This is a genomic window from Halopenitus sp. H-Gu1, assembly GCF_041821145.1.
Taxonomy (GTDB): domain Archaea; phylum Halobacteriota; class Halobacteria; order Halobacteriales; family Haloferacaceae; genus Halopenitus.
Genome location: NZ_JBGUBC010000017.1, coordinates 1 through 54,007, shown reverse-complemented (window position 1 = coordinate 54,007; position 54,007 = coordinate 1). Strand labels below are relative to the sequence as shown.

Genomic DNA, 54,007 nt, shown 5'->3' with positions numbered 1-54,007 from the left:
TTCTGCTTGTGTCATTGTCGTGGCTGTAGATCACCGTCGTTGCTACATAAACCCTTCGAACCTATCAGAAGACAAATACGACATGTACCAGAAGCTAACGGGACAACGGGTCGTTAACGCGACCGTTCGAGATCACCCATCAAATTTCGTATAGATACGTGTTCCCTCCGAGGAACGTGGATATGGATCGTGCCGGCCGAGCGGCCGGTCGCCGAGCGCCGGGCGACGCGCGCACACGAGGGCGGACGGATTCAGACATACGACGCCACCTCCGCCTCGAGCGTCTCGGTCGCCTCGGTCAGTCCGTCGCGTCGGTCCGCGATTGACGAGGCGTCCGTCGCGATCGCCGAGTCGACCCTCCGGATCGCGGCCTCGACCGTCCCGGGTGCGGGACCACCTGCGGAGTCGCGGCTCGCCACGCTGGCTGCGGGATCGAGCGCGCGTTCGAGGTCCTCGCGGTCGACGTAGCCGAAAAGCGACTCCCCGAGGACGTCCTCAGCAGCCGCATCGAGGGTTGCCGCGGTCGTCTCGACGTCGGTGGCATCGTCGATCGACGCCGCAGCGTGGGCGACGATCTCGTGGGCTGACCGGAAGGGCAACCCGGCCATTGCGAGCAGGTCCGCAACGCCGGTCGCGGTCGAAAATCCCTCGCCGGCGGCCGCAGAGAGGGTTTCCGTGTTCCACTCGGCGGTTGCGACGGCGCCACCGGCGACGTCGGTCGCATCGCGAACGACGCCCGCGATCTCGAAGACGCCGGGATGGACGCGCTGGAGGTCACGGTTGTACGCCCGAGGAAGCCCCTTCAGAGCGGTCAAGACGCCCGTTAGCTCCCCGATCGCATCCCCCGCGGCGCCGCGTGTGAGTTCGAGGGTGTCCGGATTCTTCTTCTGGGGCATGATCGAGGAGGTCGAAGCGTAATCGTCGTCCAACTCGAGAAAGCCCTTGTTCGTGAAGACGATCAGGTCCTCGGCAAGGCCCGAGAGTGTAACGGTGAGTGACGCGAACGTCGCGGCCGCCTCGACGAGGAAGTCGCGTGCGGAAACCGCATCCATCGAGTTCTCGACGATCCCATCGAACCCGAGCAGCTCGGCGGTCCGTTTGCGGTCGATCGCGAAGGGCGTCCCCGCGAACGCCGCGGCACCGAGTGGGGACCGGTTCGTCCGGTCGTACGCATCGAGCAGCCGCCCGGTCTCACGACCGATCGCGGACTCGTAAGACAGCAGGTGGTGGGCGACGGTCGTCGGTTGGGCGGGTTGAAGATGCGTATAGCCGGGCATCGTCGTCGCCACGTGGTCGCGAGCCGTCTCCGTAAGCGCCTCGCGGAGGGCGATCGTTGCCTCCGCGACCGCGAGGAGGTCCTCGCGAAGCCGATACCGGATGCACGTCGCGACCTCGTCGTTTCGTGAGCGCGCGGTATGCATCCGACCGCCGTCCGTGCCGATCCGGTCGATGACGGCGGTCTCTATGGCCTCGTGGACGTCTTCGCCCTCCGAGAGGGTGCCGTGGCCAGCGGCCTCGACATCGGCGAGCGCGGAGAGGATCGCGCCCGCGGTTTCCGTCTCGACGATGTCCTGCTCCGCGAGCATGACCACGTGCGCGCGATCGACTGCCAGATCGGCCGCGAAGATGGCTTCGTCGGCCGCGAGACTGGAAAGGAATTCACGGGCAGGGCCGCCGCTGAAACGATCGCGGCGGACGGCCGTCCCGGGAGCGTTGCCGTCGGTCATGGTTACTCGTCAGTGGACGGGGTATCCACGTTTCCGTTCGTGGTCGAGTCGGCGTCGGACCCGGAACCGGTGCCGTCGGCGGCGAGTTCACGGTTCGAGACGTCGGAGTGGACCCGGTTGGCGAGGCGTTCCTGCAGACCGTGATACTTGGCGACGCCCGTGGCGTCCTCCTGGGAGATCCCGGCGACGTCGGCGGTGTTGAACGAGGCCATTTCCTCGGAGTAGACCGCGTACTCGCTGTCGCGAGCGACGACGCGGCAGTTTCCTCCCGCGACCTTCACCGTTGCGCTGCCGGTGACGACGTCCTGCGTCTCGTCGATGAAGGCGTCGAGGGCATCGACGAGCGGGGCAAACACGAGCCCTTCGTAAGCCTTCTCGGACCACTCCTGTTCGATTCCCTTCTTGAAGGAGCGCTCGCCCTTCGTGAGCACGAGATCCTCAAGTGCCGAGTGGGCCGTAAGCAGGACCGTGGCCGCCGGGTGCTCGTAGTTCTCACGCACCTTCAGGCCGAGCATCCGGTCCTCCATGACGTCGGTGCGGCCGACGCCGTAGCCGCCGGCGTACTCGTTGAGGTGCTGGATGAGCTCGACGGGGTCCATCTCCTCGCCGTCGATCGCGACCGGAACGCCTTCCTCGAAGGTCACCTCGATCGTGGTCTCGCCTTCGGGCTCGGCCGTCCACTCGTAGATGTCCTCCGGGGGCACGTAATCGGGGTTCTCCAGTTCGCCGCCCTCAACCGCACGCGACCAGATGTTCGTGTCGATCGACCAGACGCCGCCGGCGCCGCCCTCGACCGGAAGGTCCTTCTCCGCGGCATAGTCGATCTCCCACTCGCGGGTGAGACCGAGTTCGCGCACGGGCGCGATCACTTCGAGATCCGAGCCACGCCAGACGGCTTCGAACCGCAACTGGTCGTTGCCCTTGCCGGTACAGCCGTGGGCGACGGCGTCGCAGTCCTCCTCGAGAGCGACCTCGAGGATCGCCTCGGCGATGACCGGCCGCGCCAGCGCCGTACCGAGCGGGTATCCCTGATAGGTCGCATTCGCCGCCACTGCGTCGAAACAGAGGTCGGCGAACTCCTCTTTGGCGTCGACGACGTAGTGCTCAAGTCCGAGCGCCTCCGCCGTCTCCGCGGCTTCCTCGAACTCCGAGGGGGGCTGACCGACGTCGACGGTGACGCCGATGACCTCGTCGTATTCGTACTCCTCCTCTAAGATCGGTACACAGACGGTGGTGTCGAGTCCCCCGCTAAACGCGAGTGCCACGCGTGTCATTATCGTATTCTGGGACCCTCAAACCCTTAAATTCAGCGGTTTTAGTTTTGTAAATAACACCCAGAGCGGCTGCTCACGAAACCGAAAACCGAACGGTAGAACGAAAACAAACGAGCGCGACGATGGGAATGTGGTGATCTCGGCCTCAAAGGGCCGGTCGTCGCGGTCGCGGGGCTCGCCGCTCTCGGAAAACTCGAGCGTCGCGACGGGCATCCGCGCTCATTATTGCGGACTACGCGCGTGACAGTACTAAAGTGTTTCTCGATGAGGCCGGTTTCACGGGGTCGGAGCGGAGCGAGACGAAGCGAGGCGGACGAACCTGGGCTCAAAGAACGATCGGAGTGTGGCGCTCCAGTGACGGAGTGGAACCGCCATCGAGCGCCTCGACGTCGATGGGGTCGACCTCAACCGTCGGCCACTGTCCGGTCTTGGTGAGGATCTCGCTTCGATCGGACGAGAGGAGGTAGGTATCCTCGCTTTTCGCGCCGACGACGGTCGGATTCCACGCGTATCCCATCGGTGCAGTCACGGGATCGTCGCCCTCGGGCGTCGCGATCCACTCGCGTGTATCGAACCCGGCAGCGCCGCCCTGATGGTGCGTGCGCCACTCCTCGGGAAATCCGACGGCGTCGTAGGCTTCCCGAATGACCGCGAACACGTCGCCGGAAGTGGCGATCGTCTCCCCGTCGTTCAGTTCCCCCCGGATTGCGGCTCGCGTCGCGGCGAGAGCCGTGGCTTCGATCCGGGCGGCCGCACGGTGGCGTTCCTCGAGCCAGTCGGGGGCGTCAAAGGCCACCGTTCGCGTGAGCGAGGCGTACAGTCCGGCCCGTTCCACCGTAACGGAGACGATCGCGTACTCGCCGAGTTCGGCGTCGCTCGGCGTTGGATTCGGATATCGCCGGGCACGGTCGCCGCCACCAACGAGTACGACCGGGGTCGACACGTCCCGCGAGGCCAAGGCGATCTCGATCGCGGCGGCGACTTCGTACTCGGGATCGGTGGATTCGAGCTGTCGACAGACGGTCTCGACGGCGGCAGCGGCCTCACGGCCGAGTTCACGATAGTCCTCGCGGTCCGCCTCGGAGAGAGGCTGACGCAGTCGGGAGGCGTCAAGGGTCTCGAATCCGGAGCGATCGATAGGGATGTCGGCGGTCGCCGGCGATGGCGATCGCTCGGCGATCGCGACCGCAAGTGAGGATTCATACCACGGGAACGTCTCAATGGAGACTCGATCCGGAAGCTCCTCGTCGCGGAATCGGTCGGCCTCGTTGGTCGGGACGATCACGCGGAACGTCCCGTCGTAGCCGGCGGCGGCGACACCGAATCCGTCTTTTTCGCCGACGACGCCGACGTTCGAGCCGCCGACGAGCCAGGCGAAGCTATTCGGACGCGCGAACCAGACCGCCTCAAGGCCAGTTTCGGACAGATACGCGTCGAGACGATCGGCGCGAGCGGAGAGATCGACCATACCGGCCGATCCCGGCGGAGGTACTTGAACGGGACGTGTGCGGGATTCAAACGTGAGCCGTCTCATACTCGGGAGGTGTGAGTAGCCGGGCGATCGATCGCCGGAAACGGCACCCGATCACGACCGTGTTGATCGATCCGGACCCGCCGCTGTCGCCGATTCGAAAGGTTCAATTACGTCCCCCGGATACGAGAAAACGCGCCAGACAAGCCGCGGTCGGGTTGGTGGTCTAGTCTGGTTATGACACCTCCTTGACATGGAGGAGACCGGCAGTTCAAATCTGCCCCAACCCATCACCTTTTAAAGGCGATCGCAAGACGGCGAGACCCCTTTATATCAACGGCGACGAGAGAGGGTGGTCTCCGTGAGTAGCGGATCGAAATCGCCGGAGAGACCGGACTCAGCGGCTGTTAAGGCCGTCTGTGACTTTTGCGGGGGTACATCGAAGACGGCGAAAACTGTCCTGCACGTGATAAAGGGAGGTGCCGGCCATGAACCGGTTCTGCGAACGCTGTGGAACCCGGATGCGAACGGGAACGCCCAAACTCGGGACGATCCCGACGACCTACTGCCCGGACTGTGATGGAGGGAGGTTCGAATGACCGAACCGACGTCCGTCACGCCGCTCGACTTCGCCGCGAAGCGCGATGCGGGCTCGGCAAGTTGGGAGCGAGCGGATCCAACCGCGGCGCTGATCGAACGCGTCGCGTGGAACTGCTGGCGAGTCACACTGCCGGACTCCAAGAACACCCACGAGATCCGCCTCGAGCGCGACCACGGCGCGTTCGTCGGCGAGTGTGAGGTTCTCGACGGCGACGACCGCGAACAGTGCCCAGCGCGGAAGTACAACGATCCCGACGAGCCGTGCGCCCACCTGTGTACGATTCGGAAGGCCGCGTTCGTCGAGATCTCCGACGTCCAAGGCGAGCCGGTCACCGTCTTCGAGACCGACGACGTCGCGACCGCTCGTGCCGACCCACACATCGAGGACGCGATGCTTGCGGACGGAGGTGAACGATGAACCTCCGGTTCCCCTGTTTCGAGTGGAACAAGTGGAACGTACGAGTCGTACGACATCGAAGAGGAGTCGTACGACACCGTTTCCGGCGTTAGTGGGACTTTCGACGCCCATGCTCCCAGATTTGGAAAGTCGTACGAACATACGGGGGGTGCGAGGAAAAGTGCCCACGTGACGCAGGTGCGTATGTGCCCGCAAACTTGGCACGGCGCGCGCGCTGCCGCGCATTATGCGCCGCCGGACGTCCGGGCGTGCGTCGGGGGGTGGGCCGATGAACTCCCGCGTGGCGAAGGCGACGATCGAGGACCCGGAGATCCTCGAAGCACTCGAAGAAGCCGAAGAGGAACACGGGTCGATGGCTGCCGCGCTCCGGCACGCAGTCGCGACGACGTACGCCACCGACGCCACCGACGACACCGACGCCCGTGACACCAAGCACGATCTTCCGGTGAAAGCCGTCGAAGGCTACCGGAAGTTGGTCGAATGGACCGGCGTCGGCGGCCGGATCGAACTGGAGACGGCCGAGTCGATTCTCGCGAACCACCTTAACGTGCAGAAAGCGGCGGTTCGGAAGATCGTGATCCAGCCGCTCAAGCGAGAAGATGTCGTCGTGCTCCACCAAGGCATCCACCACGTGTCGATCGTGGTCGGACGGCTCGATGACGGCGCGACCACGGAAACGACGTCGACGCCCGCGGACGGCGAGGCAGTCGCGGACGGGGGAAACGTCGACACGGATGACGTCGAGAACGCGCGCGACCGGCTCGACGAGCTGGCCGCAGCCGGCGAGGAGATGGCCGATGAGTAGCATCGAGTGGCCGACCGGCTTCGAGCGGACGTCGGCGGACACTCGCGAACGGAACCGGTCGTTCGAAGCGACGATCGCGGACACGACGTCGGCGATCGCGACCGAGATGGATCGAATGGGCGTCGACGACTGGCGCGCATCGACCGGTAGCGGTGGTGCGTACACACTCGAGACCGGGCTCCCGAAGCACAACGCGAATCCGGAAGATCCCGGCTTCGTGTTGCGGTGGAGCGACGACGGAGAGCAGTTCGCGGTCGCCTGTGATGCGTACTCGCGACTTCGTGACAACCTACGGACGGTCTATCTGTGGGTCCACGAGACGCGAATGCGCGGACAGCGGTCCGTGAAAACGGGCGACGCGGAATTCGCGGCCGCACGGCTCCCGCCGGCCGACGAGACTGACGACGTCGTGGTGGCCGACGGCGCGACCGAAGCGCCGCATGAGGTACTCGAGATCCAGCCGGACGCGAGTGAGGCAGTCGTGAAAGCGGCGGCTCGCGAGAAGAAGGCGGAACACCACCCGGATGCGGGTGGGGACGAACAGGCGTTCAAACGCGTGGTCTCGGCCGCGGAGGTGTTGCTCGATGGCGAGTAACCAGCGCGTGGTCGGTGCCTCCGAGAACGTTGACGCCGGCGCCGCCGCTCGCGAACGGCAGCCGTACGAGATGAACGTCGACGAACGGCGCGTGATCGTCTGCTACTGCTGTACGTGTGAGGAGTCGAAGACGATGCTGATGGAGGTCGGCGATTCGAGCCCGTGGGAACACGACGCGAAAAATCCCGCTCACGTCGTCGAGTACTGGAGGGAAGACGATGCGGAGTAGTCGGAAAGTGGGCCGCCGGCTGGAGGCACTGAAGCGGATGCGCGCTCGCTGCGAGGACCACGATCTCGAAGCGGGTCCGGTGCTAGAAGCGCAGATCGACCTGCTCGAGTGGGTGCTCGAGTGCAACGAGACGCGTCCCGCGAAGCGTGCGAGGAGCGACCGGAACGACGGAGGCGAGCATGGCGACGCGTGATCGAACGCCGGAGACGGCGGCGCCCGAACAGCCGACCGTGCTCAATGTCGACGTCGTCGGCGATCGTGTCCTGGCGAGCGTGGAACGTGGCGACGTCTCGATCGTCGTGGAGGGACCGGCCGGGATCTCGGCCGAGGAACTCGAGGAGACGATCGAAGACATCTCCGAAAGTATCGAGCAACCGATCGAGAAGTTCGCGGGAGGCGATCGGTGATGCCTGCGACCTTCGAGGCGAACGGTGTGAGTCGACTGTTCAACGGTATCGCTATGGGGGACGATAATGCCTGAATGCTACAAAGATGCCTCTTGGCTTCGAGAACAGTACCACGACCGCGGAAAATCGTTAAGCAAAATCGCTGAGGAATCCGACCGCCATCTGACGACGATCAAATACTGGATGGAGAAGCACGAGATCGACCGTCGCGCTGCGAAACCACCATCTACTGACTCGGATGTGGCTGACGCGGAGTGGTTACGGCAAAAGTATCTCGAGGAAGGGCTGTCGACCCGAGAGATCGCTGAAGAGGCCGATGTCCATTCCACGACGGTTCTGAAGTACCTCAATAAACACGGCATAGAGACCCGTCCAAAAGAGCGGCACAGAAGTACTCAGATGTCGGTTTCAGTGAAACGAGATGGATACGAGGTCATCCAACACCGGGAGCCGGACGGAACGGTATCCAAGGTGTTTATCCACCGGCTCGCCAGCGTTGCGTGGTTCGGTCTTGATGCTGTTGCAGACAACGTTATTCACCACGCTGACCCTGAAGATCACGGACGACCCGGAGTACCGTGGGATAATCGTGAATCGGTACTGCAACCGATGTCGGCACAGGAACACGGACGACTACATAATCACGAAAATGGATAGTTGGGCTGTCTGCTCTTTGAGTAAGGAGCCGATCGAACTATGAGCCCGGACCGTGATCAGGAAACAGAGCCGATGTACCGGTGCAAGGACTGCGGCTGGACCGGCGACGAGTACCGAATCGTCGACGACGGGTCGACCGGGGGGACAGCTGTCTGTCCAGAGTGCGAGGGTCAGTTGGCGACCGGCTAACGCACTTACAGCCCGAGACTGGTCTTAATTGCCGCATCAATCTTTGCCATCCGAGAGGAAGGAACTGAGCCGATATTTTTCTTCACCCGCTTGTTGACGTCCACAACCCGGATCTGGCTGAGGTCTACCACCGAATCGTGATTTAGCGCTGTATTCGATGACAGTACCTCTACTTCGAACGGGTACGTGTTGCCGGGTGTGTATTGCTTCGTGAATGGAGCGATGATCGTGGTCGGAGAGTTTTTGTTCCCCACGTCGTTCTGGATGATTACACAGGGTCGGTTCGTCCCCTGCTGCTCGCTTCCTTTCGTCGGAGTCAAATCAACAATAACGATGTCGCCGCGACGTACCTTCACGCACTAACACCCAGGGTCACTCGCTCCAGTCGGGGGTATCCCCGAGGTGGTCAGTCGCTTCCGATGACGCGGGCTCCATCTCCTCGGCCAGCTGCTCTGAGCGGTCCGCACGTTCTCGGTATCCTTTCGCGAGTCGCTCTTTGTCCGTTGGGGGTTTGATAACGATCTCGTTGTTCGCTTCCACAAACTCGATCTCGTCTCCGCCCTCGATGCCTCGACGATCGCGGAGTTCCTTGGGGATCGTCACCTGTCCTCGATCACCTACCTTTCGCTTATGCCCACGCATAACGATACATACTTTTTTCATACTTATAGTGTTAGCGGTGATTGGTCCGAACCGGATTCGGGTGGAGGTCCAGAGACGTTCAAACGCGTGGTCCGGACCGCGGTCTCAGCGGTCTGTTCGGAGTGCGAGGGTCAGCTGGCGATCCGGTAGACAGGTTCGGGAGTTCCCAGAACGACGATCTGTTTATTCGTTGGGTCGTACTAAAGTCGCGTATGAGGAAGAGCGATCACCGGTTGATATACCGGCGGATCTCAGAGACCTCCCTCAAGTCGTTTCGGGCGAATGGGAAGGGTACGACGTGGTGAAATGGACTGGTGGAGAGGTATCGTATGAGTATTGGGAGTGCGACGACTGCTATTGTTCCAGAGACCAATGGTCTTATTGTATTGGCCTGTGTACCAATAGGTGAGGATGGCCTCACTGACCGACGACGACCTCGATGGCGTGAGCGAGGGGAGGAAGTACCCCGACGGGACCGTCGTCCGCGTGTTCTGCATGCGGACAGACCGTGACGCGTACCCGTCTGGGTGGGCCTACAAGCTCCACTACGGCGCGACTGAGCCGGACCCGCCCCGCACGCTTGACGATGGGACGATTCGTCGGTACGACAACTCGCACGAGGACACGAAAGGGCACGAACTGCACGTTGCACCGGACCCCGACCCAGACATCATCAAGTTCCCAGGGATGGTCGAACTCTGGGAACGATTCTGGAGCGAGATCCCGAAATCCGAGTTCGAGGTCAAGTGAGGCCATCACACTACGGTGATACCCATGAACGATACCACGCCGCCGCTGCACCCGATGGAGCGCGAACAGCTTCGGGCCGAATCAACCCTCGTCGTGACTGTAAAGTCGTCCAGTGAGTTCCACGACGACGTCACCGACGGGATCGAGGCGCTCGAACGGGACGAGGCGGTGGATTCCACGCCGACGCTCTCGTTCAGCAGCTACGACGACCTTATGGAGACGCTGACGCCGCGCGTCCTCGATCTCATTGAAGCCATCCGCCGGGAAGAGCCCTCCAGCATCAACGAGACCGCACGGGTTGTTGACCGAGACGTGAAGAACGTCCACGAGGAACTCAGTCGGCTCTCCCAACTGGGAATCATCTTCTTCGAGGAAGACGGCCAGAGTAAGCGCCCGGTCGTCTGGTTCGACGAACTCGTCATCAACCTCCCGTTCGATCCAGAGGCTGGCGACACGGCAGCCGCTGCACCGTAAGAATCTACGAGTTTTTTCGCCGTATCAGATCGCCGTACTGCACCACGCGGGCGGGTCAAGAATTTAGTAAAAAGTATCTTAGGAAACCTGTCGACCAAGATACTCAATCTGCTCTCCAACGTGACTTCCTTAGATTCTTGGGAATTACGTAGTGATCTCAGTGGAAACGTACCAGAGTTCGCTCAAGGTGGTCTGAGTCTATCGCTTAAATTTAGCTAGCTGCTCCACGAGTCATCACGACACGTTAGCGGGTTTATGTCGCACGAGTCCAATTACCGGGGTGAGATTTACGACAATGATTACAGCCACTCGACTTTACCCCGCGCACGCCGCTGTGCAGCCGGACTGTAAGTCCCTTTGTAGTGATCGAGGAAGGTCTCAAGATCTTCCCAGCCACCCCAGTCGAGAACGAGTAACGGATCCACCTCGTCGTTTGCGAGGGCTGTGGCCCACGTCCGTCGGAGGTCGTGCGTCGAGAGGTAGTGCCAACCTTCGTCGCCGGTCTCCTCGGCGAGTTGCTCGCGAGCAGCCTGGATCCATCGGCGGAACGATCGGATCGAGTCGATCGTGAGCACGGGCTCGTTGCTCGGAGCGTCGCGGACATCGCCGATCGTCGTGATCGTGGTCGCGAGGTTGGCGGGCGCTGGCGTTTCGCGGTACTTGTCGCCTTTCCCTACCCACACGCGGATCATGGCTCCGGCGTCAGTCTGGACGACGTCCTGGGGAGCGACGTCAAGGATCTCTTTCGAGCGGAGCCCGCACCGTGCGCCAAGCTCGAACCCGACACGTTTCTCGGTATCGTCGGCGGCGGCGACGAGCCTCTCGACGTCGGACTGACTGAGCCACACTTTCTTTCCGGCTTCGTCTTCGTCGTGATCCCTCAAATTCATCGCTCGTCCGGTTATCTCGCTATCCGGCCATAAAACACGGATCGAAGGGAATTTCGGGGTGATTTTAGGGTGGATCGGGGGTGATTTCGTCCGGGAAGTAGTGTCTTCCCGGACACTCGAATGACGGTTGCTCCTGATTCAGACTACGCGAATCACTCAATTCAGGGGATATCTATCGTGGTGAGTGAGAGAACAAGTGCTGAGGTCAGGGTGTTTCGTTGTCAGTTGCTTCTTGCTCTTCGATTTCGTCAATACGATCTTGTAACTCTTCGACTGCTTGTTCATCAACAGTTCCCCAATAGGCGACGATGATGATGCTGAGAACAAACACTATTCCCCACCCGAGGGTCGTATACTTGTCCGGAACGTAGAGATTAAATATTCCGTCAATTACACCTTCTAACGAGAAGACAATAATAACAGGGCCGACTACTTCTCGGGGCAAGAAGTGGTTGAGATACGCTTTGAGAACGCGAGTGTTTACGTCCATATTGCTACTATCTCAGCTGAATAATTAATCACTGTCCCCATTTGCTATGTCGGACTCTGGACCACAGGTAAACACGTTCTTACGGTTGCTACAGCCGTGCTACTGTGAGACCGTTAACCGCGAATTGCTCAATCCAAGGGACTCGCATATCGAGCAGTTCGTTGAATTACTCACTACCGATATAAACGGCTCGTAGGATCAATGAATATTTGAGCTTACAGAATACTTACCCGTCTTTTGTACCTATCTTGAGTACCGATGAATCGACGGCGATACGTAGCGATGAGTGTCGGGATAGTTGGTAGCTCTCTCGCTGGCTGTACAGCACTTGCGAAGGAAACGGAGTTGACGGAGCCAACTGAATCCCACGATGACCATTCAGTTCGTTTCGTGTATGACCACGAAGATGAGACACTCGTACGGGTCTATTTCAACAAGCGACCGGATACCCCGTGGAAAAGCGTCAACGAGACACCGGACTCTCCAGCGTTCCACCGACTTCGAGTCGGGGTTGAACAACCGGGTGACGTTAGGCTTGACAGCTATCGCTTTCGGTTCAAGCCCGCTGGGGATGCATCCGCTAATATCTATCTGCATCCACCTGAACTCGGCCACGAAGATACGTTCGATACTTACCGTGATGCCGACTGGACGGTAGTTGAGGCCGAATACGATGACGGGACACCTGTCGGCACAGGTTTTGAGATACTCGTCTACAGCGATGCTGAGAGCGGCAATGGCTCTGCCTCGATTCGCACCGACTACGAACTTACCTTCTCTGGAGATGGATATCTCGATGGGTCGTTCGTTGCTCAAGCTCAGACAACGATCGCTCTCGAACAGACAGAATAACCGTTCGGCTGTCAGAGAGATACGATACTGATCACTACTTCGTTACATGATGTGTGAACTACGGCGCCTGCATGGAACACTGACTTGATGCACTGGGCTGATCCGGATACGTTCTATGCAAGAGATGCGCTCTATATCTTGCACGACGCTACGAACATCCTCTGCAAATGGTAGGAATCACAGCGGTCAGTAAGCAGTCTTCATTGAGCAGCTGTTTCATCGTAACTATGTCTGAAGAATTGTATTTCAACAGAGCCGAAGATTTCTCGTTTGTGGATAAACGTGAAACACCCGATACTCAGTCTAGACAACTCATATAGTAGCTCTCCTCACTTTGACTACAATCTTCTTTGAGCTAAGAGTAGGTATATATGTAAATCATTCATCTTGATGTCTATGGTCTCAACACCATCGACTGAACAAAAATTTGACCTTAGTATTGCGGTTGGTGCTTTTATATCACTCTATTGGATCTTGTACATTGATCCGCTCACCGGTGAGTTGCTAGGACTCACACTTGGTAGCCTCCCCGTTCTCATTGGTGTATACCTGTATGTTGAACCGGATCAGTACGTCCCCCAGGGTCTGACTGGGCTGGCTGCCGTCGCATTAGGCGGCGCAGCTCCAGCAACGATCCTCTATCAAACCCCGGCAGGAAACTGGTTAGTTGGGAGTCAACCGCTTCCGCTCTCGCTTGGAATCATGCTGGTTGTCATCGTTTCTACACTCGTGGGGCGGCGGTACATACAATCAGCTGTTGGTTCACACGACTCAATACCTTCCTGACCGCTTTGAAGGGCTCTGGTGAATCGCTGTAAGGCGGCAGGATAGGTCGTTAAATCAAAGGAAGTGAAGCGGGAAATCGGCGATGCTTGATGTCGAAGATTTCCCGCTTCACGAGCAAAGCGGTGTCGTTAGCTAAAAATGCTGTTGGTGGCCGAGGCGAAGCCGCCGCCCCCGAAGGGGGTGGGGGCTTCGCCGACTACGCCGTTGTTTCGCTCCACTGTCTTCGGATTTACCTAGAGAAATCCTACCTCGAGGCGCTCGATCTGCTGAGTGAGATGACGCATATTTTGGCCGAGATCGGTCTCGAAGAGGGCGATCTCTCGCATCACTCGACGTTGGTAAAGGCGTTTGATAGGTTCGAGATGGAGATCTGGCGAGTGCTGCTGCGCCTCTCGGCGCAACTGCACGACACTGCTGATCACGCCGCGATGGATGCAACGTTTTTCGACCGCGAAACCGCCAGCAAGCACTACTGCCGCCGGACGAACTACCGCGTTCAAACGGTGAAAACGACCGCGCTCGTCGATACAAAAACGCAAGCAGTCCTCGACGTTCACTGTACGACCGAGAAACGTCACGACACCCAGATCGGCTGGCAACTCGCCCTCCGCAACGCGGGCGAGATTGCCAGCCTCGCCGCCGACAACGGCTACGATTGGCAGCAATTACGCGAGAAATCACGCGAAGAAGGTGTGAGACCGCTGATCAAGCACCGGGAGTTCCGACCCATCGATTGCGCGCATAACGCGCGCATCGATGGGTCTCTGTACGGCCAACGAGCACTGTCTGAGACCGTCTTCTCGACGATCAAGCGCACGCTCGGCCACGCGGTGCGTGCCCGAGCGTGGTACCGCGAATTTCGTGAGATCGTTCTGATGTGTGCGGTCTACAACATCAAGCGAGCCGTGAAACAGTGAAATCAAACGCCTTCTGGCGATTCACCAGAGCCATTATATCAGGCCTGGTCGTCATGGTCGATCTGCAAAGAAGGGCCGCGGAGCGAACGCTTCTTGGCGCCGGATGAGGTAGCTTGCATGTGAGTCTCGGGATCGCATACGCTGTCGCTTCGGCATTACTGCTCGGCAGCTATCTTTATGTCATCAAACGCTACTTCTCGCGGTACCCCTCCCCGGTGTACATCGTGCTTGTCGAGGGGTTGGCGTTCGTCTGGTATCTCCCAGTCGCGGCGTTTACTGTCGATGGTGGGTATCTTCCGCCCGGTGCCGATCTGTGGCTGTTCGCCGTCATTCTCGGCGTGTCTGGGATGACCGGGGTAGCTATGCTGTCGTTCTTTGCAGCACTCCGGCGTGGCGCGGTCTCGTATGTCGCCCCGATCAGCAAGATCATTCCTGTGTTCGTCCTTCCGCTGGAGGTCCTCCTGCTCGGCCAACACTTGACCCCACTGCAAGTCACGGGTGTCCTCGTCGCGACGGCCGCCGTCTACGTCGCTAACTACCAGCCTGGGGAACTCCTCGAACCGTTCCGGCGAGCCGCGACGACGACTGCCGCGCAGTTGGCGCTGGCCAGTGCCGCCGCGTTCGGCGTCGTCGACGTGGGAAAGCGCTACCTGATGCAGGAGCTCGCGTTGTCGCCCCAGACGTTTCTCCCAGTGATGTTCTTCGTCGTGACGCTGCTCGTCGCACCGTTTGCGGCTCGCGCGCCCTGGCCGGCCGAAACCCGGCACGACCTCCCGAAGTTCGCCGCTGCGGGGCTACTCGTGGCCGTCGCCAACCATCTCGTGTTGCTCGCCTTTCAGCTGCTGCCCGCGAGTATCGGCTCGCCGATCGTCAACACACAAGCTGTCGTGGCTGTCTTGCTCGGTGGCGTCCTTCTGCAGGAGGACGCCTTTCGTATCCGGCTGGTCGCCGCCGGGCTGGCCGTCACCGGCATCACGCTGATCACGCTGGGCTGACCCGGTGCCGAGCAGGGAATGAAACTCCACGGCGGCCGGTCCGTGCTGACTGACCGACGGATTGCCCGCGTCTATCGGGCGTTCGGATCCCGGTCATCTACGAGGGGGCCAACGATGTCCAGCGGAACCTGATCTACCGACAACAACCTGGCTGAGGAGCAATCCGGCTTCGATAGCTCGATACCCGCGGAAGACAATACCCTAAGTTTCCAAAGACCGGCCTTGTTGAAACCCTCACTATGTGATATGTTTCGGCAGTCCTGCTGAATACACAGCGCGAATCTCGGAGGGCTTTTGAAGTCCAATTTCGGGCTCCTAATGCAGCTATTTGTAAGAATCCGGATCTACCGAAAGATCTTCGGCACGACCATCGGGACCCGAATCTCGGTCATTTTGTTCGTCTCGATGGCGGCGACCGGGTTCTTCATCTACTATCTGTTCAACGCTCTCGGTCTCTTTCCAACGCACGTCGCAGCGGAACAAAACGGCGGCGTACAAATATTTGGCGTCAAGCCGGTGACGATCCTGAACGTTGTGTTTCTCGGTATCGGTGTTGTTTTCGTTGTCTTGCTCGTTCGGGGTCGGAAGGGAGCACCGGGCGACCGTGTCGTCAATGATCCCGTGACAGGGGCTGAACTCGTCGTTAAGGACGCCGAGTGCTGTACGGTACACGATGAGTCGATTTACTACTTCGATAGCGAAGAATCACGGACACAGTTTAAGAATGATCCATCAACATATCTGTAGTGGTGAACATATCCGAACCTGACGATTTAGCTGTATGCAGGCGCTAAGCCCCCACCCTCAACGAGCGCCGGGCTTCCGACGGGTGTCGGAAGCACAAGCGAGTAGGGTGGGGATACAGCGCCGCCATCGTTTATTTTCGTGTGAATCGGTGTCCGTACTACTCCGGCGGTTGAATGCGGTAGTACGATGCTCGCCACGCCTTCGGCGTTGTTCAACCGCGACAAGAAGCGTGCAACGTCGGTTGTGGTCGAGTGTCCAATCGGTAGGAGTGGGACACTCCGAACCGCCTGTACAGGGGAATCGCCTGCGGAGTCTGGAACCACGGTGCCCACGTCGGGTACAAGCTCCGACGCACAAACAGGAAGTCCCGACCTCAACAAGCGAGGGCCGAGTAGGCCCGAGCGCGGTCGGTCGGGGTAGTTCACTTGTAGCTTCTTATATTGGAACAAAGCTCGCGCTCCGCTCCTACTTTGATGACGAAGAGTTTGAGGTGTCAGATGTATTCAGAGTCGAAGATGACGAAGGAGATCAATAGACTAAACCTACCTGCCTCCGTATTCGAAGCGGTGATTCCTGACTAGCAATTATCGCTCGTCTCGGTCTTGCAAATCCTGACGGGCTGCTTGCTCCGCAGCTTCACGATCCATCGTCGCCCGCTGAGTCTGCTCTGCACGGACGAAATAATAGAGGACAAACGGCGCGACGACAGCGAGAAGCAAGACGAGCACGAAGAGGCCGATGCTGACGGCAGGCATCAGCCAAGGAATACGTCCACAATATCGCTCGTCCCAGAGGTCGTATCCCGATAGAGTTCGGAGTAGCCGCAGTTCGTACAGGAGACGACCTTGAAGCTATTCGTCTGTATATCGAACATTTTCGAGAGGCCACCGCCGGTCGTGGAAATCTTCCCGACGTCTGTCTCTGTATGGCCACACTTCGGGCAACCGCGATCGGTGTCGGCATGGGGTGCCATAATCAAAAGAGATAGCATTGAGTACATCAATTTTTCTCTAACTCAAATGCCCGATTGAGTGACCGACACGCCCGCTGTTATCATGACGGAATCCTAACCTATAATTATGCTTCGCAAGTTGCTCACCACGATCTGTACTATTGAGGTCCTCGCTCCGGAAGCGCTCATCACCTCTGCCGAGCGACTTGCACTCGATAATCCCAGAGACTGTGACTGGCGGTCTTGGGTGACGCCCGGGGCTCGACTCGAAGGTCTGGTCTTTCTTGGGATGATGTGGCGGAGTGATGCGTCGTATTCGGCGTTCAAGAAATTCCTCGGACTCATCGGACTCCTTGCACTCCTCTACCCACGCACCTACGTGGACTATGGGGGGAAAGTAGCGTACACTAACGAATCGACGCCCGAGTGGAAGCCGTGGGTGTACATGGGGACACGTCTCGTCGGCCTGATCTACGTCATTATCTCCCTCGACGAGTTGCGGAGTGAGTCATAAGCACGTCTATCGAGCGGGTGATTCAGCCGGTCTAGTATGTACAAAACATCTTCTCTCTGCTGACTTCCCCCTCTCTATTCAGCAGATAAAGTAAATCACATTGCCAACAACTGTTACCGCTCGTCGGAGGGAGTGACGTCGTCGTCCGCGTGTTCCCTCGGCTGCGTCTCCGATCCCGGCGCCGTTGTCATCGACTCGAACCGCCGGAGAGCGTCGGGTCGACCGACGAGATAGACGATATCCTCCGCAGAGAACGTATAACTGCGCTGCGGGATAGCCTGGACGGCTGCATCCGGTGGTTTCACCGCGGCTACGACGGCAGCGACGTCGCCGACGGTGGTACCGATCGCCTCACTGCCCACCTCGACGGTGATGGCCGTCATCGTCTCGGCGGCATTTCGTAGCAATGAGGCGAACTCGCGGTCAGCCTGCGGTTCCACCGGGAGGGTGACGAGTCGATACGTCGTGGTTTCGTCGAGTTCGGCGGCATCCGTCTCGTCGAGTGCGAGCGTGACTACGTCGCCGGCGGTTGCTCGCAACTCCGCGTTTGCCGCTCGCTTGGGAGCCTCTCCGCCCTGCCAGACCTGGACCACGTCGCCGGGCGTGGCACTATTCGCGGGGTCGGCCTGCACAGCGACCGCTGCTGAGCCGGGCGCGAGGGTCGGCCCGATCCCGGCCGCCCGCGACCCCACCGAGAAGTACTCGACCTCGCCGGACTCGGAGAGCTCGATGTCGACATACCCGATTCCGAAATCCTCCTTCAGCCGTGTCGCGATCCGATCACGAAGCTCCGTGACGGTGAGCCGGTTCGGGAACAGCAACGTCTTTTCGGCCATCTTCTCCTTTTTCTCCGGCAGGACGGGATCATAGCCCTCCATATCATCGATAGCTTCCAGATCCGGGAGTGTGATCGCTGTAACGCGGCCGACCGTCCGAACGACGCGATTTACCTCGCCCTCCAGCTGTTTGGCGCCCGTCAGCGCAAACATATTCCGCCCGAAAGAATCGCCAAGTCGTCGCCCGGCCATGGCGACTGAAGCAGCGATGATGAGGGCGACGATGTTGAAAAGCATCGTGTCCACGTCGTACAGAGATATCTCCTCGCCACTGATTACCGCTCCCAGTGAGGCCGTGTTGAGATACAGCGCGACGACTGCGCCGCCCAGGATGATCGCGACACCTTCGGGGACGATGTCTCGAAAGTACCAGCGGTATACTACCGCGCTTACCGCCGCAGTGATGATAGACAGAATCGCGAACACCACAAGATAGATCCCGATGTCGACGACGGACGACTCGAACGTCACCCCTGCACCGGGGGCCTGTCCGATCAATCCGAGATCCACGACAAGGGTCGCGAGCACGGTCTCGAGAATGCCAGTCATTTCGCGACCTCTTCGAACCTGTCGAGCGCGTCTCGCCTCCCGATGACAAACAGTTCGTCACCCGCCGATAGCGACTGTGATCCGCGAGGGGCAACCTGCCACCCATCGTGACGGGCCGCCACGATGACGACGTCGTACGCTTCCCGGACGGCAACGTCGCCGATCGTTTGACCGTCGAGTGGACCCTCCGGCAGGACCCTCACCTTGCGGAACTGCTTCCCTGCGCGTCGAATCCGAACTACGATCAGGTAGCAGCGTCACTAGTTCGAATTCTCGGCGTGTGCCGCGCGACAACACGAGTACGCGGCCGTGGTCGGCCCGTAGCAACGCCTTAGCCTTGGACCGGTCGACGGCAACGGTGACGCGCCCCTCGCCGCCGTCAGTGGTCCCAGCTCGTGGCGGTACGCCAGCCGTCGGAGCCACCTCCGCGCCCCCACCGTCCGTCCGTCCGTCGTTCTCTTCGTCCGGTGTCGACGCAGCCGAGTCGGTTGGTTTCGACGCTGGCTTCTCTCCCGACTTCGCTGAAAGGATCGTTCCGTCGACGGTCGTGTCCGGTGTCACAACGCTGACGACGTCGCCGCGGGCGATGCCGGTCGGGACAAGTGCGGACACCGATACGGCTTGTGTCCCGTGGGGCACGCGTTTGGAGAGTCCGCCGATCGGCGGGGCGGCGCTTACCGTCGCGTGAGCTCGCTCGTCCATCGTGACGCTGGCGTCAGCCAGACTTAGCTCCGTCCGCAGGCGGTCTGCGAACCGGGTTTCTATCTCCTCGAGTGGCAGGTCTGCGGGGAACCGCCACTCGCCGTCGACGATAGTCTGTCGCGTCTCTGCGGGCAGCGGTGGATACCCCTCCATGTCGCGGACATCGCCGGCGACCGTAACGCGGACCTGTCCCCGGCTGCCGACGCGTTCGATGACGTCGGCCGACAGGGTCCGATCGCGCAGTTTACGGATCGATAGTCGTCGGGGGACGGAATCCCCAAGCTTGTCACCCTGTGCGTGGGCGTAGAGGGAAAGCATCAACACGATAATGATCGATGTGAGTATCGCGGGTGCACGCTCGGAGGATCTGACAGTCGGATCGTTGAGTGCAAGGAGCCCGCCGTTGACCCCTGCGATAGCGAGCGCGAGAACGACGACACCGAATCCAGGAATTGTCACCCCGGTAAAGTACTTGAACACAAATCCGAGAATACCGGAGACCAGTGCCGGGATGATACCCGTGAGAATCCCGAGGTAAATCCCGAAGAGGATCTCGACCGGAAGTGCCATACACCCGTCTCGACCGGGGAAAGTAAACCGTTACCGGCTGGTAGACCTCCGTTACCGGTGACACTCAGCGTGTCAGCCGTCGACTTTCGGCCAACGGGAGAGCCGGTTTGGCAGATCTCAGAGCGGGGGATCACAAGTCGGATCATTATCAGTTGTTGGCAATATTGGCGAGGTTATTGTGGTTGGTTCACAAAGTTACAGGTATGCCGATCAGCATTGAGCGCTTCAAGGAGAAACCGGACGAACGTCTCAACCTCGAAGACGGGACTCCTGCCGACCGAATCAGTACATTCCTCGCCGAGCACGACGACAGGGCGTTCACGCGGACAGAAATCGCTGCCAGACTCGGAATCAGGCACAGAACCGTTGGTACGGTTCTGTCTCAGCTCGAAGACGAGGGCTTCGTCCGGAACAAGGGACGTCACTGGACGATCGTAGCTGATGCCGGTGATCCCCCCTCATAAACGCTCTTCTGTAACGTAGCGGAACTGACCGGACTTCAGAATATAATAGCTGCCGTCAATACTTACATATCCGCATACCGATATTGTAGTGTGAGTGATTCGACTGATCCCGATACGGGTCCGCCGAGGCTGAAACAGGGACTTGCAGCTATATCGCCCACTGAACGTACTCTTGAGGAAGGTATTCTCCGTGAAACTCGGAAGTTTCGGGGAATGACCCGAGAACAAGCAATCAACTACCTTACGAACCTCGGCGGCACTCGACAGAACGACCATCTCGTCACCGGTGACGGCTGGAAGGCAACCCTCTCCACACAACAGGAACCCGTTGGTCCCTCTTACCGTCTGACTGAAGTCACTATCACTTGGGTAGGCCCTCCTGACATCGTTGAACCGGTCATCCAGCGCTTCCGTCTGAAAGCCTTCCGTGCACCAGGCTAACCTCGTTCCTCGAGTCCGGTGAAAGAGGTGATTTCCCGTGAAATCCAACATCCCCAGCCGTCAGACGTGAATGAGACAAAGTTGCCATGCTGAAGTCATCCTCTGTGTCTTGCATGAGGCGTCCGGATCAGCCCAACGTGTGTCAGTACCGGCTGTGCAGGCACCGTGGTTTAGAGACCATATGTGATGAAGTAGTGACCTGCATCATATCTCTCTGCCAGCCAAACGGTTATTCTGTCTGTTCGAGAGCGATCGTTGTCTGAGCTTGAGCAACGAACGTCCCATCAAGGTGCCCGTCTCCAGAGAGGGTGAGCTTGTAGTCGGCACGAATCGAGGCAGAGCCGTTGACGCTCTCATCATCGCTGTAGATGAGTACCTCAACTCCTGTGCCGACAGGTGTCCCGTCGTCGTATTCGGCCTCACCTATCGATTACTCTTCGGCGTACAAGAGAGTTCGTCGGCATTCGGGACACACGTATGGGACCGGCGTGAGGATTTCGTCTACCCGTATGCTGCTAAGGAATCCGTCTTCTGATGACTCTGAGACAATGGACAGCTCTCCAAGGGCATCGGTCCCTTGCAGCTTCATCTGCTCTAATGGTTCCTCACAATCTGGACAGACTTTCTCAGAGGGCATCTCTGTATGGAACAGAGCCATCCCTCTCAAAAACTACTGTGATTTGTTCTCTAGTTCGTGGTGGAACGATACACCCGGAAACAAAAGGGTAGAAGCCCGGACGTCTCGCGATGAACTGCTTTTGTTGAGACATCCTCGGTCTGTGAGGACGCCTGCTAGGGAAACAGCTCCCAGCACGAGGAGTACGTATACGAGTCTCGTCGTTCGGCGGCTGTCCACCAAGCACAAACCATCAGTATAGCCGAACCGGTCCGTGTCGGATACTCACTCACCGGACAACTGCGTTCCACGAGCGACGACGTACATGAGCACGATACCAGTCCCGACGGAAAGGATGAACTGGCCCAATATGACCAGTACCTCACCAATAGGTGAGCTGCCAAGTGCAAGAAACACGAGACCAAAGGGCACGAGGCTGAGAGTAACGAACAGGCCAATGAGTTTACCCAGCGGGATCGCTTCCGAGAGAATTTGAGTTCCATCCAGCTCTCCAGAAACCGAATCGATGAAGGGGGTAGTGGAGGACATACAGGCAGATATGTTCAACCGGTCCGAAAATAGGTGCTGGTGTGTGGATGGAGCGTTCCGTTGCTCAATACAACAGATTCAACGCGGAACCCATTTGTTTGAAGAAGAGTCTAAAAACCATGTTTTTGATCCTTTTCTCCAGGTTTGTGAGAATCAAACCAATACCCTCGTATAAGATCATAATCCTCAGTCAGTTCGTCAACTAACTTATGAATATCATAATTTAAGCCCTCATCTCCATACCCAGTTGAATGCATAGACTTATTAATGGCTAATGGGATACGGTTTGCCATGGGTGACAGACTCCCACATGGTTTGGAATCGCGAAGAGATTTCCTTCGATATGCGAGTGCCGCAGGTCTGAGTATCGGGGTGGCCGGTTGTTCGGGTAACGGCAACGGTGGCGGAGACAGTGGAAGCGGTAATGGCGGAGACAGTGGAAGCGGTAATGGCGGAGACAGTAGCGGGGACGGCGGTAGCGGGAGCGATAGTGGAAGCAACAGCCCGTACTCTGCCGAAAATCAAGAGATCGTCGATAATATCGATCCGAAATCGCTTGAACCCGATGAACTCATCGGCATCGGTTCCAAGGGCTTCGAGCCGAGCAGCCCGGAGACGGTAGAACTCTCGGACGCCCAACTCCAAGAGATAGAAGAAATGGACGCGCAGACTGCGATCGTCTTCCATTACCTGAAGACGGCGTGGGTACGCCTTCAGCGGAAGGGGCTGACCGAGCGCTTCGAGGACATCGGATTCTCTCTGGAAGGTGTCTACGGGTCGGAGTTCGACGCCGAGAAACAGGCGAACATCGTGGAAACCCTGGCTGGGAAGGGTTCCGTTGACGCGATCACCTCGCGACCGCTCGACGCGAACACGACGTCAGGGGCGTTCAAAACGGCCGCCGATGCCGGGAAAGATCTGGTGTTCATGGATGATATCCCCTCCGGGCTGAATCATCCGGACGACTTCGCCAGTATGGTCGCGGCAGACAACCGGGCGCTCGGGGTTATCGGCGGACACGTCATGGCGGAGTTCGTCGGCGAGGGTGACATCATCATGATCGGTTTCGGACAGGCCGTGAAGTCCGTCGACGAGCGTGAGAGCGGATTCCGTGAGACCATCGAACAGTACGACGGAATCAACATCGTCGAGCAGGTCGACTTCAACGACGCGAACAAGGTCCAGAACAAGGCGGCGAACCTGATGACAGCCAATCCGCAGGCCAAGGGGCTCTGGGCGCCGTGGGACGACCCGCCGGGAATGCAGTGCGTTGCCGCCGCTAAAGAACAAGGGAAAGATCCCCAGGAATTCCACATCACGACCTGTGACCTTGGCGAGCGCTCCGCGCAGAATATGGCGGAGGGCGGGTACATCAAGGGCATCGGTTCCCAGCGACCGTACGACCAAGGGGTGAGCGAAGCGAACGCCATCGCACAGGCGGTACTCGGGAACGAGACGCCGCCATACATTGGCGTCCCGGCGCTGGCAGTGACTCGGAAGAACCTTCTCAGCGCCTACGAGGCGGTTTTCAAAGAGAGTCCCCCCGAGAAGCTGGAAAATCAGTTTAACTAATGAAAACGAAGAGCTTCGTTGTAGAAGCGATTCGACGAGGGGGACGATGATAGGGTCACTCGGACATCCTCGCGATTACATCCGACCTGCGTTCCCTTTTTCAGATCGCGGGGCACCGCTGTCGTCTCAATGGCTGACACAACCATACTGGAACGTAACCGGCGCGTAGCGTACTCAACTACCAAATCTACGAAAAGCAGATATTATGGACAAATTCACGACACGGATCGAATACAAATTGGAGGTGATCGCGAGTGAGCAACGATAGTGGTTCGTTCACCGCGGTCGTTCAGAACGGAATCGGACGCCTGGTGCCCGAACGAGTGACGCGTGAAGACCACGTCGTCGTCCTCGCACTGCTTGTCATCATGGCGGTGTTCACGTACTCGTCGCAGTACTTCCTGACGCCGGATAACCTCACCAATATACTCAGACAGACTGCCATCGTCACGATTCTCAGCCTGGGGATGACCTACGTGATCATTAGTGCGGAGATCGACGTCTCCGTGGGCGCCGTGATGGCTCTGAGTGCGATGCTGGCAGCGCTCGTGATCAGTTCTGGCTACGGATGGTTCGCCGGCGCGCTTACCGGCCTCTCCGTCGGCGGCATTTTCGGACTCGTCAACGGCTGGGTGACCACTCGAATCGGGATTCCTTCGTTTTTGGTGACACTAGGAACGCTCGGTGCGGGACGTGGGCTGGCACTGATGGTAACGGACACAAAGCCCGTTCCCATCGACAACGCCACGTTCTTTACAATCTTCAGTGGGAATGTCGGTCCGGTTCCGAAACTCGTCGTCTGGACCACCGCACTCTGCGTGGTAGCCCACGTGGTACTCTCTCGGACCCAGTTCGGGAGGCACGCCTACGCCACGGGGGATCAAGAACAGGCAGCTCGATTCACGGGGATTTCGACGAAGCGCGTGAAGCTACTTACGTTGACGATATCCGGACTCATGGCCGGCATGGCCGGTCTGTTGCTCGTCGGTCGATTGAGCGCCGCTCGGCCTACGATGGGTGCAGGTATCGAACTCTCCGTCATCGCGGCCGTTATTATCGGAGGAACGTCCCTCTTCGGCGGCAGGGGTTGGATACCGGGGACTATCATCGGAGCCCTGCTGATGAGTACGATCGACAACGGTCTCGTGTTGAACGGATTCGGAACGGAACACCAACAGTTCGTGCGAGGAATCGTCATTATCCTCGCCGTTGCGCTCCGGAAGTCCGACGAGGAGAGTGGATGGATATGAGTTCGGAAAACACCCACATCCGATTCGAGGACGTGTCGAAGACGTTCGGGCCGATCCTTGCCCTTGACGACGTCTCCTTCTCGGTCCGAAAAAACGAGGTGTTGGCCGTGATGGGAGACAACGGTGCCGGCAAGTCGACGCTCATGAAAATTCTGTCGGGGGTTCTCCAGCCAACGAGCGGCGAGATCTACGTCAACGGTGAGGCTGTCGACTTCCAGAACCACATTGACGCACAGGAAGTCGGCATCGAAACCGTCTACCAAGACCTCGCGATCGCTCCGAGTCGGACGGTCACCGACAACATCTTCATGGGGAAAGAAGTGATTCAATCCGGGGCAATACGGCGACGCCTGGGTTTCGTCGACGACCCGGCAATGGAGAAACGGACGGAAGAAATCCTCGAACGGCTTGACCTGGGCAGGGTAAGTCCCAGTCAGGAGGCCGGCGTCCTTTCAGGGGGGCAACAACAGGCAGTAGCGGTCGGACGGGCTCTCGGATCTGACCCCGACGTGCTCATACTTGACGAGCCCACGAGCGCCTTGTCAGTCGAGGCCGTGGATCGGATTCTGGACCTCGTGAAACAGCTCCAGAACGAGGGGTTGACGATCATCCTCATCGACCACAACATCGACGAGGTGTTCGAAGTCGCCGACCGCGCTGCCGTCCTCGCGTCGGGCCGCTATATGGGCACGCGGGATATCGACTCGCTAACGGAACACGACCTCATCCAGATGATGATGGGTAACAGCGATACCGGAGGAGAGGCGACCGACGAGACGACGGTATAGCGAACTCGCCCGGTCTCCAACTCCGCAGTTTCGGGACGGTAGCTCACGAGACATCGTCCCATCAGGGTCGGAGGACGTGAAATCACCATCCGATGCTAGAAGCAGGCGAATCGGATAACCGAACACCACAGGACGGCGAGATTCACGTATCACAACTGAAGCGGAGAGTATACCCAAGAGCACGGAGCGCCTCGCTCGCGCCGGAACGATTCACTCGACATCCCGGTCGCCCGATTCGGGAACTACTCGGGACCCTCGACGTCGACGTGCTCTTTGAGGGTTTCGAGCTCGTCGGAGTCAGCCAGTTCCTGCACGCGCTCGCGGAAGTGCACCTGACAGAGGCCGACGGTGACGCCGTCGGATTCGGCCTCGTATGCAGCCTCCCGATCGCAGTAGTGGCAGTACATACCTGATTGTTGGGGCCGAGAAAGGTTAAGCCTAGCCTTGTCCACGGAATTTTCCGGCCCGATCGCGGGTTTGTGGACCGGGTATGCGGCGGGGAGGGAGCGAGCGGAGTAATTGAACGTGGGATCGAGAAGCGAGCGGAGCGGTCGGACCTTGGATCAAGAAGCGATCAGGTGACGGAGGCGTGATCGAGTATGGCGCGTCGAACCGGTTCGAACGCGGACTGCGTGAGACCGGCGACGCCGAGGGTTCGATCGTGGGCGTCCGTACCGCCGGTCGCGAGGAGGTCGAGTCCACCACGTTCGAGAAGCCGATCGATCCGGGAGGGATCGACGTCGAAGCCATAGGGATACCACCGCTCCACCGCATCCAACTCTCGAGCGAGTTCGAGCGCGGCGTCGACGTCACCATACCGGAACGGATGGGCGAGCGCGACGACCGCACACGACTCAGAGAGCAGGTCGATCCCTCGATCGAGAGAGGTCACCTGACGTGGAACGTAACAGGGACCATCGGCGCCGATCAGATCCGCGAAGGCGTCCGCGTAGTCGTAGGGTGCCGGCGAATCCGCGATCGCCTGCGCGATATGTGGACGGCCGATCCCGGGACGAGGTTCGATATCGAGTCGGACGTCGAGTCGCGACTGGACGCGATCGATGATCCGTCGCCCCCTCTCGCGGCGGTCCCGCTGGAGGAGCTCGGTCTCACGGACGAGTGCGTCGGTCTCTTTGACGCCGTAGCCGAGCAGATCGAACCGCTCGTCACCGGCGTCAACACGAAGCTCGATGCCGCGAACGATCGAGATTCCCTCCCGTTCAACGACCGGTTCGGGAAGTCGGGGATGGATCCGATCGTGATCCGTGACTGCGACCCATTCGAGACCCGCACGCTCGGCTGCGGAAGGGATCTCCGAGAGGGTGAGCGTCCCGTCCGATGCGGTCGTATGAACGTGGAGATCGGCGACGATCGACCGGTTCTCGCGGGGAACGGCGGGCCGATCGGTACCGGACTGTGCAGGTCCAGTGGGCATACCGAATCGAAGGGACGACCGTACAGAAAGCCATCGCCCCGAGTCGGATGTCACCAACCGACGTATGTCATTAATCATCATTAAATAATGTCTATCGGCTAAGAACATACATGGAAAATGATTAAGAATGTAGAGAAGGGATATGCTATTGATGGAACTGAACGAGATTAAAGAACGGCTCGAACAACACCAATATCCGGCGACGACCGAGGAGATAATCGCGGCGCACGGCGACGTCCGGATCGATCTGGCGGGCGGGTCCGAACGACTCGAGGAGGTGCTTTCACGGTTCGGGGAGGAGACGTTCGATCGACCCGAGGAAGTCTACGAGACGATTCAAACCGGAGTCTGTCACTACGGCGTTGGACGGCGGTTCTACTCCGACCGCGATCCGGCCACGATCGGGGGAACCGGTCCGACGCCGATCTCCTTTTAGCTGTATGCAGGCGCTAAGCCCCCACCCTCAACGAGCGCCGGGCTTCCGACGGGTGTCGGAAGCACAAGCGAGTAGGGTGGGGATACAGCGCCGCCATCGTTTATTTTCGTGTGAATCGGTGTCCTTACTACCCCGGCGGTTGAATGCGGTAGTACGATGCTCGCCACGCCTTCGGCGTTGTTCAAACGCGACAAGAAGCGTGCAACGTCGGTTGTGGTCGAGTGTCCAATCGGTAGGAGTGGGACACTCCGAACCGCCTGTAAAGGGGAATCGCCTGCGGAGTCTGGAACCACTGTGCCCACCTCGGGTACAAGCTCCGACGCAGAAACAGGAAGCCCCGACCTCAACAAGCGAGGGCCGAGTAGGCCCGAGCGCGATAGGTCGGGATAGTTCACATATCTCCTTTTTGAGGACCGGAGGGATACTGATCTCCGTTTGAAGGGTTGGACGATCCGAACCAGTATTGATCAAACCACCAGTAGATCGAGAAAAACGAAGTCGCAATCGACGGTGACCGATCCTACTCGCGGAGGTCGATCGTCTCATCGAGATCGAGCGGGACCGAACCGATCCGATACCCCTCGACGTGCCCCGAGGGCCTGGCCCGGTAGACGACGGCGGGGCGGTGACGAACGTCGGGTCGTTCGCCGAGGACTGCCTGCCAGTCGTCGTCGGGAAACGACGAGCAGTCAACGAACAGGGTGACCCCGCCGCCGTGTGACTCCAGTTGGCCGTCGGTTTTCGTCTGGGCGGTGTCCCGAACTGCTGAGACCGGATCGCCGGCAGATCTGCCCGAGACGGGCTGGGGGCGGGTTACCTCGACGAGAAACGACGCCGGATCGTCGGGAGCGGACGCACGATAGTCGAGTGAGTGGCCGGTCGTGACCTCAATCTCCGGCGTGACCGCGTAGCCGGCACGGACGAGTATATCCGCGGCGACGTACTCAGCGATCGCCGCGCTCATCCGGACGTGATCAAGGTGAGGCGAGGTGCCGAGTTTGCCGGCCATCACCTCGCGGTAGGGATCGAGAGTGCCCCGTTGAAGCGCGCTCTCCAGAAACGGCAGGACCTCCTCGCGGTCGGCGTCGGGGAACCCGGCGGCGTGATCGCGAAAGAACCGCCGGGTCGTCTCGGCGCCATCCTTCGAGCAGAAGACTGGGAGGAAAAACCACGCGAGGTGTGGGTACGCCTCGATCCATGGTTCCTCCATCGACAATTCGGCGAGTAGTTCGCGTTCGGCCCATCGCTGAACGGAATAGGCGACCTCCTCGAAACCGAACTTATCGGTCTTCCAGAGGGAACTCGGCGTCTCGGTATTGCCGATCCAGTATCCAACCGGTCCCGAATCGGCACCGTTTGGCGGGTCCGGATCGTCGTCCGTCCAGCAGAACAGCGCCATCGAGCCGTCGTCCATCTCGAAACGGCGCGCGTCGAACCCCGACGGCGGGGCGAACCACGGGGATCGTCCGCGTGCGCCGAGATTCTCGTCGAGGGGGCGTTCGATTCGGTCGCGAACGGATTCGTCGCTCCACCGGCCGGGAGCGCGTCGAAAGCGGAGCGGTCGTGCCACGGATTATGTAGGCTATGAGAACGGTAATGGGTTCCGATGTGGATGACGATCGCCGGTCTCCCCGAGGAAATACGTCCCCAAAACGGGAGGGCTACGCGCCTACTGAGGGCTACGCGCCTACCGGGTCGTTCGATGCGACGACCGCAGTTACAAGCGACGTGACGACGAGCGAGCGATCGAAATCCCGGAGATGTCCCGTGAATAACCGTTACATATTTGTATGGATATTGCTAATGGAAGGCATACCATGTCAATGGGTGCCTATGACGAAGACGAACACGAACGTCGCGAGCAGAAGACGGGTGTGGTTGATGCCGGATTCGACGACGAGCGGACCGACTACCGGGGCTCGATCACCTACGAGTCGGGTGAATCCGCGGAGGACCTACTCGATCAGTTTCACGAGCTAAACGAGACGTGATCGGACGATATCACGACGAGATCGATTCGTGAATTCTCGGGAGTATGCTAGAACGACGAGCCCGGCGCTAGAGATACGAATCCGACGCTAAAACGACGAGCCACGGGAGAAGTTCGACGTCTACACTACTGTCCCTCAGCCGTCGGCTTCCCCGTCGCCGGCACGGTCACCGTGATCGCGTCCGTCATCCGCGTCCTCACCGCCGGTATCGCCCTCAGCAAGATCAACGGTGTCCGCTTCGGGGAGCCGAAGCACGTTCTCACGGCCCAGACGGAAGCTTTCGAGTTTCCCCTCATCGCGAAGGTCGGAGACGATCTGGCTCGTTCGGGCGTCAGTCCATCCGAGCGTCTGCACGACGTCCTGTTGTTTCATCCGCCCGCCATGTTCACGAAGCAAGCGAAGAACCCGTTCTTCGTTGCTCAACAGTTCCTCGGCCTCGGATCCGACCGCCGCACCCGATCCGGTATCACCTCCCGGTTTCGACTCGAATTCGTCCTCCCTCTCCGTTTCGGGTTCCGTCACCGGCGATTCCGCCACCTCACCCGAATCGCCGCCGGCCAGGGAACGTCGATCTCGGCCGCGATGCCGATACGCCATCACGATGGCCAAGAACACGAGGACGACGACCAGGGCAATAGCGATCGGGAGCCAGCCGATCCCGGTTCCGAGAACGCCCGACGGAGCAGTCTCGATGTGCGGTTCGTCGTTCGCGAAGTCGGTCGGTCCGGTCCAGGTGACGGAGTCCGATCGCGTCTCGTCGGGCGTCGGCCGAACGTTCTGGAGGTCGTGACTCTCGGGCCACGCGAGCGTGAGCCGCTGCTCCTCCTCCAAGAAGAGACCGGCGATCGCATCTCCAGCCGTGATCCGGTCATCGGAGACGACCGCGAAGTTGGTCCACTCGAACTCGTAGATCAAGACGCCGTATGCCTCGGGAAGTTCACGACGCTGCGTCTCGACGGAGACGTCGCGGATCGTCATCGACCGGCCGGTCGCCGTGGCGCCCGCATCGGCGGACGACTGCATCCGCGATCGGAATCGGTCGGTATAGGTCGACTCGTTTTGCCGGACATCCTCCTGAAGGTCTTCGAAGGCCGCCTCACGGTCGTCGGTATCAAGTCGGGTTCGATACTCGATCCGCCAGGCCGCATTCCCGGATTCGAGGACCTTTGCCCGCAAGGTCACGCGGTCAGCATCGATATCCTGTGCAGCCACCGATCCCCCCCCAAGATCGAGTGCGGTCGCGGTTCCGGAGCCGCCTGGAATGACGAGAACCGCGAGGAATGAGACGGCGAGAAACGCCGTGAACGCGACGAAACAGACGCGTCGTACTCGATCAGTTCTGACGGACGCGTGTATCCCCATGGAAGCCGATGCGTGTGCACACCGTATATCGGTTTCTCATATGGAAGCCGATGCGCGTGCACACCGTATATCGGAGGTGCGTGATTCCGATTCTATCGATTCCTCATGGTTTGGCTTCTGTTGGGGCCTCATGGTTCGGCTTCTATCAGAGTCTCATGATGTGACTTCCGAACGGCTAGCTGACTGATTCCGTCGACCAAGCCACAATTCTTTTCGATGCTTGGCACCCAAAAGCGGGTATGACCCGAGCGAGCATAGACGTCGAAGACCTCTTGAAGATCGTACTCGGACTCGTGATCGTCTGGCTCGTCCTCGAGATACTCAGCCTGCTTTTGAACATCACTTTCGCGGTGTTTCGCGCGCTTCCGATGGTCATCGGGATCGTCCTCATCGTCGTGATCGTTCTCTGGTTGACGGACAACCTCTAATTCCCCAGCTGAGACGGCCCATTTCGAATGTTCAGCCTCAACGTCCCGCTTCCGCCGGCCGTCGACCGACTCGCTGACGATCTGCATCCACGTCTCGTCGCGTTTGATCGGATTCGCGAGCGGCGCACGCTCCTCTGCAAACGGATCAGTGTCGACGACGTGAGAGTGGGGGGATCACGAACCGGGGGTGCGGGCGGGAGGAGCAGCCAGAGGACGGCCGCGAGCAGGGACCGCGCGATCGCCGAGCTTCGCGAGCGGATCCGACCGGTACTCGCCGGGATCGGACCGATCGATCTGCGGATCACCGGGATCGATTACTTCCGATATCCGACACGCGGACCGGGGCCGGTGGTGTATCTGCGCGTGGAAAGCGACGGTCTCCACCGAGTGCATCGACGTCTCTGTAGCATCTTCGATCCGGTCGCCGGAATGGAAGGAGATGAGTACATCCCGCACGTCACGCTCGCGCGCGGTGGAGACGTGGAGGCGGCAAGACGAATTTCGGCCGTCGACGTGGATCCGATCGAGTGGCGTACGCAGTCGCTTGAGATATACGATCCGGATTTCCGCGAGCCGGCAGCCACGATCGAACTGTGAACCGGCGGTTTTCCGCACGTTCGTGGCTCGATGACCGCTCCGTAAACCAGTCCGATGACTCGATGACCGCCGAGTGAATCAGTCCTCGTCCGGTCCCCAATCCCCGGGCATCTCGATGACGTAGCGACCGTCCTCCTGCAGCGAGATGATGTACTCCTGTCTGTCGTATAGCTCCATCAGGTTGAGTTCGTACTGGCCGGGACTGACGATGCGAATGCTCTCGAACTGGTCGTTGAGTTTTTCGCGAAGCTCTGCAAGCTCCGGATCGGGATCACGATCGGAGTCGGGGACGACGGTCTCGTCCGAGGGAGTTTCCTCGGGTGACGTCGTTGTAGCTTCTTCGGGCCGATCAGAGGCGGGATCGTCGGGGGAACCGAAGGCATCGGACTCCCTCGCGACGGACAGTTCATCGGAACTGACGACCGCAGAGCGCGCGTCGGCTTGGGCGTCATCCTCGGCAACCGGTGTGTCCTGATCGACGACCGACGCTTCGTCGGGATCGACCTCGCTATCGTCGACGTCGTCGTCACCGAAGTCGGATGATCGTGCGTCCGCGGACGTCGCTCTATCGTCGGATTCGAAGGAGCCACCGGACCGATTCTCGGGATCGATCGCGGATCGAGGTTTGAACTGGAACTTGTTGCCGCCGCAGTCGGGACATCCGGACAGCATCTCCTTCGAGCCGTCAGCGAAGGTTCGGCCACACTCGATACACTGGTGGGGCATCTACCGGCGGGAGACGAGTGCGCTGATGAGCGTCTCGTCTTTATGCAGCGTTTTGAGTTGGTTCGCCGGACCGATGACGGTGAGCTTCTGAGTCGACTCACGGCCCATGATGCGATCGAGAAGCGTCTTCTCACCGGTATCGGATCTCGGATACGTCTCGATCTCGATCCCGCTGAAGTCGTCGGGGCTGATCTCCGTCATCGTGACCTCGATGAGTTTTGACTCCTCGTCGGGTGAGAGTCCCTCCTCGAGGATGACGATGTTGCCGTCGCGGACGCCATCGAGGATGAGCCGTATCTTCTCCATGCCGGTGAGTCCGTCCATCCTGGCGCCGCTTATCAGGTCGATCCGCACGCCATCGTCATCGTCAGCATCGTCGACGTTCGATCCTCCAGGAGGTCCGTCCGGAGAATCGTCGGGTGTTGCTTCGGGCATTATGCGAAGTACTCCGCGATCTTGTCGTACACTTCGTCCATGTTGTCACCCTCCAAGGCCGAAAGCGGGATCGTCTCGTGTTGGGGGAAGGCGTTTGCAACTCGCTTGACGCTCGCGTCGGGGAGATCGGTCTTGTTCGCGAGGATGAGCACCGGGAGGTCCTGTGACTCGATGATCCCGATGAGCATGGTGTTGACCTGGGTGAACGGATCGTTCGCGGAGTCGAGAACGTAGATAACGCCGTCGACGTCCTCTCGAAGCCAGTGCATCGCCTCGGCGACGCCCTCGGTGGCCTCACGGGAGCGGCGGACGGCGTCGTCTTTTTCCATGTCGTGATCGAGAAACTCCGTGTAGTCGACCTTGGTCGTGACCCCGGGCGTGTCGACGATATCGATCGTCACGGTACGTCCGTTCCGTTCGATCTCGACGTTCTCCTTGCGGCGAGCCCGTCGCGTCTCGTGGGGTATGTGGCTCTCCGGACCGACGGCGTCGCCGGTCCAATCTCGGGCGATACGGTTCGCGAGCGTCGTTTTCCCGGCGTTTGGGGGTCCATAGATGCCGATCCGCTTCGGCTCGTCATCCGCAAACAGCCGGTCAGAGACTCGCGAGATACTGTCTTTGAGGTTCGTGAGCAGTCCCATCCTGGCCTCCGTCCCTGCGACCGTGCGGGGAGTATACCGCAGTTTCCACGCCGCTCTCACTTAAGAACTGCGTCAGACACGGTGAGGATCGATGATCCGTCGGGATCGATCTCCCCTCTCTCACTTTCCTCCCCTCCTCTCCCGCCCCCCACCCCTTCGTTTCGGGTGGAACTCGGAATCAATGGGGGAGAGTGGTGGTCGAGGGTATTATAATAACGGTAGTTTTATTATAGAACATCTAGAAACGGACCCGTATTGCAGAATTAAGTATAATACCACCACCAATCTACTTATTTTATATTCTTATTTTATGTATTTAAACTGTTCTCAGGATCCGCTTCACATCACGACCCTCCTTCGTCCGTTCCACCCGAAACGAAGGGGTGGGGGGGGGGGATCACCTTCGTCGAATTGGTCGGTTAATGGCTCGGCCGATTGGCCGGTTGATTGGTGAACCGATTGGTCGGTTTGGTTTGGTTCGGTTGGATCGGCTCTGAAGTCGATCCTGATCTCCCATGACCTGGGTTGACTCCATTGAACGGGAATCGACTCCACTGAACGGGAATTAACTTCACTGAACGGACCGACCGGGGCCTGGGAAACGGACTGACTAGGAATCCAAGGAAACGATCGGGTTCCTCCACGACCGATCGGATTCTTCTACGACGATTTGGCGGATGAACTGCCTGCTTTTGGTCCCTTCCTTTGGATGTCGGTAGGTATCTCTCGTTGTCCCACCCTCCTTTCAATTGGAGAGGGCAATACTTTTATCGTATGTACACATCTGTTTCGATTGCATCATCTGGACGCCCCGCCTTGAGCGTTATCACGTCTACATTGGGCTCACGCCGCCCAACGCCGATATCTCCGCTCCTTTCGGGGTGTTCTCCACATGAAATGGAGGGGTTTGACATGGGTCAAAACGATACAACAGAGGGGGAGACGATCGACATAAGCGACTCGAATAACTCGACAGGAAAGGATCCATCTACGGACCGACCGGAGTCGAATACCGACGACGATACTGACACCGGTACTGGAGTCGATACTGACACCGGTACTGGCGTTGATTCCGACATCGATTCTGGGATTGGTACGCTCTCCGCCACGGACGTGGACGACTCGACGAATCCGGGTCGCTCCGAAACCGATCGATCGATTTCGATCGACGTTGACTCGCCCTCCAGTCGAGATCGCTCCTCTCCGGACGTCGATATCGACGGCGTCGTTCTCGATGACGAAGACGAGGAGGAACAGAGCCAGGGCCTCTTCGACGATCTCCTGTCGGGTGAGCCGATCTTCGAGAACAAGGAAGTCCTTCGTCCCTCCTACACGCCACGCGAACTCCCACATCGGACCGATCAAATAAACCGAATGGCTACGATACTCGTTTCGGCACTCCGTGGTGAGACCCCCTCCAACATCCTGATCTACGGCAAGACCGGCACCGGAAAGACCGCCTCCGCCAAGTTCGTCTCCAACGAACTCGAGTCCACCTCGAAGAAGTACGAGGTCCCCTGTGAGGTCCAGTACATCAACTGTGAGGTGACTGACACCCAGTACCGCGTGCTCGCGCAGCTCGCGAACGAGTTCATCGAAAAGAACGAGACGGTTATCCACGAACGGATCGAGGAGCTTCAGAAACTTCGATCGCGTGTCGATGAGGGATCCGTCCCCGAGGAATCCGACCGCTCTGACGGCACTGATACTGCCGATAGCTCCGATCCGTTTGACGGAACCGAGTTCGACGATGTCGAGGCGATCGACGACCGGATCGCCGAACTCGAGGACGACGAAGAGAACATGACGGAGGTCCCGATGACCGGATGGCCGACCGATCGTGTCTACTCGACGTTCTTCGAGGCAGTGGACTACCACGAGCGCGTCGTGGTCATCATGCTCGATGAGATCGACAAGCTCGTCGAGAAGTCCGGCGACGACACGCTTTATAACCTCTCGCGGATGAACTCGGAACTCGAAAATTCCCGGATCTCGATCATGGGGATCTCGAACGACCTGAAGTTCACCGACTTCCTCGATCCCCGCGTCAAATCGAGCCTGGGAGAAGAGGAGATCGTCTTTCCCCCCTACGACGCAAATCAACTTCGCGACATCCTCCAGCACCGCGCGGACGTCGCGTTCAAATCCGACGCGCTTACCGACGACGTGATCCCGCTTTGTGCGGCCTTCGCCGCCCAGGAACACGGCGATGCCCGGCGCGCACTCGATCTCCTCCGGACGGCTGGCGAGTTGGCCGAACGGTCGCAGGCCGAGATCGTCGGCGAAGAACACGTTCGACAGGCACAGGACAAGATCGAACTCGACCGCGTCGTCGAGGTCGTCCGAACGCTTCCCACCCAAAGCAAGATCGTCCTCTTTTCGATCATCCTCCTCGAGAAGAACGGCGTTCACAACATCAACACGGGCGAAGTGTTCAACATCTACAAACGCCTTTGTGAGGAGATCGACGCCGACGTGCTCACCCAGCGTCGCGTGACCGATCTCATCTCGGAACTCGATATGCTGGGGATCGTCAACGCCGTCGTCGTCTCGAAGGGCCGATACGGCCGTACCAAGGAGATGGGACTTTCCGTGCCGATCGACGAGACTGAAGCCGTCCTCCTATCCGATTCCCGACTCGGCGACATCGAGAACGCCCAGCCGTTCGTTCAGGCCCGATTCGACAACTAATCCTGCGTCTCCGCCGTCCGGACGGGGCCGTCCAGTCCGATTGAGTCCATTCAGTCCGGTTGAGTCTATCCAACCCGGTCGAGTCTATTCAACCCGGTCGAATCCATCTAGTCCGGTGAAGTCCATCCAGTCCGGTCGAGGGTGTCCACACCTCGGAATCGTCGATCCCTTGAGATGACTCGCGATCTCTTGAGATCGTTCACGTCCGTCGGCTCCGCCCATACACGATCGCTGCGGCTCCCCCAATCGCCAGTATTGTTGGACCATTCTCATCGGTTGGTCCGAACCCTCCCGGCCCGTCAGTCGGTCCAAGTCCTCCCGACCCGTCGTCGATCATCTCGATCGTCCCCGATCCCGAGGTTACCGTCTTGATGAACTCCTCGGTAGTCGCCTCGCCGGTCGCGATCAATCGGAGCCACCCGAGATACGGGATCCGGACGCGTGCGACTCCCGTTATCCACTCGGGTTGTACCGGCGGCGAGACGCCGTTGGCCTGGTCGTACTGTGCGTTGTTATCACCTTTCGTGATATATCCCGAGTGTGGTGCCGGGCAGTAGACGATCTCCGAACACTCCTCGGCCCCGAGATGTCGATCGTCGGCCCGATCGACCCAGTTTTCGCCTTCCTCCACGTGAAATCGAACCCGGTGAATGATTGGTGATCCGACCCGTCCCGGATAGGTGAATACCACCACCGACCCGTAGGAACCGAACGTTCGATACTCGACCGTTCTGGCCTGCTGGTAGGGAACGACCCCGACGTCGTTGGTTGCCGCCTCCGGGGCGAACCGTCCGGGCTCCGTGACTACGATCAGGTCGCCTTTCACCATGTTCGGATCCATGCTGCCGGATTCGACCGCTACCATCGGCGGCCACACCCCACTCACCCCAAACAGGAGTGCCCCAATGAGGAGGACGATGAACACGCTCGTTGCGACTTCCCGGATCCACATTGCCGGTCCCTCATTTGCCGCGAAAAACCGTCGAATCGGATCCTCGGAATCCTCCCCTCCCCGAGTAGTGGGACCTCCGTTCCGTCCTCGATCGTCGTCCGTTCCGTTCCGTCCTCGACCGTCGTCCGTTCCGTTCCGGGTCGGGGTGCGATCGACTCGTTCGTCCTTCGAATCCCCGTTCCGATTCCATTCGAATCCGTCAGGGGCGGGGGGTTCGCGTTCGGAGTCGGAGTCGAGCGTTCCGGAGTCGGAGTCGAGCGTTCCGGAGTCGGCGTCTTCCCGTCCGGATCGCTTCGAGTTCGACGCTTCCCCCGCGGAGTCCTCGGATCGGACGTCATCCGTCTCCGTATCGTCGCTAGGTGGCTCGTCCGATCGACGTCCTCCGGGGCCCATTATCCCTCCGTTCGGCATGTTCTGGTTTCAAGGTTCTGGGTTGTTCGACGACGTCGGGTTGCTTTCGCCCCTTCGGCATTCTTTTGGGCTCGCTTCCCATCCGGTAAGACGTGCCACTCGAGACGCCCTCACGGATCGTGGCCGAACTCGCAGATCGGGGGTACAATGTCGAACGCGAGGCTGTCACACTGATCGCCAACACTAGCGATCCCGCCGCCACGCTTGAGGTCGTCGTCGAGAACGCCCCCGACGAGACGCTTCGGATCACCGTCGACCACGTTCGATCGGTCACGCCGTCGGACCCCTCCGTTTCGACTCGAACGATCCCCGATCAATCAGGCGAATCTGAACCGCGATCTCCAGTTGAAACGAAGGGGTCGGATCAGGAGAGCGAACCCGAATCCAACCTCGAATCCGACCCCGAATCCGAACTCGTCGATACCCCCGAGGAGGAATCAGTGATCGGTAACACTCCCGATCGAGATACGGCTCCTTCCCGGGATCACGATCAGAAACGAGATCACGATCGGGGTCACGACCACGATCGAGACTCGGATCACGATCGAACCGAGCGAACGAATTCCGCCGAACGAGCGATCGAAATCGCCAACGACATGACTGGCCGAAGCACCGGGACGGGCGAGTACGCGGATTTCGTCAGGACGTTTCGTGACAGATACGAACGGCTCTCGACGCTGTTGGGCGGTCGCGTCAATCACAGGCCGGCCAGCGCGATCGCGGACATGCAGGGAGGAAGCGATGCGGCGATGATCGGCCTCGTCAACGACGTCCGATCGACGAAGTCCGGCCACTGGCTCGTCGAGTTGGAGGACACCACGGGAACGTTTCCGGCATTGATAATGAAGGACAAGGGGATCGCCGATTTCGTCGACGAGATCCTGTTGGACGAATGTCTCGCGATCGAGGGGACGCTCGCCGACGACGCCGGGATCCTCTTTGCGGATTCGATTCACTTCCCGGACGTACCCCGGACGTTTCAGCCGAGCTTCGCGGACCGACACGTGCAGGCGGCGCTCATCTCGGACATTCACGTCGGCTCCCAGGAATTCATGCGTGAGGCCTGGCAGTCGTTTTCGGGGTGGCTTCACACCGCCGAGGCTGAGTCGATCGAGTACCTGCTCATCGCCGGTGACATGGTCGAGGGCGTCGGCGTCTACCCCGATCAGGACGACGAACTCGACATCGTGGACATCTACGAACAGTATGAGCAGTTCTCGGAACACCTCAAGGAGGTCCCCGATGATCTCGAGATCGTGATGATCCCCGGGAACCACGATGCAGTTCGTCTCGCTGAACCCCAACCCGCCTTCGACGAGGAACTCCGGGAGATCATGTCCGCACACGACTCGCGGATCGTCTCGAACCCGGCCGCCGTCTCCGTCGAGAACGTCTCCGTGTTGATGTATCACGGCGTCTCGCTCGATGAAGTCATTGCCGAGTTGCCCGCCGAGAAGGCGAGTTACGACGAACCCCACCGAGCGATGTATCACCTCCTCAAGAAACGTCACGTCGCCCCGCAGTTCGGCGGTCACACGCGGGTGGCCCCCGAGAAGCGTGATCACCTCGTGATCGAGAACGTCCCCGAGGTGTTTCACACCGGCCACGTTCACAAACTCGGCTGGGGAAAATACCACAACGTGCTCGCGGTCAACTCCGGCTGCTGGCAGGCACAGACCGATTTCCAGCGGTCCGTCAACATCGATCCCGACGCCGGATTCGCCCCCATCCTCGATCTCGATACGCTCGATATGACCGTCCGCAAGTTCTCGTGAGCGTCGTCACTTCTCTCGGTCGTTGGCCGGTATTCGGTAGCGAACTGTCGGCGTTCCCTCGAACCGAGGCCCGGCCCCGGCCCGCTCGAATCCGACCTCCTCGAGTAGGGTTCGATGACGGGTTTCGTCCTGATCGACGATCACCTCGAGTGACAACCCCTCGCCGGACGCGAAGCGCTTCGGTTCCTCGAACAGTCGCGTGATCGCCTCCTCGCTCCCGCCGAATCCCGTCACGTGGACCGTATCCCTCCGGGCGTCAAAGGCCACATATCCGATCGGATCGGGGCGACTCTTCTCGTCCGGATCGGAGCGGTCATTCTGGTCGGAGCGGTCCGGGAGGCCCACGCGGATCGATCGGTCGTGGATCATCTCCCGAACGGCGTCGACGGGCCGTCCCGAGATCGCGGCGATCGCCTCCGCGTCGTCCTCGACGGCGTCTCGTACGCGCACAGCCGGTGATCGGCCGACCGATACTTAAAACACCTTCCCCGTGGCCCCTCACTGCCACTGGGATCGATCGTCACCGTCGAGCGATGGCGCTGACGTCGGTCGCCATCGCCGAGTGAGGTCGGTAAAGCCGATCCTCATCGCCGATCGAAGCCGCTCCCTCGGAGCGAACCGGATGGATTTAAGCGACCGGCGATCCGAGCCATCGTATGAGCACCCCAACGAAGGTCGTTCTCGGAACGGTCGGCGCCTCGGCAGTTCTGGCGATCCTCATCATCCTGCTGTACGCGTTCGGCTGAATGTTCTCCACGCGCGAGCTCCCGGCGGACCTCGAGGCCGTCCGGTCGACGCACGCACCGGGAACTCCGGTCGTCGATGCGGATGCGGACTTCGAGACGATTCCGCCGGCCGCAGCCGAGGACCTCGGGCTCCTCGTCGGCCGGCTCGACCCCGCCAGCTACCCGACCGAGTGGCTCCCCGACGACGCACCCACGGTTCTCTATCGCTACTGCGGCAGCGAGTTCACCGTCGGCATGCCCGGCGACGGCACCGTCGTCTGGACCGACCAGACCGTGCCGGAGACCGTGATCTGCAAGCGCCGCGGGGAGCACACGCCGGATGACTTCCTCGCGTTCCTGATCGCGCGTGCCCTCGTCGAGATCGGCGCGGAGGCTCCCGACGGAACTCCCGTTCCGGAGCACTTCCTCCCCTTCTTCGGCGAGCGCTACCGGGATCTCGATGCCGCGATACGCGGAACGGACGCACTCGGCGAGCCCGGTCCGGCGGACGTCTATCAGATCGCTAACGCCCTCTTCGATGCGTGGACCGGTCTGGTGACCCGTGAGACCTTTGCGACCTGGGAGGGAGACCACGACCGGCTTCATGATGCCTGGAGGGATGCCGGCGAACGGTTGACCGGTCGCCTCGAAGCGCTTCCCGGACGTATCGCCCGAGGGGAGACCGACTTCGCCAGCGCAACCGAATACGCCTGTTCTGCGGTCCGTCACGGGCTCGATCTCCCGACGCCGTTCGCCGCGCTCGATGCGTCGGTCTATCTCGAACACGGTCCCGACTACGCGGTGGCGTGGACCGAACGCACCCTCGATGCCCTGGATGCCGACGTTCCGTGAGTGTCTCGATATTCGATCCCCTCCGCCGAGACAAACGCTATATCTCGACGCTCACGCTGCCGTCGGCCTGTAAGTCGACGACGCCGTCGAACAATTCTCGGAACCGATCGATGCGCTCCTCCTCGTGGACCTCCCGCGAGAGATGGAAGAGTCCGACCGCGTCGTGTTCGGCGAGCAGTTCGAGGATCGCTGCGGCCGCCTCGTAGGTCGCCTCCTCGTCGGCGTAGTAGGCCATCTCGGTCAGCGAGTCGACGGAGACGCGACGTTTGCCGTCGTGTGCGGTGAGAAAACGCTCTATCGAGTCGACGACACCATCGAGGTCATCCGGCGAGGCGACGTAGTAGACGTCGTCGCCGGACCGCCGTGAGTAACCCCGCTCGACCGAGATCGTATCGAGGATCGTCGCCTTCGACTCGTCGACGTCGTAGTATTCGAGCTTCTGTTCGACCTCGCGGGCGGTCGTGCGCGTCGAGACCACCAGGAACGCGTCGGTATCGGCCTTTAGAAAGTCCGTATCGATCCGGTCCGTCTCCCCGATGCTTGGGTGCACCAACAGCAGTCCGGTTCCCCCCGGAATCGTCTCGGGGCCGTTCTCGATGGCCAGCGTGTACTCCATACACGCCGCTACCTCCGGACGAACTTAACTGATTTGCAGGTGCGGAGGCCCTTTGGCCGCGAAGTGATCCGGAGAATGGCGTTTCCGTCGCAGTGCCGATGCCGTCGGCGCTTCGGAAATACTGTCGGCCATCTGGATGCCGATTCTGCCAGCGCTTCAGAACACGCTATCAGCCGTCGCCGCGCCGACGACGCTGAAGACGGCACCGACCGTGATCGCCTTTGCGGTCGTAATCCACACCGTATTCCCCGTCATTCCCTGGTCGATCAGGAACGTCTCCGGCGCATCGAGAAGCAGCGCGAGCAACAACACCGATCCGAACGACACCACCATCAACGAGAGAAACCGGACCGGGATCCCCACGACCGCCCGTTCCGCGTCCGGATCCCGGCCGGTATCCGCACGGTACAATCCCGCATAACCGATGGCGGCGACGACTCCGGCGGTCAAGACCGCCTGAATCGCGTTCATCCCGGTCGCGAGCACCCACACCTCCTCGGTCACGACGAAGGGTCCGGCCAGCAGGAATCCCCCGACGACCTGCTGGGCCGAATCCGCGATCCGAAAGTTCGCTCGACGAAGCGCCTTCGGTCGGTTCATATATTGCGTCCGTTCTCTCCCGGCAAAAACCCGCCGCCCCGAGGGTGGACCTCGGGATCGCTCCCACATGTGGCCGTCCGAACCAGTTTTCACTCGGCCGCCCGCACGTCAGGTATGAGCGTTCGCGAGGAATTCGACGCCTGGGCGACTGACGGCCGCGATCGGGGGATGGAACGGCGGCACTGGCACACTGCTAAACACGCATTAGCCCGGATGCCCGTCGAATCGGACGACGCCGTCGTCGATCTCGGCACCGGGTCGGGATACGCGATCCGCGCCCTCCGCGAGCGGGGGATCGATCGCGGATATGGTCTCGATGGCGCTCCGGAGATGGCTCGAAACGCCCGCGAGTACACTGACGACGAGGCAGTTGAATTTCTCGTCGGGGATTTCGGTGCGCTTCCCTTTCAAGACGACTCCGTCGATCACGTCTTCTCGATGGAAGCGTTCTACTACGCCGCCGACCCACACACGACGCTCTCGGAGATCCGACGTATTCTGAAACCCGGAGGAACGTTCTACTGTGCAGTGAACTACTTCGCTGAGAGCAAACACACACACGAGTGGCAAGATCCTATTTCACTGGAGATGACGCTTTGGGACCGCCGACAGTATCGCGAGGCGTTTCGGGAGGCCGGACTGCTCGTGGCCGAACAGGACACGATACCGGACCGCGAGATCGAGATCCCGCCGGCCGAGGAATTTCCGATCGACGACTGGGAGACGCGAGAGGCGATGGTCGACCGCTACCGGACGTGGGGAACCCTCCTCACCGTTGGCGTTGCCCCCGCCTGATCCTCGGCACGATCGATATCGATACTGACGCCGATCCGTTTCCGGCAGTCCCAGTCGATGACGATCTTCCCAAAGTAACCGACAACGCTTAACCGACCACCTGAGACACACTCCCGTGTGAGACGCGAGCACCAACATGCCGCCGACGGCCACGGGCTCGAACCGGGGGAGTTCGAGGCGGTCCGCGGCGTCGAGGACCTGTATTACCACGAGACCGGGATGTACGGGACGACCGGCTACGGGTCCGTTTACGTCTACGATACCCCCGCCCCGGCCGTGATCGACACTGGGATCGGGACGAATCACGATCTCCTCTTTGAGACGCTCTCCGCTCTCGGTATCGACGCCGACGACCTCGCCTGGATCCTCCCGACCAACGCCCACCTCCATCACGCTGGCGGAGCGGGGTTTCTCGCGGCCAGGTATCCAAATTCGGCGATTCGGATCCACGAGCGCGGCGTTGCCTCCCTCGTTGATCCCGACCGGATCGTGGCGGCGACGAAGACTATCGTCGGCGACCAGTGGCGTCACCACGTCGAACCCGAACCGGTCCCGGATGCGCGGATCGACGGTCTCCGTGGCGGCGATTCGATCGATCTCGGCGATCGTCGCCTCGATGTATACGAGGCTTCCGGGCACGCCCCCCACCAGACGATCGTCCACGAACCGGACGATGGTGTCGTCTTCACTGGCGATGCGGGCGGCATCTACGTTCCTCGGCGGGACACGATACGACCAACGACCTCACCGCCGAACTTCGATCTCGACCAAGCCCTGGCCGACGCCTCGACGATCGCCGACCTCGATCCGGAGGTGCTCTGTTTTTCCCATTTCGGGCCGCGCGAATACGATCCTGAGATCGTTTCGTCGATGAAGCGGACGTACGTCGAGTGGGTGCAGGCGGTCCGTCAGAAGCGCGCCGAACTCAGCGACGACGAGGCGGTCGTGCGTCACTTCCAGGAGACGACTGAGCTAACCGACGTCTGGAGCGAGGAACGTATCCGCGCGAACGTCGGGCTGAACGTTCGTGGCGTGCTGTCGTTCCTTGAGGAGCGATGACTCCCGATGGCTCCGATCGACCGAGTTTCCCCGTCGATGGCCGATCACTTATCCCGGCTTCGGCGAACTGATCCGACATGAACTACGAGGAGGCGGAAGCGGAGTTCTCGAGTGGGCTTTCGTTTCCGGCAACGATATCGCGGACGTTCGATCGGTGTGCCGATCGATATGCCGATCGGATCGCCCAGCGCTACAAGGGCGGGGTCCACGACCGCTCACTCGTCGCGGCGGGCGTCATCCCGGACGCCCCCGACGGCTCGTATGCGGATCTCAGCTATGACCGGATGCGATCGATAGTCGAATCTCTCGCCGCCGGCTTTCGGGAGATCGGTGTCGAATCGGGCTCCCGCGTGGCCATCTACGCGCGGACGCGGATGGAGTGGGCACAGGCCGATTTCGCCGCCCTCGCGGCCGGCGGCGTCGTCACGACTGTCTATCCATCGGCGTCATCCTCCCGAGTCAAACATCTCCTCGACGACTCGACGTCGACCGTCGTCATCGCCGAACACGCCGAACACGTCGAGCGGATCCGTGAGGTCGCAGCCGACTTAGACCACGATCTGCAGGCGATCGTCACCATGGACGTGATCCCGGACGATTCGCTTGACCGAGTCGATGCGGTCGATCAAGCCGATGCGGCCGACCCGGATGAGTTGACCGTCCCGGATACGTCGACCGAGCCAGATGAATCGGTCGACCCGGATACGTCGGCGGACTCCGGCGACCTCGATCCCCTCGATGTCCCGATCCTCTCCCTCGGCGATCTCCACGAGCGCGGATCGGAAGCGTTCGATCCGAATGCCTACGATGCCTGGCTCGCGGAGCGAGGAACGGACGATCTGGCGAGCCTCATCTACACCTCGGGGACGACCGGTCGACCGAAGGGCGTGATGCTCACTCACCGAATCCTCCGCTCGAACCTCGCCCAGTGTTACACCCGTCTCGGCCCGCGCCGGCACGCCGATTCGCCGGGCAAAGAGCCCGGAACACCACATCTCGGTTCCGAATCCACTTCGCTTTCCTACCTTCCGCTCGCTCACGTCTTCGAGCGGCTGGTCGGTCATTACCTGATGTTCGCGGCCGGAGCGACCGTCGCCTACGCCGAGGCTCCCGACACGCTCGCCGAGGACCTCTCGCTCGTCTCCCCGACCGTCGCGACCGGCGTTCCCCGCGTCTATGAGAAGCTCGATGCCGCGATCCGCGATCGGATCGCCGACTCCGCGATCAAGCGGCGGCTCTTCGAGTGGGCCCTCGCGATCGGCTTGGACTACCGAGAAACCGACCGCTCCGGCGCGGTTCTTTCGGCCAAACACTCGCTTGCTGACTCACTCGTTCTCTCCTCGGTCCGGGAGGCGTTCGGCGGGGAGATCGACTTCTTCATCTCCGGCGGCGGACCGCTCTCGAGTGATCTCTGCGAACGCTATCACGCGATGGGCGTCCCGATCCTGGAGGGATACGGCCTCACCGAGACCTCACCAGTCGTTACGCTCAACCCCCCCGATGCCCCCGAGATCGGAACGATCGGGCCGCCCGTCATCGACACCGAGGTCACGCTCGATCGGTCGGTCGGCGACGGCCTCGACCCCGCCAATGACGGCGACATTGGGGAGCTCCTGATCGATGGTCCGCAGGTGACGAACGGCTATCTCGACGCCCCCGCGGCGACCCGAGAGGCGTTTACCGACGACGGTCGGTTTCGCACCGGCGACGTCGTCGAACTCCGACCGGACGGCTACATTGAGTTCCGCGAGCGTGCCGACCAACTGCTCATCCTCTCGACCGGCAAGACGGTCGCTCCGGCCCCGATCGAGGATGCCCTCTCGGCCCGTGCACTGATCGAGAGCTGTCTCGTCGTCGGTGACTCCCGGAAGTTCGTCAGCGCGCTCGTCGTCCCTGACGTCGCGGCGATCGAGGCGTGGGCCGCCGATACTGGGGTCGATCTCCCCGAGGACCGATCGGCGATCTGTCGTGACGATCGCGCTCGCGAACGGATCGCCTCCGAGATCGATCGGGTCAACGAGAAATTCGAACCCCACGAACGGATCAAGCGATTCCGGCTCGTCCCCGAGCCGTTCTCTCGATCGAACGGGCTGCTCACTCCGACGATGAAGAAGAAGCGTCCGGCCATCGTCGATCGGTATGCCGCGGAGTTCGAGTCGATGTACGAAGAGTGACGGTGTCGTCTCGGGCCATCACCAATCTGTTCACCTTTCGCTTGCCGACGGAACATTCATCTTCCGCTTGCCGACGGAACGTTCACCATCCGCCAACCCACGAAATGTTCACCCGATCTGCTCGCCCACGAGCGTGTTTGCGGTCTCCAGGAATTCCTGCCGTGTCTCGTCCGGGATCGTCGCACCGGCAGCGACGTCGTGACCGCCGCCCTCGCCGCCGACGGCCCGGGACGCCTCGCCCATCGCGGCCGACAGATCGAGCCCCTCCCGAACCAGCCGGTGTGAGCCGCGTGCAGACACCTTCACGTGATCCGGGTCCTTCCGTGCAAACGCGACGATCGGCTTCGAGGAGTCGACCGCAGGCGACCCGATCGCCATCCCGGCGACGATCCCGACGATCGTCTCGCGAATGCGTGATCCGGCGTCGAACCACTGGAGATGCTCCTCGTGGGTCACTCCCTCCGTTTTCACCAACTGAAGTCCCTCCGAAAGGTTTCGCCGATGGTTCCCAAGGAGTGTTCGTGCGCGTTCGAGGGGATCGTCGCGTTCGCCGAGACAAACCGCGAGCCCGACGTCGGCGCGGTCGTACCGGGCAGTCGCGTTGAGCAGCGTTGAGAACTCGCTGACGTCACGAAGCTCGGTGCCGGGTTCCTCGGCTGTGAGCGTGTAGGACGTCCCGACGAGCTCCTCGATCCGGTCCGCGGGCACGCCGGAGGCGACCGCCCGCTTCATCAACCCGCTCGCGAGCACGCGCCGTTCCTCGTCGTCGAGGTCGACCCATCGTCGCCACTCTCCGTCGTCGGATCGCAACTCCAGATCGAGATCCGACAGGAACGCGATCGCCCCCGCCTCGTCGTTCGAGACGCCGGGGATTCGAACGTCACTCGCGTACTCCAACAGCTTCGGTAGCGGTCGGGTCTGTTTTCCGTAGAGTGCGAGGTCGGTCCGGCTATCGAGCACTCCGGCTGCGACGGCGTGGTCGACGATCCCCTGATTCGCCCCGGTAAGCCCCTCGGTACCGCCCTGCATGTCCCCGATCGCGCCCACGACAGCGAGCCCCGCGAGGTCTCGATTTTCCGGATCCAGCGCGTGTGCGAGCACGTAGCTCGCTCCGGCTCCCGACAGCTCCGAGGCGCCATCGATCCCGAACAGTAACGGGTTGAGGTGGTACTCGGTGTCGGCGTCGGCGGGCTGATGGTGGTCGGCGATCACTGGCGTGAACGCGCCCGCGGCCTCCCGTTCGACGATGGCCTCGAGCTGTCCGGAGCCAAAATCGGTGAACAGCACGGTGTCGAACTCGCGGTCGGCGATCGCTGCTATCGACTCCTCGTCGAGTTGCTTTTCGAAGATGACCTCGTGATCGATCCCCGCCCGCGAGAGCGCGCTCGTGGCGATCGCGGCACTCGTGAGTCCGTCCGCATCGATGTGGGAAGCGAGCAGAACACGATTCGCGGCACGCAAACGGCTCGCACACGCCTCGGCACGCTCGGCGAGGGCTGGAACGGGTGGACCGGCGACGGACATACCCGTGGATAGTTGCTCCATCCGGGATAAACGCTCGCTCCGACCGTGTGTGTGCGTGCTACTTACTCCGTGCCGGACTCGGCGTCGGAGCCGGTTTCGGAACTGCCGCTTTCGCCACCGCTGCTGCCGTCGGAATTGTCTCCGTCGTCGGAGTTGCCGCCGTCGCTATCGCCCGACGATCCGCCATCGCCACCGTCTCCACCGTCGCCGGATCCACCACTGTTCGTTGCATCTCCGCCGGACTGGTCTCCGTTCGAGGTGGTGTCGTCGTCTGCGTCATCGTCGTCACCGTCTGCATCAGCGTCCGTCTCGTCGTCGCCGCCCTCTCTCTCGGGGTCACCGTCCTCGTTCTCACCGCTCCCCTCGTCTTGCTCGTTCGTTTCGGCGTCGTCTTCGCCGGGGTTCTCGCCAGGCTCGCCGGTGTTCTCGTCCTCGCCGGGGTCGCCCCCGTTATTGACGTTTTTCTCGGGATCTTCGCCTTCGTTGTCCTCTTCGTCGGGGGTTTTGTCGTCGGGCTTGTCGGGGGTTTTGTCCTCTTCGTCGGGGGTTTTGTCGTCGGGCTTGTCGGGGGTTTTGTCGTCGGGCTTGTCGGGGGTTTTGTCGTCGGGCTTGTCGGGGGTTTTGTCGTCGGGCTTGTCGGGGGTTTTGTCGTCGGGCTTGTCGGGGGTTTTGTCGTCCTCGTTTCCGGATTCGCCTTCACCGTCGGCATCCTTATCGCCGGATTTGTCCTCCTCTTCGGTGTCCTCGTCGGGTTTCTTGTTCTTCTGGATCTCGGGCCCGGTCGGCACGTTCCCGCTCGGCCCCGTGTTCCGATCCACGACGTCCATCGAGAACGTCTCTCCCATTTCACCCGTCTCGATCGTTCCGCTCACTGAGGCGGAATCGCCGAACAGCGCCACCGTCGCCGCGCCGCCGCCGAAGGCGGCGAGCGTGACGCATAGACTGACGACCACGACCGCAAATCGACCGTATCTTTCAGTTGTCATTTCTGATCCTCTCCGTTCCGAGCCGTCGTACCTCGAGAGGCGTCATCGCCAGCCGATTTCCCGGCGACCGTCTCCCCGGTCATCCTGCCGTCGGACCTCGAATCGCCGCCGATCATCGACTCGCCGGGATCGGCTCCGTTGACCACCGGGATCTCGACGCGGTCCTCGTTCTCCGCCTCCGTCGACGGGGCGGAACCATCGATCGGCGCGACGGACTCGGGATTGCGGCCGGAATCTGCGGGCTCGCCGCCGTCCGTGACGCTCCCCGATCCGTCCGACCCGCCGGTCCCGGATCCGACCGTTCCGGCCGATCCCACCGTCGCGTTCGGCGCGTCCGTTCCGGGCGACTCGTCCGCTTCGCCTGCCTCATCCGCTCCGATCGTCTCCTCCGTTCCGTCAGATCCATCGGAATTCGACTCCGGATCCATGTCGTCACCATCGCCGCCGCTCAATCGAAGCGAGACCAGGGTTCCTCCGATCGCGATCGCCGAGAGCGTGGCCGCGAACGCCACCGTGATGGTAAGGGTCGTTTGGAGTTCCCACGCGACGTAGATGCAGTAAGGGACGATCCCGACCAACACTCCCGTCGACAACTGGAGGTCGTTCTCGGTAAGGACGACACCGCCGGACACGGCCCCATCTGCGGAGTTCGCCGTCGCATCGGTGTCGATGGTTCGCTCCGCGTCGTCGTCGTTGGCCTCGGCCGCGGACGGCGCTTTCGTCTCCGTTCCGTCCGACTTCATCCCCGATTCGTCGACGGCCGCTTCGGCCGCTTTCGCGGTGGCTCCGGGCGACCGATGGCTCGCGACCAGTAGCGACCACAGTTCCGTCGCGACTAACAGCCCGATCGGAACCGCGACGAGCAGGATAAATCCGGTTTGTGAGTTGGCCGCCTGGATGACGTATCCGATGTATGGGATGGTGATCAGCACCGTTCCGAGGACGTTCTCGGGGGGAACTGGGTTTGCGTCGACGTCCTCGTTGGCATCGCCTTTGGTCTCGAAGTTCCGGTCGTTGCCGTCACCCTCCACGTCCACCACGCGGTGAGTCACTGGCGTCTCCGAACTCCCGCGTACGAAGGTGATCACGTCCCCGGTCTCGACGGTCCCCGGATCGGTCTCGTCGACGATGACGACGTCTCCCGCCTCGATCGCGGGGGACATGCTCCCGGTGAGTACCACGAAGCTGTACTCGGCGCCGACCACGCCCGGGATCGCGTAGATCACGAACGGCACGACGAGTGCAAGAAGCACCATCAGTCCCAGCCCGCGTACTACCGTTTGGCGTTTCATGAGTGGTCACCTCCGTTATTTCCGCCACCGTCCGCACACGTCGAGACGGTGATCGAGGTGATCCCCGGTCGAGAGCCGTCGCCCCCATCTCCGTCACTGGGCGTACAGATCCGTCCCCGAGTTCGGGTGAGCGGTGGATCGATCTCATGACTCACGGATCCGCTATTCATCGAGACCTCACAGATCGGCGGTGCCGCCGACTCTTCGCCGTCCTTCAACAGCCGGAAGTCGACACAGACCGTCTCACGGTTCTCCTGATTGTCCACTGCGTCCACCGCGTCCGTGACCTGGAGGACCTCGATCTCGTGTTCGTCGTCGCCGTCGAGCGTGTACGTCTTGCCGGGGACGAGCCGATCGTCCTGGAGTTTGATCGTTCCGAGTTTGTCGCACGTCGAACAGTTGAGATCGGGGCAGTTCGGCGTCGGGAACGCTTCCTGTGTCGCGTTCGATTCGGGGACGTGACGACACTGTTCGGCCACGAATTCGAACGTCAACTCGCTTTCCGCGCTCGCCGCCCACGCCGCGTCATTCGAAAGTCGGTACTCGAAGTGAAGACACGGATCGTCGTCCGCCGAAAAACACGGATCGGCCGGATCGTCCACGCGGATTCCGCTCGCGAGTTCCTCACGAAGGGCCGCGAACGTCGTCCATCCGCCGTTCGGATGGAGATCTCGTCGTCCGCCGGGATCTCCGCAGTTCGTTTCGACCCACAGCCGGACCTCAAGGGCTTCCCCGAGCGGGTCGACCGCCGGCGGACAGGTGGTTCGAAGCCAGACTCGGATCGGGTTCCCGTCGATAGATAATTCGAAGCGTTCCTCTTCCTCCTCCTCACTGTCGGGATCGAGGTCGTCGAACGTGAATTTCGTCACGCCGTTGCCCGTCACACAGGGGCCACACGTCACTGTGAGACCGACCTGTCCGGTTCCCTGTGTGCTTGAAACGCTCTCGCGATCGGAGAGATACGCGGCGCTTGCCGCGCCCCCGGCGGCTCCGAACGTGCCCATTCCGCTGACGCCCGCGAGCACCTGGCGACGACTCAGGCGAAGTGGCTCTCGGCTCATAGTTCACCGCCACACTGTTCGGCCCGGAACTGGAGCCCGAAGCTCGCCGACGTGCCCTGGTAGGCGTTCGTGATCGATTCGTCGATCCGCCAGGCGAACCCCAAACAGATGTGCTCTCCCTCCTCGAGGCAGTCCTCGACTCCGTTTTTGATGGCGAACCCATCGCCATCGGGACCGTATCGATCGCCCAGATCGCGAAGCGTCGTCTCCACTGCCGGGTCGTCGGGCACCGACTCCGTCCCTTGACAGCCGCCGATCCCAAAAAAGCCGGTATCGTACCACAGCGCCACGTCGATCGCCTCGGCGAGTGCTCCCGAGACCGGACCGTCCCCGCTCCCGTCCGTCACGAACAGGCGGACGCGTGCATCCATCTCCTCCGGGTACAGCCCCACCGCCGTCGTTCCGGAATCACCCGGAAGCACGTTCGACTCGTTGATCAGTGGTCCCGAAACGCTCGGGTCGAAGCCGTCGAGGGCCGGCTCGCTGGTCGTACTCGAGTCACTGCCGTTCCGGCTCGTGTCGTTCGACTCGACGGGGGTCTCCGAATCGCCGTCGTCCCCGTTCGTTTCAGTCGGCTCGCCAACTACGGGCTCCCCGTTGTAGGTGCTGTTCCAGGCGACGCGGATCCGCGGTCCATCTCCGGGATCGGTAGTGGCCGCGTACGTGTAGCGTGTGTACTGATCGGGATCGGTGGCGGTTCGGCTCGGAGTCAGTCCCCGACCGAGCGTCAACCCGACGATGCCGACGCTCCCCACGCTGGCCAGGACTCGTCGTCGGGTCAGTGTCGATCGGTTCTGGTTCGTCATTCGTCTCGTTCATCCCCGTTGAAACGGCCGGCCGTCCCCCGGCGCTCCACGCCGGGAGTCGACCCTCCCTGTTCAGGTAGGTGGATGGGGCTCTCCCGACATATGCATGGGTCTCCTACCGGTTCGAGATCGGATGGTATACCCCTCCTACCGCCCACTGCAGGCCTATCTACTCGCCCGCCGGACGACCGACGAATCCGGATCACGATCCGCTCCCTCCGTCGGATTCTTTCGTGCCGTCCTCGGTTTCGGTCCCGGATTCTCCGTCCTCGCCCCCGTTCCCATCGCCGACGTCGTCGGTTTCGTTCTCGACACCCGGCGATTCGTTGTGGCGACACTGCTCGGTGTAGAACCCGAGATCGACGTCGACCGTGTCGGTCTGGACCTCGTTGCCGACCGCACACGGAAGCCACCATTCCAGCCCCACGTAGTGTGTCGTCGACGGCTCGAAGCACTTCGTCTCCGGCTCCCCGGGATCTCCGGGATCCGGTGTCTCGGCGTCATAACAGACGTCGATGTGACTGACGCCGTATCGCTCCTCGCCGCCCTTGCCGGCTCCGAGCGGTGCGCCAAGTCCCTCCCCCGCCGTCACGGGCTGGAGCTCGTCGTTCTCGATGCGCCTGCAGATGTTCGCTTTCGGCCCGCCCTTCACGATGATCGTGCTCGCCAGGAACCCATCGAGATCGATGTCGAACTCCCGGACGTCGTTGCCCTCCATCTCCGTGACAGTGATCGTCACCGTTCCGACGGCGGTCTCGTAGTCTTTCGACTCGCCGACAGCGGTCGGCAGGTCTCCTGATTCGATCCTGATCGCCTGCAGCAATCCGTACTCTCCGCAGGTCGGGTTCCCCGGTTCCACGTGACAGTCGTCGTCGGTCAGCGTCACGCCTTCCTCGTCGTCGTCTCCGTTCGGCACGATCCCGGTGTCGCCGGTCGGATCGAGCGGAATGCCGGCTCCATCGCCGAGCAGTTCCAGCACCGAGCGCAACGACCCGGTGACGATCTCCGTCTCGTCCGTCCCGAGGAGGTTGTCGCCGTCGTCGTACCACAGCCGGACGAAGAGGTGATCGGCGAGTTGTCCTTCCTCGGGGAGATCGTCGCCGTACAGCTCCTCGAGCCGCTCGCGCTCCGGTTCGCTGTAGCCGTTCTGAGCGTTCTCGATGAGTTCGCCGTTCAGCCACACGTATCCGGGATTGTCACACAGGTGATAGCTCAGCGTGAGTTCGCCGAAGTCGCACGGTTTGACGTCCGAAAGCGAGACGAGCGGCTTGTACGTGTCTGCCTCGTCGACCCACGTGTCGTCGTTTTCCGAGCGGAGTCCGGTTCCGGTGCCGTCTTCGCGAGGGTCCATGTCCCTGGAAGTGTCGGCGCCGAGCGTGCAGACGTACTCGTCCGATTCCGGATCGTCCCACCCGGCGGGGGGGCTGTACACGCCGTCGTCGTTGGTGTCCGGATACGCCTCGATCGAGGTCGCCTGCATGAACTCGTCGACGTTCTGCTGCGGGACCGCGAAGACGGGATTCGAGCTCGGGAAGCCGCGTCGATCACCGAGATCGTCTTCCGTCCCGAGATAGCTCCCGTACTCCGTGCCCGCGCTGCCGTCGAAGTAGTGTTCCGACCAGTCGAGTTTGAGGTCGAGCGATCCCGCGACGAGTTCGTTCCCCGTGAACGTCTCCTCGTCGCTCAGGTACGCGGTGGTTCCCATTCCGGCGCCGGCGGCTCCGATGCCGATGGTACCGAGCCCTGCGAGTACCGTCCGTCGTGAGAGACCGTGTTGTTCGTCGTTTCTCATGTGCCTTCCCCCGATTGGGAGTCCCACCGGCGGAGTCGAACCGCCGTACACCATGTGGGAAGACCGGGAATCTCCGAGTGATTCCCGGGGAGTCGTTTTTCGCTCTACGATTGGCCCGGCGTCGGAG

Annotated in this window: 62 protein-coding genes, 1 tRNA gene and 2 pseudogenes (1 of these 65 cut by a window edge); 33 read left to right on the top strand and 32 right to left on the bottom strand. The window is 60.8% G+C overall.

The genetic code is table 11. The features are described from left to right. The 4 genes from lysW to ACERIT_RS12320 all read right to left on the bottom strand — a co-directional run. Nucleotides 1–15 carry the 5' portion of a lysine biosynthesis protein LysW gene (lysW, locus tag ACERIT_RS12335; RefSeq protein ID WP_373675162.1) on the bottom strand. It extends 156 nt beyond the left edge of the window, so the window shows 15 of its 171 coding nt (coding positions 1–15); the start codon lies at nt 13–15; its stop codon lies off the left edge, out of view. A gap of 236 nt (nt 16–251) precedes the next feature. Then, nucleotides 252–1,727, bottom strand: coding sequence for an argininosuccinate lyase (gene argH, locus ACERIT_RS12330; protein WP_373675161.1), 1,476 nt, complete (start codon nt 1,725–1,727; stop codon nt 252–254). A gap of 2 nt (nt 1,728–1,729) precedes the next feature. Continuing rightward, nucleotides 1,730–3,001, bottom strand: a complete 1,272-nt coding sequence (locus ACERIT_RS12325) for an argininosuccinate synthase (RefSeq protein ID WP_373675160.1) — start codon at nt 2,999–3,001, stop codon at nt 1,730–1,732. A gap of 325 nt (nt 3,002–3,326) precedes the next feature. After that, complete coding sequence (locus tag ACERIT_RS12320) at nt 3,327–4,469, bottom strand: M24 family metallopeptidase (RefSeq protein ID WP_373675159.1); 1,143 nt, start codon at nt 4,467–4,469, stop codon at nt 3,327–3,329. 218 nt (nt 4,470–4,687) lie between these two features. Between ACERIT_RS12320 and ACERIT_RS12315 the strand changes: the two genes are divergently transcribed. The 9 genes from ACERIT_RS12315 to ACERIT_RS12275 all read left to right on the top strand — a co-directional run bounded on the left by ACERIT_RS12315 (nt 4,688) and on the right by ACERIT_RS12275 (nt 8,372). Then, nucleotides 4,688–4,762, top strand: a tRNA-Val gene (locus tag ACERIT_RS12315). Nucleotides 4,763–5,067: 305 nt separating this feature from the next. Beyond that, on the top strand, nt 5,068–5,490 hold the full coding sequence (locus ACERIT_RS12310) for a hypothetical protein (RefSeq protein WP_373675158.1): 423 nt from the start codon (nt 5,068–5,070) through the stop codon (nt 5,488–5,490). Between the two features lie 268 nt (nt 5,491–5,758). Continuing rightward, nucleotides 5,759–6,295, top strand: a complete 537-nt coding sequence (locus ACERIT_RS12305) for a hypothetical protein (RefSeq protein WP_373675157.1) — start codon at nt 5,759–5,761, stop codon at nt 6,293–6,295. Next, a complete protein-coding gene (locus ACERIT_RS12300; RefSeq protein WP_373675156.1) occupies nt 6,288–6,890 on the top strand; it encodes a DnaJ domain-containing protein in 603 nt (200 codons plus the stop codon). Before ACERIT_RS12305 ends, ACERIT_RS12300 begins: the two co-directional genes overlap by 8 nt. After that, nucleotides 6,880–7,119, top strand: coding sequence for a hypothetical protein (locus ACERIT_RS12295; protein ID WP_373675155.1), 240 nt, complete (start codon nt 6,880–6,882; stop codon nt 7,117–7,119). The genes ACERIT_RS12300 and ACERIT_RS12295 overlap by 11 nt, the downstream gene beginning before the upstream one ends. Beyond that, nucleotides 7,109–7,312 carry a hypothetical protein gene (locus ACERIT_RS12290; protein ID WP_373675154.1) on the top strand — a complete coding sequence of 68 codons (204 nt, stop codon included), beginning with the start codon at nt 7,109–7,111 and terminating at the stop codon, nt 7,310–7,312. Before ACERIT_RS12295 ends, ACERIT_RS12290 begins: the two co-directional genes overlap by 11 nt. Beyond that, nucleotides 7,299–7,526 carry a hypothetical protein gene (locus tag ACERIT_RS12285; RefSeq protein ID WP_373675153.1) on the top strand — a complete coding sequence of 76 codons (228 nt, stop codon included), beginning with the start codon at nt 7,299–7,301 and terminating at the stop codon, nt 7,524–7,526. The genes ACERIT_RS12290 and ACERIT_RS12285 overlap by 14 nt, the downstream gene beginning before the upstream one ends. 66 nt (nt 7,527–7,592) lie before the next feature. Beyond that, nucleotides 7,593–8,183, top strand: a complete 591-nt coding sequence (locus tag ACERIT_RS12280; protein WP_373675152.1) for a hypothetical protein — start codon at nt 7,593–7,595, stop codon at nt 8,181–8,183. A gap of 39 nt (nt 8,184–8,222) precedes the next feature. Next, nucleotides 8,223–8,372 carry a hypothetical protein gene (locus ACERIT_RS12275; protein ID WP_373675151.1) on the top strand — a complete coding sequence of 50 codons (150 nt, stop codon included), beginning with the start codon at nt 8,223–8,225 and terminating at the stop codon, nt 8,370–8,372. Nucleotides 8,373–8,377: 5 nt separating this feature from the next. Here ACERIT_RS12275 and ACERIT_RS12270 read toward each other — a convergent pair whose 3' ends face one another. Both ACERIT_RS12270 and ACERIT_RS12265 read right to left on the bottom strand, forming a co-directional pair. Further along, entirely contained in the window at nt 8,378–8,728 is a 351-nt protein-coding gene (locus tag ACERIT_RS12270) for a type II toxin-antitoxin system PemK/MazF family toxin (protein WP_373675150.1), read from the bottom strand. 16 nt (nt 8,729–8,744) lie between these two features. Then, complete coding sequence (locus ACERIT_RS12265) at nt 8,745–9,014, bottom strand: AbrB/MazE/SpoVT family DNA-binding domain-containing protein (RefSeq protein WP_373675149.1); 270 nt, start codon at nt 9,012–9,014, stop codon at nt 8,745–8,747. A 411-nt stretch (nt 9,015–9,425) separates the two neighbouring features. On the opposite strand from ACERIT_RS12265, the gene ACERIT_RS12260 reads away from it, so the two are divergent. Next, nucleotides 9,426–9,764, top strand: coding sequence for a DUF6516 family protein (locus ACERIT_RS12260; protein WP_373675148.1), 339 nt, complete (start codon nt 9,426–9,428; stop codon nt 9,762–9,764). A 24-nt stretch (nt 9,765–9,788) separates the two neighbouring features. Continuing rightward, nucleotides 9,789–10,238, top strand: a complete 450-nt coding sequence (locus ACERIT_RS12255; RefSeq protein ID WP_373675147.1) for a hypothetical protein — start codon at nt 9,789–9,791, stop codon at nt 10,236–10,238. Between the two features lie 299 nt (nt 10,239–10,537). Here the strand turns inward: ACERIT_RS12255 and ACERIT_RS12250 are convergent, their stop codons facing one another. The 3 genes from ACERIT_RS12250 to ACERIT_RS12240 form a co-directional block, all read right to left on the bottom strand. Then, the gene (locus ACERIT_RS12250) at nt 10,538–11,128 is read right to left on the bottom strand and encodes a tyrosine-type recombinase/integrase (RefSeq protein WP_373675146.1); all 591 of its coding nucleotides are present in this window, start codon (nt 11,126–11,128) and stop codon (nt 10,538–10,540) included. Between the two features lie 205 nt (nt 11,129–11,333). Next, the gene (locus tag ACERIT_RS12245) at nt 11,334–11,618 is read right to left on the bottom strand and encodes a hypothetical protein (protein ID WP_373675145.1); all 285 of its coding nucleotides are present in this window, start codon (nt 11,616–11,618) and stop codon (nt 11,334–11,336) included. A 378-nt stretch (nt 11,619–11,996) separates the two neighbouring features. Then, a complete protein-coding gene (locus ACERIT_RS12240; protein WP_373675144.1) occupies nt 11,997–12,434 on the bottom strand; it encodes a hypothetical protein in 438 nt (145 codons plus the stop codon). A 432-nt stretch (nt 12,435–12,866) separates the two neighbouring features. Between ACERIT_RS12240 and ACERIT_RS12235 the strand changes: the two genes are divergently transcribed. From ACERIT_RS12235 to ACERIT_RS12215, 5 genes and pseudogenes are all read left to right on the top strand, one after another. After that, a complete protein-coding gene (locus tag ACERIT_RS12235; protein WP_373675143.1) occupies nt 12,867–13,256 on the top strand; it encodes a hypothetical protein in 390 nt (129 codons plus the stop codon). 89 nt (nt 13,257–13,345) lie between these two features. Beyond that, entirely contained in the window at nt 13,346–14,173 is an 828-nt protein-coding gene (locus ACERIT_RS12230; protein ID WP_373675142.1) for an IS5 family transposase, read from the top strand. A 119-nt stretch (nt 14,174–14,292) separates the two neighbouring features. Then, nucleotides 14,293–15,168 carry an EamA family transporter gene (locus ACERIT_RS12225; protein WP_373675141.1) on the top strand — a complete coding sequence of 292 codons (876 nt, stop codon included), beginning with the start codon at nt 14,293–14,295 and terminating at the stop codon, nt 15,166–15,168. Nucleotides 15,169–15,174: 6 nt separating this feature from the next. Next, nucleotides 15,175–15,323 (top strand): annotated as a pseudogene (locus tag ACERIT_RS12220) (acyl-CoA dehydrogenase family protein); the annotation flags it as partial. 163 nt (nt 15,324–15,486) lie between these two features. After that, entirely contained in the window at nt 15,487–15,915 is a 429-nt protein-coding gene (locus ACERIT_RS12215; protein ID WP_373675140.1) for a hypothetical protein, read from the top strand. Between the two features lie 584 nt (nt 15,916–16,499). Here ACERIT_RS12215 and ACERIT_RS12210 read toward each other — a convergent pair. Then, nucleotides 16,500–16,670, bottom strand: a complete 171-nt coding sequence (locus ACERIT_RS12210; protein ID WP_373675139.1) for a hypothetical protein — start codon at nt 16,668–16,670, stop codon at nt 16,500–16,502. Further along, complete coding sequence (locus ACERIT_RS12205) at nt 16,670–16,888, bottom strand: zinc ribbon domain-containing protein (protein WP_373675138.1); 219 nt, start codon at nt 16,886–16,888, stop codon at nt 16,670–16,672. The genes ACERIT_RS12210 and ACERIT_RS12205 overlap by 1 nt, the downstream gene beginning before the upstream one ends. A 106-nt stretch (nt 16,889–16,994) precedes the next feature. On the opposite strand from ACERIT_RS12205, the gene ACERIT_RS12200 reads away from it, so the two are divergent. Further along, a complete protein-coding gene (locus ACERIT_RS12200; protein WP_373675137.1) occupies nt 16,995–17,381 on the top strand; it encodes a hypothetical protein in 387 nt (128 codons plus the stop codon). Nucleotides 17,382–17,494: 113 nt separating this feature from the next. Here the strand turns inward: ACERIT_RS12200 and ACERIT_RS12195 are convergent, their stop codons facing one another. Together ACERIT_RS12195 and ACERIT_RS12190 are read right to left on the bottom strand one after the other, a co-directional pair. Further along, entirely contained in the window at nt 17,495–18,766 is a 1,272-nt protein-coding gene (locus ACERIT_RS12195) for a potassium transporter TrkA (RefSeq protein WP_373675136.1), read from the bottom strand. Then, nucleotides 18,763–20,038 (bottom strand): annotated as a pseudogene (locus tag ACERIT_RS12190) (potassium channel family protein). Before ACERIT_RS12190 ends, ACERIT_RS12195 begins: the two are co-directional and overlap by 4 nt. A 107-nt stretch (nt 20,039–20,145) precedes the next feature. Between ACERIT_RS12190 and ACERIT_RS12185 the strand changes: the two are divergent. The 3 genes from ACERIT_RS12185 (at nt 20,146) to ACERIT_RS12175 (ending at nt 21,478) form a co-directional block, all read left to right on the top strand. After that, entirely contained in the window at nt 20,146–20,502 is a 357-nt protein-coding gene (locus ACERIT_RS12185) for a helix-turn-helix domain-containing protein (RefSeq protein ID WP_373675135.1), read from the top strand. A gap of 213 nt (nt 20,503–20,715) precedes the next feature. Further along, nucleotides 20,716–20,943, top strand: a complete 228-nt coding sequence (locus tag ACERIT_RS12180; protein WP_373675134.1) for a hypothetical protein — start codon at nt 20,716–20,718, stop codon at nt 20,941–20,943. Nucleotides 20,944–21,208: 265 nt separating this feature from the next. Further along, entirely contained in the window at nt 21,209–21,478 is a 270-nt protein-coding gene (locus tag ACERIT_RS12175) for a hypothetical protein (RefSeq protein WP_373675133.1), read from the top strand. A 366-nt stretch (nt 21,479–21,844) separates the two neighbouring features. Here ACERIT_RS12175 and ACERIT_RS12170 read toward each other — a convergent pair whose 3' ends face one another. Together ACERIT_RS12170 and ACERIT_RS12165 are read right to left on the bottom strand one after the other, a co-directional pair. After that, on the bottom strand, nt 21,845–22,108 hold the full coding sequence (locus tag ACERIT_RS12170) for a hypothetical protein (protein ID WP_373675132.1): 264 nt from the start codon (nt 22,106–22,108) through the stop codon (nt 21,845–21,847). 110 nt (nt 22,109–22,218) lie between these two features. After that, entirely contained in the window at nt 22,219–22,401 is a 183-nt protein-coding gene (locus ACERIT_RS12165; protein WP_373675131.1) for a hypothetical protein, read from the bottom strand. Between ACERIT_RS12165 and ACERIT_RS12160 the strand changes: the two genes are divergently transcribed. From ACERIT_RS12160 to ACERIT_RS12150, 3 genes are all read left to right on the top strand, one after another. Further along, nucleotides 22,400–23,680 carry a substrate-binding domain-containing protein gene (locus ACERIT_RS12160; protein ID WP_373675130.1) on the top strand — a complete coding sequence of 427 codons (1,281 nt, stop codon included), beginning with the start codon at nt 22,400–22,402 and terminating at the stop codon, nt 23,678–23,680. The two genes, ACERIT_RS12165 and ACERIT_RS12160, sit on opposite strands and share 2 nt — an antisense overlap. A gap of 254 nt (nt 23,681–23,934) precedes the next feature. Next, entirely contained in the window at nt 23,935–24,930 is a 996-nt protein-coding gene (locus ACERIT_RS12155) for an ABC transporter permease (RefSeq protein ID WP_373675129.1), read from the top strand. After that, on the top strand, nt 24,927–25,718 hold the full coding sequence (locus ACERIT_RS12150; protein ID WP_373675128.1) for an ATP-binding cassette domain-containing protein: 792 nt from the start codon (nt 24,927–24,929) through the stop codon (nt 25,716–25,718). The genes ACERIT_RS12155 and ACERIT_RS12150 overlap by 4 nt, the downstream gene beginning before the upstream one ends. A 242-nt stretch (nt 25,719–25,960) precedes the next feature. On the opposite strand, the gene ACERIT_RS12145 is transcribed toward ACERIT_RS12150, so the two are convergent. Next, a complete protein-coding gene (locus tag ACERIT_RS12145; RefSeq protein WP_373675127.1) occupies nt 25,961–26,125 on the bottom strand; it encodes a DUF6757 family protein in 165 nt (54 codons plus the stop codon). 167 nt (nt 26,126–26,292) lie between these two features. Continuing rightward, nucleotides 26,293–27,153 carry a PHP domain-containing protein gene (locus ACERIT_RS12140; RefSeq protein WP_373675126.1) on the bottom strand — a complete coding sequence of 287 codons (861 nt, stop codon included), beginning with the start codon at nt 27,151–27,153 and terminating at the stop codon, nt 26,293–26,295. A gap of 151 nt (nt 27,154–27,304) precedes the next feature. Here ACERIT_RS12140 and ACERIT_RS12135 point away from each other — a divergent pair, with 151 nt between their 5' ends. Then, the gene (locus ACERIT_RS12135) at nt 27,305–27,589 is read left to right on the top strand and encodes a DUF2795 domain-containing protein (protein ID WP_373675125.1); all 285 of its coding nucleotides are present in this window, start codon (nt 27,305–27,307) and stop codon (nt 27,587–27,589) included. A gap of 520 nt (nt 27,590–28,109) precedes the next feature. Here the strand turns inward: ACERIT_RS12135 and ACERIT_RS12130 are convergent. Continuing rightward, complete coding sequence (locus tag ACERIT_RS12130; RefSeq protein ID WP_373675124.1) at nt 28,110–29,159, bottom strand: DUF5784 family protein; 1,050 nt, start codon at nt 29,157–29,159, stop codon at nt 28,110–28,112. A 247-nt stretch (nt 29,160–29,406) separates the two neighbouring features. Here ACERIT_RS12130 and ACERIT_RS12125 point away from each other — a divergent pair, with 247 nt between their 5' ends. Continuing rightward, the gene (locus ACERIT_RS12125; protein ID WP_373675123.1) at nt 29,407–29,580 is read left to right on the top strand and encodes a DUF5786 family protein; all 174 of its coding nucleotides are present in this window, start codon (nt 29,407–29,409) and stop codon (nt 29,578–29,580) included. A gap of 135 nt (nt 29,581–29,715) precedes the next feature. Here ACERIT_RS12125 and ACERIT_RS12120 read toward each other — a convergent pair whose 3' ends face one another. Further along, on the bottom strand, nt 29,716–30,942 hold the full coding sequence (locus ACERIT_RS12120) for a helix-turn-helix transcriptional regulator (protein ID WP_373675122.1): 1,227 nt from the start codon (nt 30,940–30,942) through the stop codon (nt 29,716–29,718). 239 nt (nt 30,943–31,181) lie between these two features. On the opposite strand from ACERIT_RS12120, the gene ACERIT_RS12115 reads away from it, so the two are divergent. Both ACERIT_RS12115 and ACERIT_RS12110 read left to right on the top strand, forming a co-directional pair. Beyond that, nucleotides 31,182–31,370 carry a hypothetical protein gene (locus ACERIT_RS12115; RefSeq protein ID WP_373675121.1) on the top strand — a complete coding sequence of 63 codons (189 nt, stop codon included), beginning with the start codon at nt 31,182–31,184 and terminating at the stop codon, nt 31,368–31,370. 27 nt (nt 31,371–31,397) lie between these two features. Further along, on the top strand, nt 31,398–31,967 hold the full coding sequence (locus tag ACERIT_RS12110) for a 2'-5' RNA ligase family protein (RefSeq protein ID WP_373675120.1): 570 nt from the start codon (nt 31,398–31,400) through the stop codon (nt 31,965–31,967). Nucleotides 31,968–32,045: 78 nt separating this feature from the next. Here the strand turns inward: ACERIT_RS12110 and ACERIT_RS12105 are convergent, their stop codons facing one another. From ACERIT_RS12105 to ACERIT_RS12095, 3 genes are read right to left on the bottom strand one after another with little or no spacing between them, the layout of a single operon-like run. Beyond that, the gene (locus ACERIT_RS12105; protein ID WP_373675119.1) at nt 32,046–32,693 is read right to left on the bottom strand and encodes a Zn-ribbon domain-containing protein; all 648 of its coding nucleotides are present in this window, start codon (nt 32,691–32,693) and stop codon (nt 32,046–32,048) included. Further along, the gene (locus ACERIT_RS12100; protein WP_373675118.1) at nt 32,694–33,128 is read right to left on the bottom strand and encodes a DUF2073 domain-containing protein; all 435 of its coding nucleotides are present in this window, start codon (nt 33,126–33,128) and stop codon (nt 32,694–32,696) included. Further along, on the bottom strand, nt 33,128–33,769 hold the full coding sequence (locus ACERIT_RS12095; RefSeq protein WP_373675117.1) for a GTP-binding protein: 642 nt from the start codon (nt 33,767–33,769) through the stop codon (nt 33,128–33,130). Before ACERIT_RS12095 ends, ACERIT_RS12100 begins: the two co-directional genes overlap by 1 nt. 912 nt (nt 33,770–34,681) lie before the next feature. On the opposite strand from ACERIT_RS12095, the gene ACERIT_RS12090 reads away from it, so the two are divergent. Then, nucleotides 34,682–36,460 carry a Cdc6/Cdc18 family protein gene (locus tag ACERIT_RS12090; RefSeq protein WP_373675116.1) on the top strand — a complete coding sequence of 593 codons (1,779 nt, stop codon included), beginning with the start codon at nt 34,682–34,684 and terminating at the stop codon, nt 36,458–36,460. Between the two features lie 199 nt (nt 36,461–36,659). Here the strand turns inward: ACERIT_RS12090 and ACERIT_RS12085 are convergent, their stop codons facing one another. Beyond that, nucleotides 36,660–37,805 (bottom strand): S26 family signal peptidase, encoded by a 1,146-nt coding sequence (locus tag ACERIT_RS12085; protein WP_373675115.1) that lies wholly within the window; start codon nt 37,803–37,805, stop codon nt 36,660–36,662. A gap of 110 nt (nt 37,806–37,915) precedes the next feature. On the opposite strand from ACERIT_RS12085, the gene ACERIT_RS12080 reads away from it, so the two are divergent. Then, nucleotides 37,916–39,598, top strand: a complete 1,683-nt coding sequence (locus ACERIT_RS12080; RefSeq protein ID WP_373675114.1) for a DNA-directed DNA polymerase II small subunit — start codon at nt 37,916–37,918, stop codon at nt 39,596–39,598. A 6-nt stretch (nt 39,599–39,604) separates the two neighbouring features. Here the strand turns inward: ACERIT_RS12080 and ACERIT_RS12075 are convergent, their stop codons facing one another. Beyond that, nucleotides 39,605–40,048 (bottom strand): hypothetical protein, encoded by a 444-nt coding sequence (locus tag ACERIT_RS12075; protein ID WP_373675113.1) that lies wholly within the window; start codon nt 40,046–40,048, stop codon nt 39,605–39,607. A 296-nt stretch (nt 40,049–40,344) separates the two neighbouring features. Between ACERIT_RS12075 and ACERIT_RS12070 the strand changes: the two genes are divergently transcribed. Further along, a complete protein-coding gene (locus ACERIT_RS12070) occupies nt 40,345–41,175 on the top strand; it encodes a hypothetical protein (protein ID WP_373675112.1) in 831 nt (276 codons plus the stop codon). A 37-nt stretch (nt 41,176–41,212) separates the two neighbouring features. On the opposite strand, the gene ACERIT_RS12065 is transcribed toward ACERIT_RS12070, so the two are convergent. Together ACERIT_RS12065 and ACERIT_RS12060 are read right to left on the bottom strand one after the other, a co-directional pair. Further along, the gene (locus tag ACERIT_RS12065; protein WP_373675111.1) at nt 41,213–41,791 is read right to left on the bottom strand and encodes a hypothetical protein; all 579 of its coding nucleotides are present in this window, start codon (nt 41,789–41,791) and stop codon (nt 41,213–41,215) included. Nucleotides 41,792–41,947: 156 nt separating this feature from the next. Next, nucleotides 41,948–42,391, bottom strand: coding sequence for a DUF2391 domain-containing protein (locus ACERIT_RS12060; RefSeq protein ID WP_373675110.1), 444 nt, complete (start codon nt 42,389–42,391; stop codon nt 41,948–41,950). A gap of 114 nt (nt 42,392–42,505) precedes the next feature. On the opposite strand from ACERIT_RS12060, the gene ACERIT_RS12055 reads away from it, so the two are divergent. From ACERIT_RS12055 to ACERIT_RS12045, 3 genes are all read left to right on the top strand, one after another. Continuing rightward, complete coding sequence (locus ACERIT_RS12055) at nt 42,506–43,186, top strand: class I SAM-dependent methyltransferase (protein ID WP_373675109.1); 681 nt, start codon at nt 42,506–42,508, stop codon at nt 43,184–43,186. A gap of 117 nt (nt 43,187–43,303) precedes the next feature. Continuing rightward, nucleotides 43,304–44,245: an MBL fold metallo-hydrolase gene (locus ACERIT_RS12050; RefSeq protein ID WP_373675108.1), complete on the top strand. Its 942-nt coding sequence runs from the start codon at nt 43,304–43,306 to the stop codon at nt 44,243–44,245. Nucleotides 44,246–44,322: 77 nt separating this feature from the next. Then, nucleotides 44,323–46,419 (top strand): long-chain fatty acid--CoA ligase, encoded by a 2,097-nt coding sequence (locus ACERIT_RS12045; RefSeq protein ID WP_373675107.1) that lies wholly within the window; start codon nt 44,323–44,325, stop codon nt 46,417–46,419. Nucleotides 46,420–46,527: 108 nt separating this feature from the next. On the opposite strand, the gene ACERIT_RS12040 is transcribed toward ACERIT_RS12045, so the two are convergent. From ACERIT_RS12040 to ACERIT_RS12015, 6 genes are all read right to left on the bottom strand, one after another. Next, entirely contained in the window at nt 46,528–47,943 is a 1,416-nt protein-coding gene (locus ACERIT_RS12040) for a DHHA1 domain-containing protein (RefSeq protein ID WP_373675106.1), read from the bottom strand. 62 nt (nt 47,944–48,005) lie between these two features. Then, on the bottom strand, nt 48,006–48,929 hold the full coding sequence (locus tag ACERIT_RS12035; protein WP_373675105.1) for a hypothetical protein: 924 nt from the start codon (nt 48,927–48,929) through the stop codon (nt 48,006–48,008). Then, nucleotides 48,926–50,221: a signal peptidase I gene (locus tag ACERIT_RS12030; RefSeq protein WP_373675104.1), complete on the bottom strand. Its 1,296-nt coding sequence runs from the start codon at nt 50,219–50,221 to the stop codon at nt 48,926–48,928. The genes ACERIT_RS12035 and ACERIT_RS12030 overlap by 4 nt, the downstream gene beginning before the upstream one ends. Further along, a complete protein-coding gene (locus ACERIT_RS12025; RefSeq protein ID WP_373675103.1) occupies nt 50,218–51,282 on the bottom strand; it encodes a hypothetical protein in 1,065 nt (354 codons plus the stop codon). Before ACERIT_RS12025 ends, ACERIT_RS12030 begins: the two co-directional genes overlap by 4 nt. Beyond that, nucleotides 51,279–52,088: a hypothetical protein gene (locus tag ACERIT_RS12020; protein ID WP_373675102.1), complete on the bottom strand. Its 810-nt coding sequence runs from the start codon at nt 52,086–52,088 to the stop codon at nt 51,279–51,281. Before ACERIT_RS12020 ends, ACERIT_RS12025 begins: the two co-directional genes overlap by 4 nt. A 202-nt stretch (nt 52,089–52,290) precedes the next feature. Next, nucleotides 52,291–53,880 carry a SipW-dependent-type signal peptide-containing protein gene (locus tag ACERIT_RS12015; protein WP_373675101.1) on the bottom strand — a complete coding sequence of 530 codons (1,590 nt, stop codon included), beginning with the start codon at nt 53,878–53,880 and terminating at the stop codon, nt 52,291–52,293. Nucleotides 53,881–54,007 lie beyond the last annotated feature (127 nt).

What these genes read in the sequence shown, in the direction of transcription:
- ACERIT_RS12140 (WP_373675126.1), bottom strand. Translation starts at nt 27,153, where the DNA reads ATGCCCACTGGACCTGCACAGTCCGGTACCGATCGGCCCGCCGTTCCC.
- ACERIT_RS12325 (WP_373675160.1), bottom strand. Translation starts at nt 3,001, where the DNA reads ATGACACGCGTGGCACTCGCGTTTAGCGGGGGACTCGACACCACCGTC.
- ACERIT_RS12275 (WP_373675151.1), top strand. Translation starts at nt 8,223, where the DNA reads ATGAGCCCGGACCGTGATCAGGAAACAGAGCCGATGTACCGGTGCAAG.
- ACERIT_RS12025 (WP_373675103.1), bottom strand. Translation starts at nt 51,282, where the DNA reads ATGAGCCGAGAGCCACTTCGCCTGAGTCGTCGCCAGGTGCTCGCGGGC.
- ACERIT_RS12135 (WP_373675125.1), top strand. Translation starts at nt 27,305, where the DNA reads ATGGAACTGAACGAGATTAAAGAACGGCTCGAACAACACCAATATCCG.
- ACERIT_RS12280 (WP_373675152.1), top strand. Translation starts at nt 7,593, where the DNA reads ATGCCTGAATGCTACAAAGATGCCTCTTGGCTTCGAGAACAGTACCAC.
- ACERIT_RS12300 (WP_373675156.1), top strand. Translation starts at nt 6,288, where the DNA reads ATGAGTAGCATCGAGTGGCCGACCGGCTTCGAGCGGACGTCGGCGGAC.
- ACERIT_RS12160 (WP_373675130.1), top strand. Translation starts at nt 22,400, where the DNA reads ATGGGTGACAGACTCCCACATGGTTTGGAATCGCGAAGAGATTTCCTT.
- ACERIT_RS12250 (WP_373675146.1), bottom strand. Translation starts at nt 11,128, where the DNA reads ATGAATTTGAGGGATCACGACGAAGACGAAGCCGGAAAGAAAGTGTGG.
- ACERIT_RS12120 (WP_373675122.1), bottom strand. Translation starts at nt 30,942, where the DNA reads ATGGGGATACACGCGTCCGTCAGAACTGATCGAGTACGACGCGTCTGT.
- ACERIT_RS12290 (WP_373675154.1), top strand. Translation starts at nt 7,109, where the DNA reads ATGCGGAGTAGTCGGAAAGTGGGCCGCCGGCTGGAGGCACTGAAGCGG.
- ACERIT_RS12200 (WP_373675137.1), top strand. Translation starts at nt 16,995, where the DNA reads ATGCTTCGCAAGTTGCTCACCACGATCTGTACTATTGAGGTCCTCGCT.
- ACERIT_RS12265 (WP_373675149.1), bottom strand. Translation starts at nt 9,014, where the DNA reads ATGCGTGGGCATAAGCGAAAGGTAGGTGATCGAGGACAGGTGACGATC.
- ACERIT_RS12060 (WP_373675110.1), bottom strand. Translation starts at nt 42,391, where the DNA reads ATGAACCGACCGAAGGCGCTTCGTCGAGCGAACTTTCGGATCGCGGAT.
- ACERIT_RS12310 (WP_373675158.1), top strand. Translation starts at nt 5,068, where the DNA reads ATGACCGAACCGACGTCCGTCACGCCGCTCGACTTCGCCGCGAAGCGC.
- ACERIT_RS12230 (WP_373675142.1), top strand. Translation starts at nt 13,346, where the DNA reads ATGTCGAAGATTTCCCGCTTCACGAGCAAAGCGGTGTCGTTAGCTAAA.
- ACERIT_RS12145 (WP_373675127.1), bottom strand. Translation starts at nt 26,125, where the DNA reads ATGTACTGCCACTACTGCGATCGGGAGGCTGCATACGAGGCCGAATCC.
- ACERIT_RS12065 (WP_373675111.1), bottom strand. Translation starts at nt 41,791, where the DNA reads ATGGAGTACACGCTGGCCATCGAGAACGGCCCCGAGACGATTCCGGGG.
- ACERIT_RS12170 (WP_373675132.1), bottom strand. Translation starts at nt 22,108, where the DNA reads ATGTCCTCCACTACCCCCTTCATCGATTCGGTTTCTGGAGAGCTGGAT.
- ACERIT_RS12100 (WP_373675118.1), bottom strand. Translation starts at nt 33,128, where the DNA reads ATGCCCGAAGCAACACCCGACGATTCTCCGGACGGACCTCCTGGAGGA.
- ACERIT_RS12125 (WP_373675123.1), top strand. Translation starts at nt 29,407, where the DNA reads ATGTCAATGGGTGCCTATGACGAAGACGAACACGAACGTCGCGAGCAG.
- ACERIT_RS12285 (WP_373675153.1), top strand. Translation starts at nt 7,299, where the DNA reads ATGGCGACGCGTGATCGAACGCCGGAGACGGCGGCGCCCGAACAGCCG.
- ACERIT_RS12040 (WP_373675106.1), bottom strand. Translation starts at nt 47,943, where the DNA reads ATGTCCGTCGCCGGTCCACCCGTTCCAGCCCTCGCCGAGCGTGCCGAG.
- ACERIT_RS12095 (WP_373675117.1), bottom strand. Translation starts at nt 33,769, where the DNA reads ATGGGACTGCTCACGAACCTCAAAGACAGTATCTCGCGAGTCTCTGAC.
- ACERIT_RS12245 (WP_373675145.1), bottom strand. Translation starts at nt 11,618, where the DNA reads ATGGACGTAAACACTCGCGTTCTCAAAGCGTATCTCAACCACTTCTTG.
- ACERIT_RS12180 (WP_373675134.1), top strand. Translation starts at nt 20,716, where the DNA reads ATGACCCGAGAACAAGCAATCAACTACCTTACGAACCTCGGCGGCACT.
- ACERIT_RS12085 (WP_373675115.1), bottom strand. Translation starts at nt 37,805, where the DNA reads ATGGGCCCCGGAGGACGTCGATCGGACGAGCCACCTAGCGACGATACG.
- ACERIT_RS12105 (WP_373675119.1), bottom strand. Translation starts at nt 32,693, where the DNA reads ATGCCCCACCAGTGTATCGAGTGTGGCCGAACCTTCGCTGACGGCTCG.
- ACERIT_RS12320 (WP_373675159.1), bottom strand. Translation starts at nt 4,469, where the DNA reads ATGGTCGATCTCTCCGCTCGCGCCGATCGTCTCGACGCGTATCTGTCC.
- ACERIT_RS12115 (WP_373675121.1), top strand. Translation starts at nt 31,182, where the DNA reads ATGACCCGAGCGAGCATAGACGTCGAAGACCTCTTGAAGATCGTACTC.
- ACERIT_RS12295 (WP_373675155.1), top strand. Translation starts at nt 6,880, where the DNA reads ATGGCGAGTAACCAGCGCGTGGTCGGTGCCTCCGAGAACGTTGACGCC.
- ACERIT_RS12020 (WP_373675102.1), bottom strand. Translation starts at nt 52,088, where the DNA reads ATGACGAACCAGAACCGATCGACACTGACCCGACGACGAGTCCTGGCC.
- ACERIT_RS12235 (WP_373675143.1), top strand. Translation starts at nt 12,867, where the DNA reads ATGGTCTCAACACCATCGACTGAACAAAAATTTGACCTTAGTATTGCG.
- ACERIT_RS12305 (WP_373675157.1), top strand. Translation starts at nt 5,759, where the DNA reads ATGAACTCCCGCGTGGCGAAGGCGACGATCGAGGACCCGGAGATCCTC.
- ACERIT_RS12070 (WP_373675112.1), top strand. Translation starts at nt 40,345, where the DNA reads ATGTTCTCCACGCGCGAGCTCCCGGCGGACCTCGAGGCCGTCCGGTCG.
- ACERIT_RS12210 (WP_373675139.1), bottom strand. Translation starts at nt 16,670, where the DNA reads ATGCCTGCCGTCAGCATCGGCCTCTTCGTGCTCGTCTTGCTTCTCGCT.
- argH (WP_373675161.1), bottom strand. Translation starts at nt 1,727, where the DNA reads ATGACCGACGGCAACGCTCCCGGGACGGCCGTCCGCCGCGATCGTTTC.
- ACERIT_RS12150 (WP_373675128.1), top strand. Translation starts at nt 24,927, where the DNA reads ATGAGTTCGGAAAACACCCACATCCGATTCGAGGACGTGTCGAAGACG.
- ACERIT_RS12015 (WP_373675101.1), bottom strand. Translation starts at nt 53,880, where the DNA reads ATGAGAAACGACGAACAACACGGTCTCTCACGACGGACGGTACTCGCA.
- ACERIT_RS12030 (WP_373675104.1), bottom strand. Translation starts at nt 50,221, where the DNA reads ATGAAACGCCAAACGGTAGTACGCGGGCTGGGACTGATGGTGCTTCTT.
- ACERIT_RS12045 (WP_373675107.1), top strand. Translation starts at nt 44,323, where the DNA reads ATGAACTACGAGGAGGCGGAAGCGGAGTTCTCGAGTGGGCTTTCGTTT.
- ACERIT_RS12090 (WP_373675116.1), top strand. Translation starts at nt 34,682, where the DNA reads ATGGGTCAAAACGATACAACAGAGGGGGAGACGATCGACATAAGCGAC.
- ACERIT_RS12165 (WP_373675131.1), bottom strand. Translation starts at nt 22,401, where the DNA reads ATGGCAAACCGTATCCCATTAGCCATTAATAAGTCTATGCATTCAACT.
- ACERIT_RS12055 (WP_373675109.1), top strand. Translation starts at nt 42,506, where the DNA reads ATGAGCGTTCGCGAGGAATTCGACGCCTGGGCGACTGACGGCCGCGAT.
- ACERIT_RS12260 (WP_373675148.1), top strand. Translation starts at nt 9,426, where the DNA reads ATGGCCTCACTGACCGACGACGACCTCGATGGCGTGAGCGAGGGGAGG.
- ACERIT_RS12205 (WP_373675138.1), bottom strand. Translation starts at nt 16,888, where the DNA reads ATGGCACCCCATGCCGACACCGATCGCGGTTGCCCGAAGTGTGGCCAT.
- ACERIT_RS12195 (WP_373675136.1), bottom strand. Translation starts at nt 18,766, where the DNA reads ATGACTGGCATTCTCGAGACCGTGCTCGCGACCCTTGTCGTGGATCTC.
- ACERIT_RS12110 (WP_373675120.1), top strand. Translation starts at nt 31,398, where the DNA reads ATGTTCAGCCTCAACGTCCCGCTTCCGCCGGCCGTCGACCGACTCGCT.
- ACERIT_RS12255 (WP_373675147.1), top strand. Translation starts at nt 9,789, where the DNA reads ATGAACGATACCACGCCGCCGCTGCACCCGATGGAGCGCGAACAGCTT.
- ACERIT_RS12035 (WP_373675105.1), bottom strand. Translation starts at nt 48,929, where the DNA reads ATGACAACTGAAAGATACGGTCGATTTGCGGTCGTGGTCGTCAGTCTA.
- ACERIT_RS12215 (WP_373675140.1), top strand. Translation starts at nt 15,487, where the DNA reads ATGCAGCTATTTGTAAGAATCCGGATCTACCGAAAGATCTTCGGCACG.